The 57,671-nt window shown below is 33.5% G+C and carries 51 protein-coding genes (2 of these 51 cut by a window edge); 19 read left to right on the plus strand and 32 right to left on the minus strand.

Annotation, left to right across the window (positions count from 1 at the left end):
- Together HQN85_RS08555 and HQN85_RS08560 are read left to right on the plus strand one after the other, a co-directional pair.
- Nucleotides 1-433, plus strand: partial view of a hypothetical protein gene (locus HQN85_RS08555; RefSeq protein WP_173271228.1) — the 3' portion only. Its footprint begins 167 nt before the window's first position; the window shows 433 of its 600 coding nt (coding positions 168-600); the start codon falls outside the window, past its left edge; its stop codon occupies nucleotides 431-433.
- 206 nt (nucleotides 434-639) lie between these two features.
- Nucleotides 640-3,417 carry an outer membrane beta-barrel protein gene (locus HQN85_RS08560; protein ID WP_173271230.1) on the plus strand — a complete coding sequence of 926 codons (2,778 nt, stop codon included), beginning with the start codon at nucleotides 640-642 and terminating at the stop codon, nucleotides 3,415-3,417.
- 7 nt (nucleotides 3,418-3,424) lie between these two features.
- Here the strand turns inward: HQN85_RS08560 and HQN85_RS08565 are convergent, their stop codons facing one another.
- The 5 genes from HQN85_RS08565 to hutU all read right to left on the minus strand — a co-directional run bounded on the left by HQN85_RS08565 (nucleotide 3,425) and on the right by hutU (nucleotide 9,057).
- A complete protein-coding gene (locus tag HQN85_RS08565; RefSeq protein ID WP_173271232.1) occupies nucleotides 3,425-4,870 on the minus strand; it encodes an SDR family oxidoreductase in 1,446 nt (481 codons plus the stop codon).
- 48 nt (nucleotides 4,871-4,918) lie between these two features.
- Entirely contained in the window at nucleotides 4,919-6,226 is a 1,308-nt protein-coding gene (locus tag HQN85_RS08570; protein WP_173271234.1) for an ABC1 kinase family protein, read from the minus strand.
- 6 nt (nucleotides 6,227-6,232) lie between these two features.
- Entirely contained in the window at nucleotides 6,233-6,886 is a 654-nt protein-coding gene (locus tag HQN85_RS08575) for a TetR family transcriptional regulator C-terminal domain-containing protein (protein WP_173271236.1), read from the minus strand.
- A 130-nt stretch (nucleotides 6,887-7,016) separates the two neighbouring features.
- Nucleotides 7,017-7,388, minus strand: a complete 372-nt coding sequence (gene crcB / locus HQN85_RS08580) for a fluoride efflux transporter CrcB (protein WP_216847252.1) — start codon at nucleotides 7,386-7,388, stop codon at nucleotides 7,017-7,019.
- A 1-nt stretch (nucleotide 7,389) separates the two neighbouring features.
- Nucleotides 7,390-9,057, minus strand: coding sequence for a urocanate hydratase (gene hutU / locus HQN85_RS08585; protein WP_173271238.1), 1,668 nt, complete (start codon nucleotides 9,055-9,057; stop codon nucleotides 7,390-7,392).
- A gap of 59 nt (nucleotides 9,058-9,116) precedes the next feature.
- Between hutU and HQN85_RS08590 the strand changes: the two genes are divergently transcribed.
- The 6 genes from HQN85_RS08590 to HQN85_RS08615 all read left to right on the plus strand — a co-directional run bounded on the left by HQN85_RS08590 (nucleotide 9,117) and on the right by HQN85_RS08615 (nucleotide 15,032).
- Complete coding sequence (locus HQN85_RS08590; RefSeq protein ID WP_173271240.1) at nucleotides 9,117-9,458, plus strand: hypothetical protein; 342 nt, start codon at nucleotides 9,117-9,119, stop codon at nucleotides 9,456-9,458.
- Between the two features lie 107 nt (nucleotides 9,459-9,565).
- Entirely contained in the window at nucleotides 9,566-11,866 is a 2,301-nt protein-coding gene (locus HQN85_RS08595) for a TonB-dependent receptor (RefSeq protein ID WP_246249704.1), read from the plus strand.
- A 247-nt stretch (nucleotides 11,867-12,113) separates the two neighbouring features.
- Nucleotides 12,114-12,941 carry an ABC transporter ATP-binding protein gene (locus HQN85_RS08600; protein ID WP_173271242.1) on the plus strand — a complete coding sequence of 276 codons (828 nt, stop codon included), beginning with the start codon at nucleotides 12,114-12,116 and terminating at the stop codon, nucleotides 12,939-12,941.
- Nucleotides 12,942-12,954: 13 nt separating this feature from the next.
- On the plus strand, nucleotides 12,955-13,779 hold the full coding sequence (locus HQN85_RS08605) for a hypothetical protein (protein WP_173271244.1): 825 nt from the start codon (nucleotides 12,955-12,957) through the stop codon (nucleotides 13,777-13,779).
- A 17-nt stretch (nucleotides 13,780-13,796) separates the two neighbouring features.
- Nucleotides 13,797-14,171: a GntR family transcriptional regulator gene (locus HQN85_RS08610; RefSeq protein WP_173271246.1), complete on the plus strand. Its 375-nt coding sequence runs from the start codon at nucleotides 13,797-13,799 to the stop codon at nucleotides 14,169-14,171.
- Between the two features lie 3 nt (nucleotides 14,172-14,174).
- On the plus strand, nucleotides 14,175-15,032 hold the full coding sequence (locus HQN85_RS08615) for a hypothetical protein (RefSeq protein ID WP_173271249.1): 858 nt from the start codon (nucleotides 14,175-14,177) through the stop codon (nucleotides 15,030-15,032).
- 88 nt (nucleotides 15,033-15,120) lie between these two features.
- Here HQN85_RS08615 and hutH read toward each other — a convergent pair whose 3' ends face one another.
- Nucleotides 15,121-16,608 carry a histidine ammonia-lyase gene (gene hutH / locus HQN85_RS08620; protein WP_173271251.1) on the minus strand — a complete coding sequence of 496 codons (1,488 nt, stop codon included), beginning with the start codon at nucleotides 16,606-16,608 and terminating at the stop codon, nucleotides 15,121-15,123.
- Between the two features lie 78 nt (nucleotides 16,609-16,686).
- Nucleotides 16,687-17,700: a Gfo/Idh/MocA family oxidoreductase gene (locus tag HQN85_RS08625; RefSeq protein WP_173271253.1), complete on the minus strand. Its 1,014-nt coding sequence runs from the start codon at nucleotides 17,698-17,700 to the stop codon at nucleotides 16,687-16,689.
- 77 nt (nucleotides 17,701-17,777) lie between these two features.
- Between HQN85_RS08625 and HQN85_RS08630 the strand changes: the two genes are divergently transcribed.
- A complete protein-coding gene (locus tag HQN85_RS08630; protein WP_173271255.1) occupies nucleotides 17,778-18,122 on the plus strand; it encodes a hypothetical protein in 345 nt (114 codons plus the stop codon).
- A 167-nt stretch (nucleotides 18,123-18,289) separates the two neighbouring features.
- Here the strand turns inward: HQN85_RS08630 and HQN85_RS08635 are convergent, their stop codons facing one another.
- The 4 genes from HQN85_RS08635 to HQN85_RS08650 all read right to left on the minus strand — a co-directional run bounded on the left by HQN85_RS08635 (nucleotide 18,290) and on the right by HQN85_RS08650 (nucleotide 22,646).
- Nucleotides 18,290-18,970: an OmpA family protein gene (locus tag HQN85_RS08635; protein ID WP_173272554.1), complete on the minus strand. Its 681-nt coding sequence runs from the start codon at nucleotides 18,968-18,970 to the stop codon at nucleotides 18,290-18,292.
- 222 nt (nucleotides 18,971-19,192) lie between these two features.
- A complete protein-coding gene (locus HQN85_RS08640; RefSeq protein WP_173271257.1) occupies nucleotides 19,193-19,888 on the minus strand; it encodes an ABC transporter ATP-binding protein in 696 nt (231 codons plus the stop codon).
- A gap of 3 nt (nucleotides 19,889-19,891) precedes the next feature.
- Nucleotides 19,892-21,364 (minus strand): DUF5687 family protein, encoded by a 1,473-nt coding sequence (locus HQN85_RS08645; RefSeq protein WP_173271258.1) that lies wholly within the window; start codon nucleotides 21,362-21,364, stop codon nucleotides 19,892-19,894.
- A gap of 1 nt (nucleotide 21,365) precedes the next feature.
- Entirely contained in the window at nucleotides 21,366-22,646 is a 1,281-nt protein-coding gene (locus HQN85_RS08650; RefSeq protein WP_173271260.1) for a replication-associated recombination protein A, read from the minus strand.
- Nucleotides 22,647-22,755: 109 nt separating this feature from the next.
- Between HQN85_RS08650 and HQN85_RS08655 the strand changes: the two genes are divergently transcribed.
- Nucleotides 22,756-23,583 (plus strand): 2OG-Fe(II) oxygenase, encoded by an 828-nt coding sequence (locus tag HQN85_RS08655; RefSeq protein WP_173271263.1) that lies wholly within the window; start codon nucleotides 22,756-22,758, stop codon nucleotides 23,581-23,583.
- 1 nt (nucleotide 23,584) lies between these two features.
- On the opposite strand, the gene HQN85_RS08660 is transcribed toward HQN85_RS08655, so the two are convergent.
- From HQN85_RS08660 to HQN85_RS08705, 10 genes are all read right to left on the minus strand, one after another.
- Nucleotides 23,585-24,805 carry a DEAD/DEAH box helicase gene (locus HQN85_RS08660; RefSeq protein WP_173271265.1) on the minus strand — a complete coding sequence of 407 codons (1,221 nt, stop codon included), beginning with the start codon at nucleotides 24,803-24,805 and terminating at the stop codon, nucleotides 23,585-23,587.
- Between the two features lie 332 nt (nucleotides 24,806-25,137).
- On the minus strand, nucleotides 25,138-25,884 hold the full coding sequence (locus tag HQN85_RS08665) for a hypothetical protein (RefSeq protein WP_173271267.1): 747 nt from the start codon (nucleotides 25,882-25,884) through the stop codon (nucleotides 25,138-25,140).
- A gap of 454 nt (nucleotides 25,885-26,338) precedes the next feature.
- Nucleotides 26,339-27,061, minus strand: coding sequence for a hypothetical protein (locus HQN85_RS08670; protein ID WP_216847253.1), 723 nt, complete (start codon nucleotides 27,059-27,061; stop codon nucleotides 26,339-26,341).
- A 71-nt stretch (nucleotides 27,062-27,132) separates the two neighbouring features.
- Nucleotides 27,133-27,396, minus strand: coding sequence for a hypothetical protein (locus HQN85_RS08675; RefSeq protein ID WP_173271271.1), 264 nt, complete (start codon nucleotides 27,394-27,396; stop codon nucleotides 27,133-27,135).
- 133 nt (nucleotides 27,397-27,529) lie between these two features.
- Nucleotides 27,530-28,765: a DUF1016 N-terminal domain-containing protein gene (locus HQN85_RS08680; RefSeq protein ID WP_173271273.1), complete on the minus strand. Its 1,236-nt coding sequence runs from the start codon at nucleotides 28,763-28,765 to the stop codon at nucleotides 27,530-27,532.
- Nucleotides 28,766-28,795: 30 nt separating this feature from the next.
- A complete protein-coding gene (locus tag HQN85_RS08685; RefSeq protein WP_173271275.1) occupies nucleotides 28,796-29,428 on the minus strand; it encodes a hypothetical protein in 633 nt (210 codons plus the stop codon).
- 212 nt (nucleotides 29,429-29,640) lie between these two features.
- Entirely contained in the window at nucleotides 29,641-30,177 is a 537-nt protein-coding gene (locus HQN85_RS08690) for a hypothetical protein (protein WP_173271277.1), read from the minus strand.
- A gap of 227 nt (nucleotides 30,178-30,404) precedes the next feature.
- The gene (locus tag HQN85_RS08695; protein ID WP_216847254.1) at nucleotides 30,405-31,175 is read right to left on the minus strand and encodes a hypothetical protein; all 771 of its coding nucleotides are present in this window, start codon (nucleotides 31,173-31,175) and stop codon (nucleotides 30,405-30,407) included.
- A 700-nt stretch (nucleotides 31,176-31,875) separates the two neighbouring features.
- Nucleotides 31,876-32,610 (minus strand): DUF4197 domain-containing protein, encoded by a 735-nt coding sequence (locus HQN85_RS08700; protein ID WP_173271281.1) that lies wholly within the window; start codon nucleotides 32,608-32,610, stop codon nucleotides 31,876-31,878.
- Nucleotides 32,611-32,663: 53 nt separating this feature from the next.
- Nucleotides 32,664-34,568 (minus strand): vWA domain-containing protein, encoded by a 1,905-nt coding sequence (locus HQN85_RS08705; RefSeq protein WP_173271283.1) that lies wholly within the window; start codon nucleotides 34,566-34,568, stop codon nucleotides 32,664-32,666.
- 100 nt (nucleotides 34,569-34,668) lie between these two features.
- Here HQN85_RS08705 and HQN85_RS08710 point away from each other — a divergent pair, with 100 nt between their 5' ends.
- Genes HQN85_RS08710 through HQN85_RS08720 form a run of 3 tightly spaced genes read left to right on the plus strand, consistent with a single transcriptional unit; the run spans nucleotide 34,669 to nucleotide 37,130 of the window.
- Entirely contained in the window at nucleotides 34,669-35,247 is a 579-nt protein-coding gene (locus tag HQN85_RS08710; RefSeq protein WP_173271285.1) for an RNA polymerase sigma factor, read from the plus strand.
- Nucleotides 35,237-36,493, plus strand: a complete 1,257-nt coding sequence (locus HQN85_RS15880; protein WP_173271287.1) for a carboxypeptidase-like regulatory domain-containing protein — start codon at nucleotides 35,237-35,239, stop codon at nucleotides 36,491-36,493. Before HQN85_RS08710 ends, HQN85_RS15880 begins: the two co-directional genes overlap by 11 nt.
- A gap of 22 nt (nucleotides 36,494-36,515) precedes the next feature.
- Nucleotides 36,516-37,130: an FMN-binding negative transcriptional regulator gene (locus HQN85_RS08720; RefSeq protein WP_173271289.1), complete on the plus strand. Its 615-nt coding sequence runs from the start codon at nucleotides 36,516-36,518 to the stop codon at nucleotides 37,128-37,130.
- Here the strand turns inward: HQN85_RS08720 and HQN85_RS08725 are convergent.
- The 8 genes from HQN85_RS08725 to HQN85_RS08760 form a co-directional block, all read right to left on the minus strand.
- The gene (locus HQN85_RS08725; protein WP_173271291.1) at nucleotides 37,127-38,428 is read right to left on the minus strand and encodes an inorganic phosphate transporter; all 1,302 of its coding nucleotides are present in this window, start codon (nucleotides 38,426-38,428) and stop codon (nucleotides 37,127-37,129) included. The genes HQN85_RS08720 and HQN85_RS08725 overlap by 4 nt on opposite strands.
- Before the next feature lie 3 nt (nucleotides 38,429-38,431).
- Nucleotides 38,432-39,073 (minus strand): DUF47 domain-containing protein, encoded by a 642-nt coding sequence (locus tag HQN85_RS08730; protein WP_173271293.1) that lies wholly within the window; start codon nucleotides 39,071-39,073, stop codon nucleotides 38,432-38,434.
- A gap of 75 nt (nucleotides 39,074-39,148) precedes the next feature.
- The gene (locus HQN85_RS08735; RefSeq protein ID WP_173271295.1) at nucleotides 39,149-40,174 is read right to left on the minus strand and encodes a sensor histidine kinase; all 1,026 of its coding nucleotides are present in this window, start codon (nucleotides 40,172-40,174) and stop codon (nucleotides 39,149-39,151) included.
- Between the two features lie 54 nt (nucleotides 40,175-40,228).
- Nucleotides 40,229-40,987, minus strand: a complete 759-nt coding sequence (locus tag HQN85_RS08740; protein ID WP_173271297.1) for a TIGR03915 family putative DNA repair protein — start codon at nucleotides 40,985-40,987, stop codon at nucleotides 40,229-40,231.
- Entirely contained in the window at nucleotides 40,987-42,243 is a 1,257-nt protein-coding gene (locus tag HQN85_RS08745; RefSeq protein WP_173271299.1) for a putative DNA modification/repair radical SAM protein, read from the minus strand. The genes HQN85_RS08740 and HQN85_RS08745 overlap by 1 nt, the downstream gene beginning before the upstream one ends.
- A gap of 88 nt (nucleotides 42,244-42,331) precedes the next feature.
- A complete protein-coding gene (locus tag HQN85_RS08750; RefSeq protein ID WP_173271301.1) occupies nucleotides 42,332-42,979 on the minus strand; it encodes an HD domain-containing protein in 648 nt (215 codons plus the stop codon).
- Nucleotides 42,980-43,043: 64 nt separating this feature from the next.
- Nucleotides 43,044-43,301: a helix-turn-helix domain-containing protein gene (locus tag HQN85_RS08755; protein WP_173271303.1), complete on the minus strand. Its 258-nt coding sequence runs from the start codon at nucleotides 43,299-43,301 to the stop codon at nucleotides 43,044-43,046.
- A gap of 77 nt (nucleotides 43,302-43,378) precedes the next feature.
- Nucleotides 43,379-44,572: a THUMP domain-containing class I SAM-dependent RNA methyltransferase gene (locus HQN85_RS08760; protein WP_173272556.1), complete on the minus strand. Its 1,194-nt coding sequence runs from the start codon at nucleotides 44,570-44,572 to the stop codon at nucleotides 43,379-43,381.
- Between the two features lie 181 nt (nucleotides 44,573-44,753).
- Between HQN85_RS08760 and HQN85_RS08765 the strand changes: the two genes are divergently transcribed.
- The 3 genes from HQN85_RS08765 to HQN85_RS08775 all read left to right on the plus strand — a co-directional run bounded on the left by HQN85_RS08765 (nucleotide 44,754) and on the right by HQN85_RS08775 (nucleotide 47,813).
- On the plus strand, nucleotides 44,754-45,122 hold the full coding sequence (locus HQN85_RS08765) for a DUF3127 domain-containing protein (RefSeq protein ID WP_173271305.1): 369 nt from the start codon (nucleotides 44,754-44,756) through the stop codon (nucleotides 45,120-45,122).
- A 147-nt stretch (nucleotides 45,123-45,269) separates the two neighbouring features.
- Complete coding sequence (locus HQN85_RS08770; protein ID WP_173271307.1) at nucleotides 45,270-47,111, plus strand: sensor histidine kinase; 1,842 nt, start codon at nucleotides 45,270-45,272, stop codon at nucleotides 47,109-47,111.
- Nucleotides 47,112-47,117: 6 nt separating this feature from the next.
- Nucleotides 47,118-47,813, plus strand: a complete 696-nt coding sequence (locus HQN85_RS08775) for a response regulator transcription factor (protein WP_173271309.1) — start codon at nucleotides 47,118-47,120, stop codon at nucleotides 47,811-47,813.
- 97 nt (nucleotides 47,814-47,910) lie between these two features.
- Here HQN85_RS08775 and HQN85_RS08780 read toward each other — a convergent pair whose 3' ends face one another.
- Nucleotides 47,911-48,696, minus strand: coding sequence for a GLPGLI family protein (locus HQN85_RS08780; protein WP_173271311.1), 786 nt, complete (start codon nucleotides 48,694-48,696; stop codon nucleotides 47,911-47,913).
- Between the two features lie 4 nt (nucleotides 48,697-48,700).
- Entirely contained in the window at nucleotides 48,701-51,514 is a 2,814-nt protein-coding gene (locus HQN85_RS08785; RefSeq protein WP_173271313.1) for an outer membrane beta-barrel protein, read from the minus strand.
- A gap of 142 nt (nucleotides 51,515-51,656) precedes the next feature.
- On the opposite strand from HQN85_RS08785, the gene HQN85_RS08790 reads away from it, so the two are divergent.
- Together HQN85_RS08790 and HQN85_RS08795 are read left to right on the plus strand one after the other, a co-directional pair.
- Complete coding sequence (locus HQN85_RS08790) at nucleotides 51,657-53,477, plus strand: DUF4153 domain-containing protein (protein ID WP_173271315.1); 1,821 nt, start codon at nucleotides 51,657-51,659, stop codon at nucleotides 53,475-53,477.
- Nucleotides 53,478-53,560: 83 nt separating this feature from the next.
- Nucleotides 53,561-55,858 carry a helix-turn-helix domain-containing protein gene (locus tag HQN85_RS08795; protein ID WP_173271317.1) on the plus strand — a complete coding sequence of 766 codons (2,298 nt, stop codon included), beginning with the start codon at nucleotides 53,561-53,563 and terminating at the stop codon, nucleotides 55,856-55,858.
- On the opposite strand, the gene dapF is transcribed toward HQN85_RS08795, so the two are convergent.
- Nucleotides 55,855-56,637, minus strand: coding sequence for a diaminopimelate epimerase (dapF, locus tag HQN85_RS08800; protein ID WP_173271319.1), 783 nt, complete (start codon nucleotides 56,635-56,637; stop codon nucleotides 55,855-55,857). The genes HQN85_RS08795 and dapF overlap by 4 nt on opposite strands.
- 174 nt (nucleotides 56,638-56,811) lie before the next feature.
- On the opposite strand from dapF, the gene HQN85_RS08805 reads away from it, so the two are divergent.
- Nucleotides 56,812-57,671, plus strand: the 5' portion of a protein-coding gene (locus tag HQN85_RS08805) for a trypsin-like peptidase domain-containing protein (protein ID WP_173271321.1). It continues 685 nt past the right edge of the window; only the first 860 of its 1,545 coding nucleotides appear in the window; it begins with the start codon at nucleotides 56,812-56,814; its stop codon lies beyond the right edge, outside the window.

Genomic DNA, 57,671 nt, shown 5'->3' on the forward strand with positions numbered 1-57,671 from the left:
ATCTGTTAATCTGGTGAGCATCCCTGCTTTTGCATTAGGATATTTGAGGAAAGATATTCCATTAAGAGCAAATTTAAATCTTGAAATTAGTAATCCATCAGGTGCTTTAGCAGCAATTAATAATTTCGAATATATCATTCTAATTAATCGACAAGAAATTGCAAACGGTTCAGTAGACCAAAGAGTTAGTATTGATGCAGGTCAAAAAATTACTGTTCCTGTGCAATTAAATGCGAATATTTATCAATTTATTGCAAATGGAAAAGTTTTAGATGATATCACGGCATTTTTAACTAGCGCAAGTAAAGGCACAGAAAAGAAAGGTATGGTTACGCTAAAAATTAAACCATCAATACTAGTTGGAAATAATTTGGTTAAATATCCAGGTTATATAACCATTGATAAAGAAGTAAGTAGTAAAATCTTACTATAAAACTTCGCTCATCACATTTATTGGGGCTTTCGTCACATTTCATAAAATCATCCTTCGGGTAATTGTTATTTTGGATAACCAAATGCTAATCCAGCCTACGAAATAATCGTAACAAAGTTGTTAAATCATAATTTTTATCAACTAATTTTTTAGGTTTGATGTAACATTATAAAAAATTTGGTGTCTTTTAGCTGTTATCCCATTTTATGAAAAGAATTTTATTAGCCCTCGCTTTAATCTTATTTACTAATTTCTTGTTTGCTCAAAAAGGAAGTATTTCAGGAGTTTTATTAGATAGTACAAACCAAAAACTAACGTTAAATTATGCTACTATCTCCGTTTTCAAGGGTGCAGATACAGTTTTAACCACCTATAAATTATCTGATGATAAAGGCACATTTAAAATTTCTAATCTTGAGGCCGGAATAAAATATCGCTTAGTAGTTAATGCTTGGATGTACAATGTTTTACGTAAGGAAGTAACATTATTGCCAAGTGCACTGAATGTAGATTTAGGCAAATTATTGCTTTCAGGAAAAACAAATAACTTAAATGAAGTTGTAATTAATTCGGAAAGACCACCCATAATTGTTCGAAAAGATACAATTGAATTTAACGCAGAGTCTTTTAAAACTTTGCCAACCGCCGTAGTTGAAGATTTATTAAAAAAATTACCAGGAGTAGCAATTTCATCTGATGGTTCGATACAAGTAAATGGTAAAGCCGTAAGTAAAATTTTGGTAGATGGGAAAGAGTTTTTTGGTGGTGACCAACAAATGGCGACTAAAAATTTACCAGCAAATATTATTGATAAAATTCAGGTAAGTGATGATAAAGAAGCAAAGCGGAGAGACCCAGATCTATTAGCAGGGAATACACCGCAAGTCATTAATTTAAAACTGAAAAAAGCAATTAAAAAAGGCGCTTTTGGAAAGTTATATGCTGGTGGTGGGCCAAATGATTTATTTGAAGCTGGTGGTATTATGAACTTCTTTAGAGATACAACACAAGTAAGTGTCTTGGCATATGGCAATAATATTAATAAACCAGGTTTTAGTATTGGAGATGTTTCTCGTATTGGAGGATTTAGCCGAGCTGGTATAAATTCTATCATGATTAATAGTGAAGGAGGATTTGAATTAAATAATATTGGTTTTGGAGGGACTTCTACTGGTGTGCAGCAATCTTTGGGCGCTGGAGCGAATTTTAATACATTAACCAAAAATGGAATAAAGATTAATGGAAAATACTTCTTTGGACAAGCTAAAACTTTAATCGATCAACAGATTTATGTTGACCAAAATTTAGGAACTGAAAAGCTTTATACAAGTACGATTTCTAATCTAAAAAACAAAAGCTATAATCATAATTTTGGGGCAAGAGCAGAATGGAAAATCGATAGTTTAACAGAGCTTTCATTTGAACCGACTGTTACACTAAATATTTTAAGAAACCTAGGAGTAACTCAAACAGAGAATAAAAATACAACCAATCAGTTAGTTAACAATGGTTTAAATAATTCTCGTTTAAATGGAGATAACGCAGATTATTCTTTGCTGACTAGTTTATGGAAAGATTTTAAGAAGTCGGGGCGATCACTAAATACAAGTGTTAGTCTCACCAAAAAAGATAATTTAAACGATAATTTTAATAATTCTAATAACAATTTTTATTTGCCAGCGCCATCAACATTAAGTTTAGATCAGTTAAGGGATAATAATATTAGAAATTTTGGGGTGTATTTAAGTGCGAATTATAACGAGCCAATTAGTAAAAAATTAAGGTTGAGCTTGGCTGTAGGCGCAAATTATTTGGATAATGAAAATGCGCTTACCACTTTTTATAAAAACCCACTTAATCAGGCATATGATGTTGAGGTTCCAAATTTATCTGAGACAGTAACACAAAGTGGATATAAAACCAACACAAGAACAAGTTTACGATGGAAAGCAACAAAAGACTTGAGTATACAACCAGGTTTTGTATTTAATACCATCGATTTAAAAAATAATTTTAGTTCATATCCATCATTTGAGCAACATTATCAATTTATAGCACCATCATTAAACATTACTTACAAAGCATTTAATTTAAGTTATTCGCCATCATTTAGAGAGCCAGATGTAAAATACATTCAGCCAATTACAAATAATACTGATCCTTTATTTGAGCAAAAAGGTAATCCGAATTTATTACCAGCGAAGTCTTATCAAGTCAACTTAAACATTTACAAGTACGATACAAAACGTTCCCTTAATTACAACCTAAATTCGAATGGAAGTGTGCAGAATAATGCTGTAATTATGGCTAGAACTATTTCTCCAACAGGCGTTCAAACAAATACTCCAATTAATGCTGATGGGATTTGGCGTTTTTATTTGGGCGGAAATATTAACAAAGATTTTAAACAAGGAACAAAGCAATTTACTTTTGGAACAGGATTTTATTCTAACTACACACGCAACATTGTACAGATAAATGATGTAAGGAGTTATGCTAAAATTTTCACTATCGCACCGAGAATTAGTGGTAGAATTAACCTAAGCGACAAGTTTGAATTAGGAGAGTCATATAGCGTTGCCTATAACAAAAGTACATATGATGATGCATTTTATAGAGATTTGAATTTTTATACTCACAATAGTGAAACCGAATTAATTGTTCGCTTACCAAAGAAAATGGTATGGGAAACAACTTATAAAATTCAACACAACACACAAGAAACCGCTGGCTATAATAACAATGTAGAAATTTGGAATGCCGCTCTTACTTTATTGTTTATGAAAAACGATAGAGCTCAATTAAAATTTGCGGTGAACGATATTCTAAATACAAATACACGCAGATATATTTCCATTAGCGACAATTCAATTCGTGATACACGTACCAATAACTTAGGCAGACATGGATTAGTTACTTTAACCTACAACATCCAAAACTTTGGTGGTAAAGTAGGTGGTAAGGATACGTTTTTTAGATTTTAAACTATAATTATTGGGGTTTATATTGGGTAATCTGCTTTGCCATTCCTTTAAATAAAACTAAATGAAATGGAAACATCGTGTACCAATATATTCTTCCCCATAAACCATTAGGTCTAAATGTTGCAATTTGTGATAAATAAGATTTGCCATGATACTGCACTACTTTTAATTCGAGCCATGCTTCTCCTGGAACTTTCATTTCAGCATAAAGTAATAAACGTTTACTGGTTTTATCTGCCAACAATACCCGCCAAAAATCTAAAACATCGCCAGCTTGTAAACTTGTGTTACTGGTTCTTCCACGTCTAGTGCCCACTCCGCCAAACATTTTATCTAAAAAGCCACGCAAACTCCAAAGCCAATCTAAATAATACCATCCCCTGCTACCTCCAATGCCCCAAATATTTTCGAAGACTTCTTCAGCTTTGCGCTCAAAGGGCATTTTTACTTTATATTCTACAGTGCCGTTTTGGGGTACCTTAACTTGATCCATAAAATAAGTTTCTAAATAACCTCTGTTTAATGCGTCTTTCCAGCTACTTACAATAGAGTTTTGTTCAATTTTTTCGAAAGCTAATTTCAGCGCTTCTTTATAACTTAAGCACTTTTTGGGTACTGCATTTTTAATGTTATCATTTTGGCAAATCACCTCTACTTTCATGCTATCAACTAAACTTCTAGCTAAAGAATAGGGTACCGCAGTAACTAAATTAAGCCACAAAGACGATAATTTTGGCGTTAATACAGGTACAGTTAAAATATATCTTTTTAGGTTTCTTGATTCTCCATATTGCAAAAGCATTTGCTTGTAAGTTAAAATATCTGGACCACCAATGTCAAAAATCTGATTGTAAGCTTTATCATTACCTAAAACTCCACATAAATATTCGAGCACATCTCTAATAGCTATGGGCTGACATTTAGTACTTACCCATTTTGGAGCTACCATTACAGGGAGTTTTTCTGTTAAATCTCTAATAATTTCGAAAGAGGCTGAACCAGAGCCAATGATGATTGCGGCCCTTAAAATTGTATAATCAATTCCTGAATTTTTCAATTCTTCCTCTACTGCAAGTCGAGAACTTAAATGCTTAGAGAGTTCATCATCATTAACAATACCAGTAAGATAGATGATTTGCTTGCATTGAGTGCGCTTAATCGCTTTTACAAAATTTTGAGCTGATTGCTGTTCCAAATCTGCAAAATCAGCTCCGCTACCCGTCATAGAATGAACTAAATAATAGCTTGCTTCAATATCAAGTGGTATATTTTCTAGGCTTTTAGGATTTAATAAATCGCCTGTAATGATTTGTACTTTATTGCCAAAATCACTTTCAAGAGCAAACCTACGTGGATCACGAACCATGCAAACCACATCGTGCCCATTTTCTAATAATACAGGGAGTAAGCGTGTGCCGATATATCCATTGGCGCCAGTAAGTAGAATTTTCATGTTTGTGAATGAATAATTATATACGTAACAGCCAAGCTAAGCGATTTGTTATTTCCTTTTTACGTGTGGTTTATAAGTATCAGTTTTTACAGTTGCGTTTAATTCATGAAGAATATTATACAAACCAAAATTAGTACGGTTAATGTAAATGAAATGCTTTACTCCACGAGCTTGTTTGAACTCTGGCATTTTACTAATCTTTTCGCCGTACGAATACAAATCTTCAAAAAACTGTTTCTGACTAAAGTCAAATGTATTGGTTACATAAGGTTTAGCAAAAAGAGAGATCATTTCTTTATAAGCTTTATAATAGAATTCGATTTGGTCGGGTGTGTCATTTGGTAAAATCATCTCCAACTGACGGAAGGCTTTTATGGTTTCTTCTTTATTTTCGAATAAATCTGTAGATGTTAAAGAGAAAAACGGTTCATAAAAATCATCTGGCATTTCTTTGATGCAACCAAAGTCTATTGCACCAAGTTTTTCATCTTTAGTTATTAAGAAATTTCCCGGATGAGGATCTGCATGGACTTTTCTCAATTCATGCTGCTGAAAATTATAAAAATCCCATAGGGCTTGCCCAATTTTATTTTTTAATTCTTGACAAGGATTGGTGTTTAAAAATTCTTTTAAATGTTGACCTTCAATCCAATCCATTGTGATAATTCTATTGCTAGAAAGTTGTGGATAGTAATCTGGGAAAACTATATTATTTAAGTTCTTACAAGCTTCGGCAAATTCTACAGAACTTCGTACTTCACGTTCATAATCTGTTTCTTCCAATAAACGTTCTTCTACCTCTTTCATGTATATACTCAGTTCCTTTTCGCTCATTCCTAATAAACGAAAAGCAATAGGTTTCACCATTTTTAAATCTGATGAAATGCTATCGCCAACCCCTGGATATTGAATTTTAACTGCTAACTTTTTGCCGTTTAATTGTGCTTCATGCACTTGACCAATTGAGGCCGCATGTGTAGATTTGATATTAAATTTATCATAAATTTTTTCAGGCGTTTTACCGAAACTCTTGGTAAATGTGCGTACAATTAGCGGTCCAGATAAAGGGGGTGCGTTGTATTGAGATTGCGTAAATTTATCTACATAAGCTCTTGGCAGGATATTTTTATCCATACTAAGCATTTGAGCAACTTTTAACGCAGAACCTTTTAATTCACTTAAAGAACTATAAATGTCCGAAGCATTATCTTCATTGAGTTCATCGCGACTTAAGTCTGGATTGAACAGCTTTTTACTATAATGTTTGATGTAATTGCCACCAATCTGGAAACCTGTTTTCACAAATTTTGCAGAACGCTCTACTTTGGTGGTAGGCATGCTTTCTTGTGCTTTCATTTGGTCTTAAAATCCCATCTTTTCTTTAAGCTTTCCGTTTTGGGAAAGAAATTTTCCGTATTCAAATAAGTTATCAATTGGCGAACGCTGAAATAAGTCGAAAGTAACTTGAATACCTTTTTCTATTGCTTCGTCAGTTTTTTCAAAACCTTTACTGTCATCATCAATCCAAAAATTAAGAATAAATGCATATTGAACCCAAAGTGCGTTTTTATAACGCTTACTTAAGAATTTGCGATCAGCAAGTTCGCCACTTTCCAGGCCTTCGTTTATGATCTGTTCTGCAAAGTTTTCGAAAATTGGCTTTACACCACTCAAAACCTCAGGGGTACTTAATCTATTTCCGTGAGCTTTTAAACTATACTTTACAAAGCTCCGATTTGCCTTTAAGAATTCTATATAACTGTAAAAAAATGAGAGTATTTTTTCTCTAGATGAATATTGCGCCCACAATTCTTGCGTTTGGATTTCATTTATCGCTTCTACAAGCAGTTCAACCCAAATCATCTTTTCAATGCTTTCAAAAGAAGCATAAAAAGTATAAAAATCAGCTTCTGTAATTTTCAATTTTTTAACGAAACTGTAAACCGATTTCGGTTTTTCATCGTGTGTTAAAACAAAATCGATGTATGCCTTTTTAATTTGAGCTGCTGTTGCCATTTTCTTTTTATTTAAAAACGTAAAAAATGTAAGTTTGGTTTCTGAAACCACTCAAAATTAAGACTTTATTTATCACTTATTTGCAATAATTAAGCTTGATGTTAAAGGAGAATTCGGTGATTTTAATTTGTTATTTAGTAATCACTAATCCTAAACCTACAGCTAAGAAGCCAACAACAATGCTGGCAAGTGTGTATGCTATTAATGTGAGATAATTATTATTTTGTAATAAGGAAATATTCTCTGCAGCGAATGTAGAAAAAGTGGTGTAGCCCCCACAAAAACCAGTTATAAATAATAATCTTAAATTTTGATTAGAAGAAATATTTTGTCCAAAAGAACCAATCAGAAGCCCAATTATAAAACAACCTAAAACATTAGTAATAAATGTTGCTAATGGAAAAGTATTGGTATAATATTTTGCTGTTAATATAGAAGTAAGGTATCGGAAAATACTTCCTAACCCGCCACCAAAACCTACTAATAAAAGTTGTTTCATCATTTTATTTCAATCCTAATCGGTGTTCCCTTAAGGTATCTTTTGCAATATCGTAACCAGCATCCGCATGGCGGATCACACCCATAGCTGGATCGTTGTGTAAAACGCGTTTAATTCGAATTGCTGCATCTTCTGTTCCATCTGCAACGATAACCATTCCTGCATGTATAGAATAACCGATGCCAACACCACCACCATGATGTAAAGAAACCCAACTAGCTCCACCAGCAGTATTAATTAATGCGTTCAAAATTGGCCAGTCTGCAACTGCGTCAGAGCCATCAAGCATAGCCTCAGTTTCACGATTTGGAGAGGCAACAGAACCTGTATCTAAATGATCACGACCAATTACAATTGGGGCTTTTACTTTTCCATCAGCTACTAATTTGTTAAATGCTAACCCAGCTTTTTCTCTCTCACCCTGACCTAACCAACAAATACGGGCAGGTAAACCCTGAAAAGCAATTCTTTCTTGCGCCATGGTAATCCATTGGCGTAAACTTTCATTTTCTGGGAATAGTTCTAGAATTAATTTATCAGTTTCATAAATATCTTGTGGATCTCCACTTAAAGCTGCCCATCTAAATGGACCTTTTCCTTCGCAAAATAAAGGACGGATGTAGGCAGGTACAAATCCAGGGAAATCAAATGCATTTTTAACGCCAACTTCTAATGCCCTACCGCGTAGATTATTTCCATAATCGAAAGTTATTGCCCCACGTTTTTGTAACTCCAACATTTGTTGCACATGTTTTGCCATGGTAGCATACGAACGTTTTATATATTCATCAGGGTTTTCTTTTCTTAATGCGTTTGCTTGTTCAACAGATAATCCTTCTGGGAAATAACCAATTAAAGGATCGTGAGCCGAAGTTTGATCAGTTAAAGTATCTGGAACGATGTTTCGGTCTAACAAACGTTGTAAAAGTTCTACAGCATTACAAACTACACCGATTGAAATTGCTTTATTTTCCTTTTTGTAAGTTAATGCTTTATCAATTGCTTGATCGATATCGTAAGAAATTTCATCAATATATCTAGTTTCTAAACGCTTTTTAATACGCCATTCTTCTACATCTGCCGCTAGGCAAACACCTTGATTCATGGTAATGGCTAAAGGTTGTGCACCACCCATGCCGCCTAAACCAGCAGTAACATTTAACGTTCCTTTTAAATTGCTTTGAAAATGTTTTTTGGCAAGTGCTGAATAAGTTTCGTAAGTACCTTGTACAATTCCTTGTGAGCCGATGTAAATCCACGAACCAGCCGTCATTTGACCATACATCATCAATCCTTTATCTTCTAATTCGTCAAAATGTTGTTGAGTTGCCCATTTTGGTACTAATTGTGAATTAGAAATTAACACTCTTGGCGCATCTTTATGGGTAGGTAAAACGCCAACTGGTTTGCCCGACTGGATGAGTAAAGTTTCATCATCCTCTAAGTTTTTTAACGCTTTAATAATTAAAACTAATGCTTCTTTGTTACGAGCAGCTTTGCCTCTTCCTCCATACACAATTAAATCTTCTGGACGTTCGGCAACATCTGGGTCTAAGTTATTTAACAGCATTCTTAATGCCGCTTCTTGTACCCAACCTTTACAAGTTAATGTACTTCCAGTAGGTGTTTGCTTAATTTTAAGGTTTAAACTTTCTTCAATATTAGTCGTCATATCAAGGCAATGTTACAATACCAAATGTAGGAAATTTATGTTATTTGCTTAGGTTTGTCATGAAATTGAAAAATAAGCGCATATATATCCAAAAACTTTTAGCAGTAGCTATGCTGTGGGTGTTTTCCCTTGCCATAACTCCTTGGAGCGCTTTACATCATCACGCACAAGTTGTGGATACAATAGCTGAAAAACATTGTACCCATAAGCTACATATAAAAACACAGCAGGACACTTGTTTAATCTGCGCTGCTCATTTCGAAAAAAACTATACCATTAATACTACTACGCACATTACTTATTTAACAAGTAAGTTGATGCCAAAAAATATTGCCGTAGTAACAAGTTCTTATGCAGAGCTTATTTCCACCTCACTTAGAGGTCCACCAAATTTGTCGTAATATCTACAAATTGAATTAGCGAAAGCTAAATAATCCACTTATTATTTAATTATATGATGAATAGCTATTAGTTAAACTATGCGCTGTTTAATCCTTAAAAATATATTATGATGAACAAGATACGCCTAATAATGGTTGTACTATTTGCCTGTTTTACTGTGCCATTGTTTGCTACAGAATTAACAGAAGTTAAAGGAAAAGTTACCGATGCCAATACTAAAGAGCCTCTTTCTGGTGCTACAATTTACATTTCAGATTTAAAAGCAACCACTACCACAAACGCTAGTGGAGAATTTACATTTACAAATATTCCTGTTAAAGGAAAATTCTTGGTAGAAGTGAGATACCTAGGTTATAAAACAACATCTAAACAAGTCGATTTGGCTGAGAATAGTCAAATTACATTTGAATTGGAACAATCTGTTATTGAAAGTGCAGAGGTGGTAATTACCGGAACGCCATATAGTTCGAATAATAAAACTAACAGTTTGGCTGTGGTTTCTGTAAACAGAGAAAAATTAGCGCAGGCTGGAGGCACAAATATTATAGATGCAATAGCAAAAGTGCCAGGTATTTCTCAGGTAACAACTGGGGGTGCAATTTCAAAACCATCTATTCGAGGTTTGGGTTATAATCGCGTGTTAACTATTGTTGATGGTGCAAGAGAAGAAGCACAACAATGGGGAGATGAACATGGTGTTGAAGTTGATCAATTTTCGGCCAACAGAATTGAAGTTTTAAAAGGCCCTGCAAGTTTATTGTATGGCTCTGATGCATTAGGTGGAGTAATTAATATTATTGATGATTTAGTGCCTGCATCTGGAGATTTTAATGGGAACTTTACCACTAGTTATAATACAAACAATGGTTTAACAGCATCTTCATTAATGTTACAGGGCAATACCAATGGTTTTGTTTATCGTGGACGGGCATCATACAAAAATGCATATGGTTTCAGTTACGGCGATAAAACAGTTCCAAATTCTGGGTTTAACGAAACTAACTTCAGTGGAATGTTAGGTTTAAATAAAACGTGGGGTTATGCACATTTAAGTCTATCAAAGTTTAATACAAACGTTGGTTTGGTAGAAAATGGCCCAAATGCCAATGGTGATTATGAAGACGAAAATGGTGCAATAATCACTAACGATGAAGCGCAAACCAGAAAGCTTAACCTTCCTTTTCAAAATATTAATCATTATAGGGCTGCTATAAATAGTAATGTTCTTTTAGGTGGTGGGCAATTGAAAACTACATTGGCTTTTCAGCGAAATATTCGTAAAGAATTTGAAGAAAGCGCAATAGAACCAGGCTTAAATTTGGGATTGAATTCTTATACTTATGATGTAAAGTATTCTTTCGCTAATAGTGGCGTTTGGGAACCAACCGTTGGTGTACAGGGAATGCATCAAACTAATTTAAATAGGGGAGATGAGTTTTTAATTCCAGATTATACAAGTGATAATATTGGTGCATTTGCCTATTTGAAACGTAATTTTACAAAGGGAGCAATTAATGCAGGTGTTCGCTACGATTATAAAAATGTGGATGGCGATGATTTAACTTCCGATGGAAATCAAGTTTTTACAGCATTTAATAATAAATTTTCTAACATATCTGGATCAATCGGTTTTGCATTTGAAATTGCTAAAAACTTAAACTTGAAAGGAAATGCTGGATCGGGATTTAGAGCGCCAAATATTGCAGAGTTAGGCGCAAACGGCCGTCATGAAGGTACATTTAGATACGAGATTGGAAATAGCAATCTAAAACAAGAAACCAGTTTGCAGTTCGATTTAGGCTTAGAATACAATGCTGAAAAAGTAACCATTGGTTTAAATGCATATAGCAATCGTATTTACAATTATATCTATCCTGGTAATTTTAATAACGAAACTCATCCCTTTTTAGAAGAAGATGGCACGACAACTACATTGCCATTATATCGGTATGTGCAAACAGATGCAGAATTGTTGGGTGGTGAGGCTTCTGTAGATTTTCATTTAATTAAATCTCTGCATTTTGAAAACACCTTTGCTTATGTAAAAGGCACTAATAAAGCAAATAATACAGCCTTACCTTTTATTCCAGCTGCAAGTTTAAATAATGAATTGCGTTTTGAACCAACTATTAAAGGATTGAAAGATAGTTTTATCAAAGTTGGATTAACTAATGTATTTAAACAAGATCGCTTTGATAGTTTTGAAACTGAAACAGATGGCTACACTTTGTTAGATGCTGGCATTGGAACTTCTTTGAAAGTTAAAAATGGTAAAATTAATTTGTGGATTACAGGACAAAACCTAGGTAATAAGTTATATTATAATCACTTAAGCAGATATAAACCTGCAGGAATTTATAATTCGGGACGTAATGTAAGTTTTGGAATTAGTGTTCCTTTACTGTAGTTGGGTAATACTAATTGGCTCTCTTGCCTAAATAATAGCCGCAAATTTGCAGATTTTTTAATCAGCGCATTTGCGGCTTTTTCATGTCAAAAATTGTCGTCTATAGCGCAATGAGGGCTTTTTTTGAAAATTTCTAACTGAGATTCTTCGCCATCCCTAAATGATAATTAAAAATAATTTCAAAATAATTTGGTGCTTTCAAAATAACATTATACTTTAGTGTATTATTTAACTAATACAGTAGAATATGATTAAAATTAACAACCTGAATTTTGGTTACCGCAAAAATCAACTGTTATTCAAAAATATGAGCATGCAATTAAGTACTGGACATATTTATGGATTACTAGGAAAGAATGGAGCGGGTAAATCAACCTTATTAAAAAACATAGCCGGACTAGTTTACGCAGATAGCGGATCGATGGACGTAATGGGTTACGATCCCTCAAAAAGACAACCTGCATTATTAGCAGAAATTTGTTTTATCCCTGAAGAATTTTATTTGCCATCAGTAAAAATTGATGCGTTTGTAAAAGCAAATGCTGGCTTTTATCCAAATTTTGATCATCCGTACTTTACGGCTCTTTTAGCAGAGTTTGATATCCCAGTAGCACAAAAATTAATCGACATGTCTTATGGCCAAAAGAAAAAAGTGATCATCGCCTTTGGTTTAGCTACACAAGCTAAATTGGTAATTATGGATGAACCAACCAATGGTTTAGACATTCCTTCAAAGGCGCAGTTCCGTAAAATTATGGCGTCGGCTTTAACAGATGATCGTTGCATTATCATCTCAACACACCAAGTGAGGGATTTAGATAATTTAATTGATACCGTAATTATGCTAGATGAAAACAAAGTAGCATTAAAAGCATCGGTTGAAGAAATTACCAATAAACTTTGCTTTAAACGTGTTAAAGAAATAGATGATAAAGTAATTTATGCAGAGCCTTCTTTAGCGGGTTATAATGCTGTATTACAAAACTTCCATGATGAAGATAGTAAACTAGATCTTGAACTTTTGTTTAATGCGGTATTGGCAGAAAAAAATAAATTAAAACCAATTTTTAACTAAAATCTTAACACACATGAACAACACATTTAGCATACAACGTTTTGGTCTTTTGTTAAAGAGACAGTGGCTAGAATTTGGTAAAATTTACCTAATTACTTTAGCGGTTGCACTTGGGGTTATTATCACCTTTTACAGTTTTGCAACTTGGAACACTATCTTCGAACAGCGTCTTTTTTCTGAAAGGTTATTGAATTTTAGAGAACCATTATTTTTAATCTTCGGCTTTCTATTTATCACGGTCATTGCAAGTAGTTACTTTGCTCATTTGGGCCAAAAATCAAAAGCAATTATAGATTTAATGATACCAGCATCTACTTTTGAGAAGTTTTTAACTGGTGTTCTATTTACTGCTGTATTAAGTACAGTTAGTTTTTTAGTAATTTTCTACTTAACCGATCTTGCATTTGTAAGTAAGCTAAGAAGTATTTTTCATAATGTAGATACAGCAACTTCTTTTAGAGATTCTTACGGTAAAGTAGTAGAAACTAGAGATAATTTGGCTTTCTTTTTTACTAGAAATTATCCTAAGGAATTTACATCGGTATTCTTACTTACACCGGTTTTTGTAACGAGCATATTCTTATTAGGTTCCATTTATTTTAATAAGTTCCACTATATTAAAACAGCTATTTCAGTAATGATTTTCTCAGGCATATGGACCTATATTATTGTAAAAACTGGACAAACAATGTTTGATAATAAAATTCCAATAAATACAGGTAATGGAGAGAATATCTCAAAAGGTTTAATAGAATTAGGCATGTTTTCACTTCTACTTTTATTAACGGCAATTTTTTGGGTGATAACTTACGTACGCCTTAAAGAAAAACAGGTTTAATTATAAATGGTATCGATATGGAATTTAGAGATAATAAGGCAATATACCTTCAAATAGCAGAGTACGTTTGTGAGCACATTTTGCTCGGAAAATGGAAAGGTGATGAAAAAGTTCCCTCTGTTAGGGAAATGGCCGTCGAGCTAGAGGTTAACCCAAATACAGTAATGCGTACCTACGAATTACTTCAAACTAAGAACATAATTAACAACAAAAGAGGAATTGGTTTTTTTGTAGACGACGATGCGATAGCAAATGTAAAAAGTTATAGAAAAGCGCAATTTATGGACGACGAACTTCCGGTAGTTTTTAGAAATATGTATTTATTAAACATAGGGTTTGACGAATTACAAGATCGCTATAACACTTTTGTTAAAGAAAATTTTAATTCATAAATAATGAAAACAAGTAATAAAATATTAATCGCTTTTGCGGTAGCACTGATTTTAATTCCGGTTTTGGGAATGGTAATTGTGTCTGCAACACAATATAAAACAGGTAGTTATAAAGATATTGCAGATCAAAAGATAGAAAACTTTAGTACACCTACTAAGAATATGACAAGTATAGCTCTTGCCTCTCCATTTGAAACTGTAAATATTGCAGATGGTAAAGGGTTGGCAATCACTATCCATCTCATAAAAGATGAAAAGTTTGGCATCAAAATCCAAAATAAATTTAAAGATTTAGTAGTAGCAACTGTAGATGCAAGTGGTCAATTACAACTCAATATTAAAGATCAAGTTGAAACAGAAGAAAACAGAATTAGGTACACAAATATCTACGTGTATGGACCTAACTTGAAATCATTAAATGTAACCAACTTAAATGATTTAAATGTAACGAGCACAGCTGATAGCTTAACATTAAATACTAAAAAGATGAGCTCATTATCCTTTGAATCTGGAACGCACATCAAACAATTAAATTTAAAAACAATTGATGTAGAGAGACTAAGCTTTAATGAAGATGATATTAAATCTATCAACTTAGATTTAGAGCATACAAATCTTTACATAGGGGAAAACTCATTTGAAAATGCAGCTATTACTACACGTGGAAACTGCGAAGTTGAAATTGGTAACGACTATAATAATGCTAAAAAACAGACTATTTCAAATCTAGTATTAAATACGAATGGAGTCGCAACGGTAAAAGTGCAAAATACTACCATTGCAAACTGTTCAGGTAAATTATCTGATGAAACTCAGGTACAAATGCCTGCGGCTAATTTAAATCAGATGTATAAAAAATAAACTACTCGTCATTGCGACCAAGCGAGGCAATCTTAAAGTGATTGCTTAACCTATAGTTCTAAGGTTGCTTCGTGTCTCGCAATGACGATTAAATAGTTGATGTTCTCATAAACTCAACACTAGCTTTAATATCACTTGCTAAAAGCCTATCCGCCTCATTGAATGAAACAAGTTCACGATATTTATTCACCAATTTTTCAATTTTAACTGATGATTTTTCTGGTAATCTTAATTCTAATGCTTGGCTTGCTGTTAGTAATTCTATAGCCAAAATTCGCTCTACATTTTCTACAACTCGAAGACATTTCGTAGCGGCATTTGCCCCCATACTTACATGATCTTCTTGCCCATTGCTACTTACAATACTATCAACAGATGCAGGCGTACACAATTGTTTATTTTCACTTGCAATAGATGCTGCGGTGTATTGTGTAATCATTAAGCCTGAATTTAATCCAGCGTTTTTAACTAAAAATGGAGGCAATCCTCTAGTTCCAGAAATTAGCTGAAAAGTTCTGCGCTCTGAAATTGAACCTAATTCGGCCAATGCCAAACATAAAAAATCTAAAGTTAATGCCAACGGTTGCCCATGGAAATTCCCTGCAGAAATAATTAAATCCTCATCTGGAAAAACATTAGGGTTATCCGTTACAGAATTCATTTCTGTTTCGAAGACAGACTGAATATAATTGATGCTATCCTTACTCGCACCATGAACTTGGGGCACACAACGGAAAGAATATGGATCTTGCGTTTGCTTACCTTTTCTGGCTATTAATGTACTTCCTTCGAGCCAATTTTTAATAGCTTTAGCCGTTTCAAGTTGCCCTTGATGTGGTCTAATAACGTGACTTAAATTTAGGAAAGGATCAATTCTACAATCAAAAGCATCAATAGATATTGCTGCAATTGCATCAGCCCATGCTGAAAGTTTTTGTGCTTTTAATAAACAAAACGTGCCATAAGCACTCATAAATTGAGTGCCGTTAATTAGTGCTAAGCCTTCTTTACTTTGCAAGGTTAGTGCTTTCCAATTTAATTTTTTATTTAATTCAGCACTGCTAATTTTTTCATTTTGATACCAAACCTCACCTTCACCAATTAAAGGCAAAGCTAAATGTGCAAGGGGAGCTAAATCTCCTGATGCACCTAGTGAACCCTGCGTATAAATTACTGGTAAAATATCATGATTGTAAAATTCTACCAAACGTTGTACAGTACTTAAAGCAACAGCAGAATGGCCATAACTTAAAGACTGTATTTTAAGTAAAAGCATTAATTTTACTATTTCTTTAGGCACTTCTTGTCCTGTTCCGCAAGCATGAGATAGCAATAAATTATGCTGAAGTTGCGTGAGGTTTACGGCTTCAATTTTTACGTTTTGTAAATAACCAAATCCAGTATTAATCCCATAAATAGGATCTGCATTTGTATTTAATTTATTATCTAAATATTTTCTGCATTTTTCAATCCGATCAATTGCTAATGCAGATAAACTAATGCTTTTTTTTTCCTGAATGATGTTTTCAATAACGGTTAAAGACAATTGCTCTGAACCGATTTGGTAATCTGTCATTTATTTATATTTGGTGGCTCAAAAATAGGAATAATTTGTAAGTCTAGAGACTTGAGACAAATGACTTAAGTTCAGAAACTAATCTTCTAAAATTTCTAACTGCGCAATAATGTCTTCTTCAGTTATCGGATAAGGGACATCATGAACTATATTTTGATAGACAGCTTCGAACAAACCATTATAATCTCCTCTTTCCGAAAGTACAAATTCTGTTGTCCTACCTCCATCTTCTGTAACTAAAGTAAGCTTACCTGCATCTGCTGGATTTTCAACTCCGTATTTTTCATCGGTAGGTTTTATTCCTTTTAGTAATTGTGCTTCCTGTACATCGGCATGATTTTTACTAAAAGAACCCATTATTCCATTTAATACAAAGGCAGATTGTATATCTGCTACTAACATACTCGCTGTTAAAAACACATTTAATTCGTTAGGGTAACTTAATTGTATCGCAAAATAATCATCCACTTTTGTGTCAACACGATTTTTTGTTAATACTTTGTGATATGAATTAGGTTTGCCAAATAAAGCAATCGCTTGGTCTAAAAGGTGAGGACCAAGATCATAAGATAATCCACTTGCTGGGTAAGGTTCTTCTTTAAAAAACTTAGGACTGATTTCATTTCTGTAGCGATCATAACGGAAATGAACCTCTACCAATTTGCCCAGTTTACCACTTTCTATAACTTGCTTTACCGAATTAAACCCGCTATCATATCTGCGATTTTGATAAACCAAGGCTTTTTTGCCTAAGCTTTTAGCTAATGCAAATAACTCTTTGGCTTGTGCACTAGTCGCCGTAAAAGGTTTTTCTACTAAAATATGTTTCCCAGCTTGTACAGCTTGTTTGGCATAATCGTAATGTGTGAAATTTGGGGTGTTGATAATCACTAATTCAATAGAATCATCAGCTATCAACTCCTCAATACTGTTATAACTAATCACCGATGGATAATCTTTAACAGCTTGTTTTTGGTTACGTTCGGTAACTCCAACAAAGTTGAAACCAGGATGTGTACTCACAAATGGGGCATGAAATACCTTGCCAGACATGCCATAAGCCAAAAGGCCAGTATTGATTTTACGGTTCATAACACAAAGCTAAAAATTTGACGTATATGTGCGTTATTGTCTAAGGCATAAAGCTGCTATAAATGTATATTTGCAACATGAAGCCAGCAGAGATACATGTCAAATGGAAAACGCTACAACAAAAAATTGCTGAGGAATTTGATTCGGATGTGCCAGACCTAAAGGTTATTTTGTTTTTAATTGGCGTACAGGAATTAGGTAAAGGGCCTGGTAAATATAGCAAAAGGCAAAAAGAAGAGTTAATGCATATTGCTACTTGTCGTTTGTTAAGTGAAATGGGTTTTTATGAATTAGAAGGATTAGATCAAGATGGTTGGCCCCATTGGAAATTAATTAAACCAATTCCATCGTATGCATTAATGGAACAAGAATTATTACTTAAAAGTCTTGCCATTACGTATTTCGAAGATATCTATTCTTAGGGTCTAAGTGAGTTGACATTTAGAGCGAAGCGAAGAATCTATGGTTGTATTCGCGAATGAGATTCCTCCAAAGTCGGAAATGACAATAACATAAAATGGTAAATTAAAAACCCTGAAGTAACTGAATACAACAGGGTTTTACATTTATAGGTAGATATAAATTTTAATTATTTGCCTTGAGAGGCAGCTTCTTTTTTCAATTGATCATTTGCAACAATTACAATCTCAACTCTACGGTTAGCAGCTCTACCTTCTTCAGTTGCGTTATCTGCAATTGGTTCAGCAAAACCTTTACCAATAGTAATTAAACGAGATGATGGTACACCTTGAGAAACAGCATACGCTTTAACAGCAGCAGCTCTTTTTTCAGATAAACCCATGTTGTATTGTTCAGTACCACGGCTATCAGTATGACCAATAACTTTAATATCGGTACCTGGATATTGATTTAATGAACTTGCTAAAGATTGGATATTTTGTTTAGCAGCATCTTTTAAAGCAAACTTATCAAAGTCGAATAAAATACCACTATCAAATTTTACAATAATACCTTCACCTTCACGAATAACTTCTGCATTAGGTATTGCATTTTGTATTTCTGCAGCTTGTTTATCCATACGTTTACCGATAAAACCACCAGCAGTACCACCTACCGCGGCCCCAATAATAGCGCCAACAGCCGTATTACCTGCTTTTTTACCAATTATACCACCAATAACACCACCAGCAGCAGCACCAATACCTGCGCCTTTTTGTGTGTTAGTTAAACTGTCGCAACTTTGAAAAGTCATTGCACCTAATGATAAGGCAATACTTAATGTAGCTATTTTGAATTTTGAAGTCATCATTTTAGTTATATTTTTAGTTAATAAAATGAGATATTCAAAGGTAATGCCAATCATAACTTAGTTTTAGATTAAACTATGAATAATAATTTTATCGACTGTATTACTGTGTTTTAACTTATAACGCTACACAATTTAAATTAATTGATACAAAAATAAATGGTCAACTTGATCCCACAACTTGGGTATCAAATTGACCATAATACTATACAATTGTTACAAAGTTTATTCAGAGAAATAGGCTTCTAATTCCTTTAATGAATTTTCATCTGTATGAAAATCTTTAATGACTAATCCTTTTTCTAATAAAATAATACGATCACAAACATCAGTTACATGATTTAAGTCATGACTTGAAATTAATGTGGTTAAGCGATGTGTGCTCTTTAAAGATTTAATCAAACTCTTAAGCCTAATCTGAGTAGTTGGATCTAAATTAGCAAATGGCTCATCTAATACTAAAAGCTCGGGCTTTTGCATCAGTGCTGCTGCAATTCCTATTTTATTTTGGTTTCCTTTAGAGAAATCTCTAATGTATTTACCGCGATTTAAAATCTCACCATTAAAAAACTCTTCATACTGCTTTAAGTAATCGGCAACATGGGCTACACTTAAATTATGCAGGCTTCCTATAAAAGTGAAGTATTCTTCAGGTGTTAAATAATCTATTAAAAAACCTTCATCTAAATAAGAGGCTGTATAATCTTTCCAATGGTCGTTTTCAGAAACATTTTGATCTTTTGATAATACTTCGCCACTATCAGGTCTAATTAAGTCAAGCAACATTCTAAAAAGAGTAGTTTTACCAGCTCCATTATTTCCAACCAAACCAATAGTTTCGCCTTCACGAATATTAAGGTTATTGATGTCTACTACGGTTCTGCCTCCGTAAGTTTTCTTTAATTGTTTAAATGTTAACATATCTTATTCTCTAAAGCCTTCGGCTATTTTATAACGTTGTTTTTCAAATCTTTTAACTAATAGGTTAATCCAGAAATTACGCATTAAAAGAGTAATTAAACCAAACAATGCAATTGCGGCTAAACCATAATAAGGTTTATTCATTATCCCGAATGGAACGTAAATTAGAATTGGAATTAAAATAAAAGGTAATCCTAAAATCCACTGCGTGGCACCTACACCTTGCCAATTAAAACTTGCGCTTTTGGTAATATCTAAGCGTTTATAATTTAATGTAGCAAAATATAATACAATTACTGTAGCAAAGCCGATATTATATAAATAGGCTGCTAAATGAAGTAAAAGTAATTTATAACTCATGAAACCATAAAAACTAGCTAGTATGGTAATAATGGTACAACTAATGGTAAACAGTAAAAATTTAGCTTTAATGAAATTTTTAAAATCAATTTTATTCACTAATAATCCATCAAAGTGAGTGCTTTGCCAAGCAAACATAAATTGACCGTAAGATATAATTGATATACCAGTCATAAACACAGCTGCAAAAAGCATTTTCCCAAATTCATCCTTAGCAATCATTGGGGCCTTGTAAAAAATAAAGCCGTAAGCTAAGAAAGCTAAACCCATAAAAATAGAACCTCTAGAGCGTTTATGACGAAGAATTAATTTCAATTCCAACGCGGCTAATTCTCCCACTCTTCCAAAACGATTAAGGAAGGCATAATCTGTACTTACTTTCTTTTCATCTTTAGTACTCAATTCCTCTGTATATAAATTTTCACGGAGGTATTTAGAATTAATTACAAAAATCAGCACTGCGGCTAAAGTAAAAATTAATGCTAAAAATGGATATTTAGCGATGGTGACAAATATGAAATTTGAAGCATTTCTCACCGAAATAATTTGGTAATAATCTAGAGCGGCTAATGCGGCAACCAACCCTATTATTGCAATAAAATAGGCAAAACTATTAATGGATTTACGTTTGAAATATAAAACCAAATAATTATTAAATATGACTAGGGAAATAATAGACAGCACATACATTAACGAGGTTAGTGCCCCGAAAGTGCCTCCAATTTTAATCACACTAAAAGGAATAAATATAAAAAGTGGTAGTAGATTGAAGAATGAAAAGAGCGATTTGATATTTAAAAAATTAACTATCGTTTTTTTAGGAATATTTAAATGCAAATAAGGTACGATACTTAGTGTTGGCAGTTCTTGCATTTGTGTACGAACAGCAAGATCAAACAAGGAGTAGTACAAAATGAAGCCATTAAAAACTGTAATTACATTTTGCCCCGGAAAAGCTTTTCCAATAAAAAAAGCCATCCCGAAACCAGCTACAATAGCAATGGCTAAAAAGTAAAGCATAAAAAAACCAAGTAGAATTTGAGCGGCAATACTGCCAGCTTTGTTTCGGCTGCGCCAAAAATCTTTCCATTGGTGGTTTAAAAAAATAGATAGCATATTAATAGTTGTATTTGTTTTTCCAATTTTGTTTTAGTTTTTCTCTTAACTTTTCTTCTGCCGGATTTTTACCGGGATCATATAATTTAGTTCCACTCAATTCTTCAGGCATATACTCCTGTGGAGAGAAATTACCTTCATAACTATGCGAATATTGGTAATCTTTTCCATACCCTATGTTTTTCATCAACTTTGTTGGTGCATTTCGAATATGTAATGGGACTGGCAAATTACCAGTTTGTTTCACTAAAGCCTGTGCTTTATTTATAGCTTCATAACTTGCATTGCTTTTAACGCTTGATGCTAAGTAAGTTACGCATTGTGAAAGTATTATTCTAGCTTCTGGATAACCAATTACATTTACTGCCGTAAAACAATTATTTGCTAATAATAGTGCATTTGGATTGGCATTACCGATGTCTTCAGATGATAAAATTAATAACCTACGAGCAATAAATAAAGGATCTTCACCACCTTCAATCATTCTGGCTAGCCAATAAACCGCTGCATTTGGATCGCTACCACGAATGGATTTAATAAAAGCCGAAATGATATCATAATGCTGTTCCCCAGCTTTATCATATAATGCTAAATTTTGTTGCGCATGGGCAAGTACACGCTCATTAGTTAATTCAATTTTACTGCCACCAATACCGTTAATAGCAATTTCTAAAACGTTTAATAACTTGCGAGCATCGCCGCCAGATAAACGAATTAAAGCTTCGTGCTCTTTAATTTTGATGTTTTTTTCTTTCAAAACAACATCTTTCTCAATAGCAGTTTGCAGTAATCCAACTAACTCATTTTCACTTAATGCCTGTAAAATATAAACCTGACAACGCGATAGTAAAGCGGATATGACTTCAAAACTCGGGTTTTCTGTTGTGGCACCAATTAAAGTAACTAAACCACGCTCTACTGCACCCAATAAACTATCTTGTTGACTTTTGCTAAATCGATGAATCTCATCGATAAATAAGATGGGTAAACCTAAAAAGCTGTCTTTTAAAGCTGCTGCTTTATCAATTACATCTCTAATATCTTTAACGCCAGAATTAATAGCGCTTAGGTTAAAAAATGGTCGATCTAAACTTTGAGAAATAATATAAGCTAAAGTAGTTTTGCCCACTCCTGGAGGCCCCCAGAAAATCATGGAAGGTAGTTGACCACTTTCTATTGCTTTGCGTAAAACTGCGTCTTTGCCAACCAAATGTCTTTGCCCCACGTATTCATCCAGATTTTGAGGACGCATCCGTTCGGCTAGTGGTGGTAGGTTTTGCATAGTTAAAGGTAAGAAATTTATGAATGCACATTAAAAATCATAACAGCTAAATATCATATTAGTTTAGAAACGATAAATAATATTATTTTTGATTATCAATCTGCTCATCATGACATATCTGAATAAGAATATTAATCTAAAAGAAATTGCGAAGGAAAAACATGAAGAATATGTAAAAGCGTGGCCTTTCCCAAATATTGTGATAGATGATTTTTTTGATGAAGATTTTTTGACAAAGGTATTGCATGAGTTTCCAGACCTTTCGATTAAAAAAAATATTAATGTTTTTGACAATGTAAATGAAAAGAAATTGGGTGCAAAAGGGGAATCGGATTTTGGAGCAAATACTAAGTTACTTTGCCATTATCTTAATTCTCAACCAGTTTTAGAGTTTTTGCAAGAACTTACTGGAATAAAGGAAGTTTTACTGCCAGATCCGTATTTTTATGGAGGTGGGTATCATGAAATCAAACCTGGGGGATATTTGAAAATCCATGCGGATTTTAACAAACACAACACAACAAACTTAGATAGAAGAATTAATCTGTTGGTTTATTTGAATAAGGATTGGGAAGAAAGTTACGGTGGGTTTTTTGAACTTTGGGATGAAAGTATGGAAAGTGCCCAAAGAAAGTTATTGCCGATATTTAATCGTGTCGCAATATTTTCTACTACAGACTTTTCTTACCATGGACATCCGGATCCACTTACTTGCCCACCAAATAGGAGTAGAAAATCAATTGCATTATACTATTATACTAATGGACGACCTGCTATTGAATTAAATGATGATGGTCATAGCACCCTATTTGTAGGTAGAAAAGGTAAATTAAATGATGTAGCTCCACCAAAAATGCTAGTGCCAAAATTAGTAAGTGCGGTAAAAAACATTACCCCACCTATTATTTTCAATCTTTTAAAAAGGCTAATTAAGTAAACTACCCAACACTTGGCTTTGGTTTCTTCTTAAAAAACTTCTTTTTCTTAACGCGAGGCTTATGTTCAGCAGTAGCTGGTTCATCTTTTGGTGCTTCGCCTAAACTTTCAGGCAAAGGCATTCTATCTATTTGCCGCTCAATTAACTTCTCAATGTTGGCAAGCTTGCGTTTATCTTTATTGTTAACTAAAGTGATGGCCGTTCCTGTTGTTTCTGCTCTTGCTGTTCTACCAATTCTGTGTATATAGTCTTCAGGATCTTGAGGTGCATCGTAATTTATCACTAAGTCAATGCCGGTTACATCAATACCTCTGCTCAAAACATCGGTGCCAATTAACACATCTAGTTTGCTATTTTTAAAATCGAGCATAATTGCCTCACGATCTTTTTGATCTAAGTCGCTATGAAAAGCAGCGGCTTTTAAGCCTATTTTCTTGAAAACCTTACCCAACTCTTTTACTTTTTCTTTTCGCCCTGCAAAAACAATAATACGTTTATAATTGGCAGATTTAAGTATTTCCGTTAGTAAAGGAACTTTCTGATCATCAAAAACTAGATACACTTGCTGATTAATACCTTCTGCAGGTTTTGATATTGCCAAACTTATCTGCTCAGGTTCATTTAATAAAGTGGCTGCCAGTTTTCTAATTTTTGGAGGCATGGTAGCCGAAAACAATACAGTTTGTCGTTTTTGTGGTAAGTAGCCAACAATTTTCATAATGTCATCATAAAAACCCATGTCTAACATTCTATCAGCTTCATCTAAAACTAAATATTCTAATTTATCCATCTTTAAAACACCAGATGATAAATGAGAAATTAACCTGCCAGGTGTAGCAATAATAATATCAACTCCCTCACGCATTGAGCGTTTTTGCTGTTCGTAAGCTACGCCATCACCGCCGCCATAAACCGTTAATGAACTAATATTGGTAAAATAGGAAAGTGCTTCAACCTGTAAATCTATCTGCTGAGCTAATTCTCTAGTTGGTGTTAATATGAGTACTTCGTTGTGGCGTTCGTGTTTTTGTGTTAACAAATTCATTATTGGCAATAAAAAAGCACCCGTTTTGCCAGTACCAGTTTGCGCACAGGCAATTAAATCTTTTTTAGCTAAAATAAGCGGAATAGCTTGCTGTTGTATAGGCGTGGCGTTTTTAAAACCCATTGCCAATAAACCCTCTAAAAGCTCAGGGTTAAAATTAAAGTCTTTGAAATTCAATGTTTATATGGTAAATATAGGGTGTAATTTACCTTAAATTAAGGCGAAAAACAAATTTGTCAATTTAAGTGCCTGTCATAAAAGTATTTGTTTTGTTGGCATAATTAAAATTGGGAGATGGGAGCAATGATAAAGTTTTTAAGTTACTATTTGTAGTTGCTAGGTTATTGCTTGCAGTTGCTAGGTTACTGCTTGTAGTTGTTAGGTTACTGCTCGTAGTTGTTAGCTTACTATTCGTAGTTGCTAGGTTACAGCTTGTAGTTGTTGGTCTCATGGTTATTAAAGGAAAAAAGCAGTTGATTAAAACTTCAACTGCTTTAAATGGTTCGAATTTACACCCTTACATGGGTAAAGGTTAATCCAGATATTTGCTTGTATTGTGAGCTGGTAGGGCCAAATACTGATTTGATATAGAGCTTTACATCTGATGCAGTAGCTACCAGACCTGTTTCTTTGTTGTATAGCACTTCATTGCGGGCAATTCTGGCATTGCTTAAACCCGTATTCTGGTTAACTACACTGTCGTTTTTAGCTTTAAGGTCATTGTATTGGGCTGTTAGTGTAGCTACCTTTAATTCGGTTTCGTTGGGTGTGTATTGTGGGATAGATGCTAATAGCTGGATTTGTTTATAGAAGTTATCTAATAGGTTATCGTAACTTAATTGAGCGGTTGAAATTTGGTTTACTACTTTTCCTTCGGATAATAGGGTTTTTTTTTCTTCTTCGCTTAGTATAGCCGTTGCTCTTTTGCCTTGTAGTTTTCTGTGGTTAGTTGTTGCATTATCTATAACTTGTTGTGGGGTATCGGTTGCTTTTAGGGAGTTGATGATTTTTGTGCTAAGCTTACTTAGTGGTTCGAAAGCAATTTCGCGAATGGCTACTGCGTTGCTGTGGGCTGGCAAGAGTTGATTGATGTTGTTAATGGTGTCTTTTGCTTGTTTGGCTTTTGCTTGTAGGTTGCCTAAATGGATGGCAATTTTGGATGGGTTGTAGGTTGCACCGTATGCTTTTACAAAGGAGATTAGTGTTTGGAAGTTTGCTTCGTTTTTGGCGTGGCCTGTTTCATTGGTTGAACTCATAATTTTTATTTTTAATGGTTAATAGTATTATTAATTAAAATCAAGGTATGAATTAACAGGGTTTAAGTTTATAGTCTTTTTGGGGGGGAGATGATCGCAAAGCGCAGGAGTTGTTGGCTTGTAAGAAGCTATAAGCTCGCACTAGCTGAGTGGTTTTGGCTTCCGTTCCGTTGGCTTCAGCCAACGGCAATGAAACAAAAGAAGCCAACGGCAATGAATTTTATGGTTATGTTTTATGTTCTTTAAACCTGATAGGAACAACAAAGGATTCTCGATTTATCGAGAATCCTTTGTATTAACGGTTGTTAAAATTTTATTTATGGTGTGCCTGCCCTTCACAGGATTTAAACCTGTTGAATAAATTTAATATTTCTTGTTTATTATGTATTTGAAACTCTCATTTTAAATGATAAGCCCTTACGAAATCATGTTTTACCACTTCAGACAACATGTATTATTTTAAATTTAATTTTTTGCTATCTTCCTCAAACTTTTTAAAAATATCCAAATATTTCTTAGGTTTTTTTTCAACTACAATTTTCATCTCATGAAAAAACTCCCTTCTAGGCACTGCTATATCTGGCAATAATACTCCTTTTGGTATCTCATTACATATTCCAAGAATTTTAAAAAGTTTGCTTTTGTTTTGTTTATCAAACTTTTCTGAGAGTGAAAAGGGAATATCTTTCATGCTTTTATCGTAATACCTATAGATCGAATCCACCTGTCCTATTTCAAGTTTCATGGCATATTTTTCTATTTTTATATTCCCTTTTTCGATAACAGCTAAAGGTTTACCGATGTCGGAATCAAAATTCTTGGCACTACTGCTTTTTTTATAAAACGACAATGTCTCCCATAAACTGTCGGCATTAAAAGGCTTGCCCGAGTCAGTATTGATTTTTTCAAAATCATATTCAATTCCACTTTTCTGATTTTTCTTTTTGATAAACACTGTATGCAAGGTATCAATGCTTTTCACCTTTTCATCTATGCTTTCCCCGTTGCTATTTTTTATATACTCCAAGTTTAAATGATGTAAAGGTTGTATATACAGTTCCATGTCATTGTAAAAAACTAAGCGAGCGCTATTATTTATAGTAAGCATCATACCGTCAGGTTGCAAACCCATCCCGCTTGATCTTATATTTAGAATGATTAATTTGTCCTTTTGCATGGAACAAGAACTCACAAATAAGAATAATATTATACATAGGCTTTTTATCATGGCAATGTGCTATTGGCTTTTTACAAAGTTAACATCCCAATTAGCATAATTCTCCAAATATGCTGATTCGTATCCATTTCTTCGGGTGACATACTAGTGTGAGAAATGCTAGAAACAAGCCATCTTGTACCAATAATCTCAGGTTCAATTTTTATCTTCTCATGGCTTTTGAATTTTAAATCCGCACTATTAACCTTGTAACAATACCAAGATACATTAACGATCTTCTGTTCACTTGAACTCTCTTCTATTGTTGCACCTATCGGCGTATCATCAGCTTCCACAATCCACAATTTTATTAATTTAACGTTTTAATTTTTGCTGTCTTTTTTAAATTTCCAATAATCTCTGTATATATAAGTAATATTTACACCTAATTTTAGTTCAAGTTGTTTCATCGTTAAAACGGGGCTATTCTTAAATACCAATTTCTTTTAGAAATTCTAATAATTCTGAATTTTTAAAGATATTTCGATTTAAATCATTTATGGGATGGATATTCGCTTCTATCTCTTGAATTGTGCCCGTTACAGTAAAATTTTTCTTCATACTTGTTGTAACTGATTTTGTTTTATTCAGTTTTTCTGCACATAGCTCAAGAGGGTTATTTGCAATCATTTCATTTAAATCTTGAATAGATAGCTCATTTTTCAATACTTGACTAGCCACATACTTTTGTTTCTCTACATCTTCAATTTCTAGCAATACTTTTATGTATGACCATGAAACGGTTTGTATTAACTCTATAGGAGGAAGTGTATCTTCTCCATGTTGCTTTACAAATTTAATGCTATAATATAATTCATCCTTCTTAAAAAGATACGGCCAATTTTGGTAAATTTCTTGAACGTGATGGTTATCTAAAATAGATGTTATAGGTATATTGAATAATTTAGATAGCCGGATTATTTCAACACCAATTTCCCAAAACATTAAGTTAAATTTCATATTTAACTCATGGTTATATTCTGATTGAAACTCTAATATCTCTCTATAGATATTAATGATAATATTATGGTTAACCTGTGTCTCTTTTGAAATTATATTGAAGTTTTTATGGTAGTCAAGTTGGGGTTCAAATAATTTGCGAAAAATATAACTGTTTTTTTTGCTGAAATATAATTCAACCTTATTTCTGTAAATTATATTAGTATTTTCAAACACGGATATATATTCATCAATGTTAAATTGCTTTACTTCTTCAAAAGCTTTTTCAGAGATTTTTTTGCTTAGCTCTGTGGGGGTTAAAGATTCTGCATGAATAAGTTCCATATAAAATATCCATGCATTCTCATCTTCTAGATTTAGAAAATAAGGGATATATTCCCAGTCCATAAGTGCTGCAGCATATCTTATTTTTTCAGATGTACATTTTCTAGCGAATTCACCTATTACATAAAGGTTTTTAATGCCTAAATAATCGCCAAAAATGGGGTGCAAATTTTCGGCAATATTATTAATAATAATATTCCTTTCCTCAAAATTATGATTACTTAGTTTATGGTTTATTAACACTCCTATATCACGAAACAAAGAACTTACACCTAAATTAATAGATGTAGAAAAACGGCCTAATTTTTCTATAGTAAGATGCCTTAGCATACTGCTTAGTGCATCTTGCAATGTAGTGTTTCTCTTTTCTTTTTTAGACATGTTATTTAATAGCTTATTCTCATTGGTAGATTAAAAATTGGTAAAAGGGCCAATAAATTTTGTGTGTACTCTATTAACGTATGGTTTAGTATTAGATAATCCAGTATTTGCATATGTGTATCTTACTAATGCATTATAATTCCATTCAAGTGTGGCTGTTATTTCTAATGGGTTATGTATAGTAACCCATTTACCTGTTGTAGTTGGCTGAACATTTCTTGTAACCTGTCCTTTTTGTGGATGATTGTAGACTTCATTAGCCGGATATCCAACAATGTCAGTCATTGTAATCCAGAGAATTTTACGAGATATAAACATACGTTGCCCAGTCCAGGTAGCCTCGAACTTTATTAATGTTGGCAACGCTGTTGAAGAACTTGAAGCATTCCCATCAGGTACATCCCCAACAGGTATGGTATAATCATCTTCATCATATTCAGTTTCATAAAACTCTACCTTTCCACCAATATTTATTGAATAATCTTCATCTGAGGGATTGTTTCCACCACCACCATCTCCACCTCCAGTAGTGGAACAAGTTCTATTAAGATAAGTCCAAACTTCACCAATCTTGTTTCCATTGCCATCATAAATAGGTTCAATCCAATACCAATCGGTACAGGTAGGCATCAATAAAAAAGTAAAATAATTTAAGTACCTCATAATTAATATCCAAATCGAGATAGTAGCCAAACTCTGCTCCTTGCTGTAACAGGGCTAGAAGTTTTGATAATAATTGGCCTATTATTTTGAGTTATTGTCCTCTTTTCTTTAACAGATAATTCCATTTGAGTATATTCACTAGCACTCAAGTCGCTTGCAAACAATTTGTTATGTCCGATAGAAATTTATTCACAAATCCACAATTGTCTTAATTATTTCAAATTTTTTCTTTGGTGTTCGAATTTTTCAAAAAGTTTGATAAATGATTTTTTGTTATTTATTTCTACGCGTCTAATTTCATCTGTTATATCGGTTCTTTTGACAAATTTTTGGGCAGAATAATAATTTTTGACTTGAAGAAATTGAACAAATCTAGTTTTATACAATTTACTATTTTTTTGTCTATCTAATAATTTTGAAAAGGAGAAGTCCAAATCTTTCATCCCTTTATCAAAACTCCTGTAGATTGTGTCGGTACCATTTTTAGTATTATCTAAAAATACTTCCAAGGTCTTATCTTTTGTTTTAATGATTTTATATGGTATTCCTAAATCCACACTAAATATTTTTAGATTTATACTATCAATATTTATTAATTCTAGTAACGAGTCTAACTTAAAATTTGAACCATTTAATGAATTTAGTGAGTCATAACGAAGACCTTCTTTATCTTTATTCTTAATTACAAAGTAATTATAGGTAGTATCATTGCTTGGGGTAAATTCATTTAAGATGGTATCTCCTTTCATTGAACTCTTCTTAAGTATGTAAGATGTAGAAGGGACGCCATATAGTCTGTAGTTCTTATAAAACCCTATAATTAAGGTAGTCATGCTAATTTCAGTTGTTCCATCTGAAATATAGTCTTTGAATTCTGAATTATATCTAATAACCTTTAATGAAGAAATATCACTTCCATCGTTGCAGGAATAGATTAGAATAAAAATGAAAATGAGTGTCAGGATTTTAATCATAATTAATATCCTATGAGCTCATAAATCCCCCAAGCCCTAGCGGCATTTATATCGGGAGAATAGCGTGTCCGTAAAATTCCCTTCCAATAATAAGTACGCTTATCCTTAAAGTTTAATTTCATTTTCGCCCAAGCTGAATTCATTGTGGTTTCTCCTTGTGACCAATTTAAAATAGGGCTTATTCCTTGTCCCTCAATTGATCCTTCTGGAGACATACTTGTATGGGTTATATCTGCAACTAACCACTGCGTTCCCATGATAGGAGGCTCTATTTTTACCTTTTCATAGCTTTTAAATCTCAAATTTTTGCCATTAACCTTATAACAATACCAAGATACATTAACTATCTTCTGTTCACTTGAACTCTCTTCTATTGTTGCGCCTATCGGCGTATCATCAGCTTCCCCAAATTCAACGATCGGTTCTGGTTCGTTTTCACTACCACTTCCACCATCTCCACCTCCAGTAGTGGAGCAAGTTCTATTAAGATAGGTCCAAACTTCACCTATAATATTCCCATTGCCATCATAGATAGGCTCAACCCAATACCAATCTGTACAGGTAGGCTCATCACTCATACCGCCACCTCCTTCGTCCGACATCACTTTTCCATTGATTTTTAGTGTTGCGGTTTTCGCTGGAGAAGACACATTGTTCAGACCCTTAAACAGTTGGTTGATTTCTGCAACTGATCGTTGCTCTTTGAAATAGCCTTTTTGCGCATTATAGACCATTTGTGCTTTGTAGTCTCCACTACTTTTACTGATGAGCATTAAATAGCTCCCTTTGACCTCTCCACTGGCTGATTTAATAGTGACTGGAGCACCTAGAACTTGTATGCCGTCATCTAGCGTAAAGGTTTTGGCTTCGGCCCAATTTACTTCACGCTTAACATGTAATACTTCGTTTTTACTTGACCTTAAAGTGTAGGTAGCTTCTTCCTTGGTTTTTAAATACCATTCTTTGGCGTCGTCTATTGGATTTTCAATGGATGTGTCTTTTTTACATGATAGTGCAAAAATGTTAAAAAAGATACTATTAAAAGTATCCTTGATAAGTTTAATTTTTTCATAGTTGGTAGTTTAATTTGGTTAATTATCTTATACTAAGATTAATAATTATTTCTAGAAAACCTAATACTGATGAGAAATTTGTAAGTAAATTAGCGAAATTACTGCTGTTGCCTAGGCGTTCAGGATTATTAATATCCAAGGGGGTTTAGTATTAATTGTTATATTGAACCCGCATTTATTGTTTATAGATTAAACACAAAAAAGGCTTTCTGATTTTACTCAAAAAGCCTTTTTAAAAATGTTATAAAACTTGTTTATTTATGGTGTGCCTGCCCTTCACGGATCACCCGTTCACAGGACTTTTTTATCGTTAATTAATCCTCTTTTTTGATTAAACAAGCTAGCAAGAATTTGGTTTTAATCCGATAGAAATTTATCCACAAATTCACAATTGTGTTAATTATCTTTTTGTATCAGCATAGCCAAATACTTTTTGCAATAAGCTAGTACTACGAGCACTAATGTTATCTCTAATTTTTAATTCTTCTTGCGCCACTTGAATAAACATTCCATCAATTGCTTTTTGTGCAACGTAACTAGATAAATCTGTGTTTACAGGTTTTACTAATGGTATTTTATTATAAGCTAAGGCAGCATCGCTCCAATATCTGGTGGCTCCAACTTTACTTAAACTTGTAGCAATAACAGGTCTAAATTTCTCCATCAGCTGTGCAGTAGTTACGCGTTTAAAATATTGAGTTGCGGCATCCTTATTTCCTAGCAAGATGTTGGTTGCATCAGCAATCGTCATTTGTTTAATAGCAGATAAAAAAATCGGCTTTGCTTCTTTAGCAGCATCTTCTGCAGCACGGTTAATGCTTAAAATTACGTTATCTGCCAATGAATTTAATCCCACGCTTCGTAACGTTTTTTCTACTTTTTGTGCTTCTGGAGGAAATAAGATTTTGACAGCCAAATTGCCTAAGAAACCATCTTTTGCCGACAACTGATCTGCTCCCTGCGATGTTCCAATTTCTAAAGCTTGTTTAAGACCTTGTCCAATTTCTAATGTTGTTGGCGTGCCGCCGGTTGGTATTTGCTTTAAAATGTTGCCAATATTTTGTTGGCTTTGCACATCGCAACCGCTTGAACAAACTAGTAGTAATCCAATTAAGTAAAGGTTAATTTTTTTCATCTTTTCCATAGTATATATAATTTGAAACGGAACAGATTGCAATTAACCAATATTTATTTGATGGTTTGTTCGCTACCGTTTTCTATCTCTGCAACACTAAGCAAATCCTTTGCCATTAATTGGGCAGACTTAGCTAATCTTAAAAACTCTGATCTGTATCCTTCTTTATCTTTACCCATAGCACCCTCTGCTAATGTAATTACTTGAGCAAAGCTGCTATTCTGTTTATATTCAGATTGACGAAGTAACATGCCAAATTCGGCAATAGCTGCTGCAAACCTAAAGTTTACAGTAGTACTTACACTTTGGTTATCATTGATAGATTTTTGCATGCTTTTACTTGTATTTTCATCTGGTAATTTATAGCGAAGCTTAATGGTTAGCATTTCATCACCTGTATAATTGTTTGTAGATTTTGCAGTTTTTTGATATTTCAAATCATCAACTTTGTTTGCAAATGAGCTTTTTACACCTATAGGGATAATTTCATACAAGGCGGTAACTGTATGCCCAGAACCCATTTCACCAGCATCTTTTTTGTCGTCGTTAAAATCTTCATCTTTTAACATTCTGTTTTCGTAGCCAATTAATCGGTAAGCTTGCACTTTTGCCGGATTAAACTCTATTTGCAGTTTCACATCTTTTGCTACTGTAAATAAAGTTCCGCCGAACTCATTAACTAATACTTTTCTGGCTTCATTAATATTATCAATGTAAGCATAATTTCCATTGCCCTTATTGGCCAGAATTTCCATTTTACTGTCTTTATAATTTCCCATTCCGTAACCTAAAACAGTTAGAAATATCCCGCTTTTACGTTTTTCCTCAATTAAGCGTTCCATTTCATTATCGCTACTTATGCCTACATTAAAATCTCCATCAGTAGCTAAGATTATTCTGTTATTACCACCTTTTATAAAGTTTTCGCCAGCAACTTTGTAAGCCAGTTGCAAACCTGCCCCGCCAGCAGTAGAACCACCAGCGCTTAATTTATTTAAAGCGTCTTTTATGCTTGCTTTTGCATCGCCACTAGTAGAAGGTAACACTAAACCAGATTGACCAGCATAGACTACAATGGCAACTTTGTCTTTATCTCGCAGCTGATCTGTTAATAATTTAAGCGATGAAATCAATAGAGGTAATTTGTTTGCACTACTCATAGAGCCAGAAACGTCTATTAAAAACACAAGGTTAGATGCTGGAAGATTATCTGTAGCAATGGTTTTTGCTTTTAGTCCAATTTGTACTAATCTATGTTTTGGGTTCCAAGGAGCTGGTGCTAGTTCAGTTTGAATATTTATAGGGTCGTTTCCAGTTGGTTGAGCATAATTGTAATCGAAATAATTTATCATTTCTTCAATGCGAACAGCATCTTTGGGTGGCAAAGTTCCATTATTAATAAATCGACGAACATTACTATATGATGCTGCATCCACGTCGATAGAAAAAGTAGAGAGTGCATCTTTCAAAGGGTTCTTAAATCCATTTTCTGTTATTCCTGCATAACTTTCTGTATCGAAATTAGGGGCACTCATTATTTGAACTCCTGCAACTCTACTCTGTAAACTATATGCCTGTTGCTTTGCCTTCGAAGCTTTATTGTAAGCAACTTCTTGTTGAGCTTGTGCTGCGCCAACCATAACAACTTCATTTAATGTTTTGGTATCAGCTTTAAGTTTAATTGTTAAATTATTGCTTTTCCCTAATTTGAGCGTTTGCGTTTCGAAACCAATAGATGAAACCACTACTTTTGTGTCAGTTTCGGGGATATTTATAGAAAATTTACCCACTTTATCTGTACTTGCCGTTGTATTACTAGGCAAGCTCTTTAGGTATACTCCAAGAATTGGAAGGTTATCATCATTGCTAATTACTACTCCAGTAATTGTTCTAATTGTAGCAGCTTTAAATCCTACTAGGATAAGAAGTGCTAAAATGGGTAATATAAATTTTTTCATGAGTTTTGGTTTTAATAGGAGATGTAATGTTTATCAGATTTCCATATTCTTATCGGAAAATATTTTTTATACTTGAACAACATTTAGCCGAATACCCGATTTGAAGTTTATAAAAAATACCGCTAAGATTAATGAACAAGATGATTCTGCGCTCATTACCGCTTATAAGAAAAGTGGCGATTTAGCGGTATTGGGTACCCTTTACAACAAATACATGCATTTGGTTTTTGGTGTTTGCTATAATTATTTTAAAGATGAGGAGCAAAGTAAGGATGCGGTAATGCAGATATTCGAAGAGTTGGTTACAAAGTTAAAAATGCATGAAGTGCAGAACTTTAAAAGTTGGCTGCATGTATTGTCTCGTAATCATTGTTTAATGGCCTTGCGTAAATCTGCAAAAAACCCAATGGTTGCAATGGAAGATAATTTTGTGGAAAATGGTGATTTTGTGCATCTTGATATCGACAACGCAAAAGAAACGCAGTTGACTGTGATGGAAAAGTGCATGGAAACCTTACCTGAAGAGCAGCGGAAAAGTGTAGATTTGTTTTATTTACAAGAGAAGTGTTATAAGGAAGTTGCCGAAATAACAGGCTACGATATGCTTAAAGTGAAGAGTTATATCCAGAATGGGAAGAGAAATTTGAAAATTTGTATAGAAAAAAACAGTGAGCTATAACGAGTGGTTAGATAATGATGTGTTAGAAGATTACCTAGATGGTAAACTTGATGCTAAAACTATGTATAAGGTAGAGCGACTTTCGCTTGAAGATCCTTTTGTGGCTGAAGCATTGGCAGGATTAAGTGAATCGCCGAGGCGTAACCAATCTTTATCGTTATTACAAAAACAACTACAAGAACGTATTGCACAAAAACCTATTGAGAAAAAACGCTGGACGATTACTTCGCAACGTTTGAGCATAGGTGCTGCAGCTGCTGTATTATTTGTTACTGCAAGTGTTTTATTTTGGATGAAAGAAAGCTCTCAGCCTAAGATAAATAGCAACGCTCCAAAAAATGTGCAAATAAAAGTAGCGCCAGAAGTACCAAGTAAAGCAGTTGAACCAACTCCATTACCAAATCTGGAAGCAGATAAAGCTGTTGTTGTTGCCAAAGTAAATTCTAAAACAAAAAATAATATTCCAGCAATTGCTACAAAACCAAGTGTTACAGTAGCGTCAGCGGCACCACAACAGCCTATTTTATCTGATGAGGTTGCGCAAGCAGAAGCTAGACAAGAAAGTATAGCTAAAGTTATGGCTGCCGAGAAAAGGGAACAAGAAAGTAAAGCGATTGTTGCTTCTTCTTTAGCTAGTAAAGTTGCTGGAGTACAAATTAATGCTGCAAGTAGTAAATCAATTAATGGTAGAGTAGTTTCACTAGAAGATGGGTTGCCCATTCCTGGAGCAGCTGTTAAATTAACTAATGGCAATGCAAGTACAACTACAGATGTTAATGGAGAATTTACACTTTCAGTAGATAGTGGTGTTCATAACCAGAAGCTGGATATTCGTTATATTGGGTACAATAGTAAGAATGTATCGGCAAGCGTAAATCAAAATCTTGTTGTAGCATTGGAACCAGATACTAAGAGTTTAAGTGAAGTTGTGGTTACAAGATCTAATCCTACAAAAGCTAAAAGATCATCCGTTAATTCCATAAAAGTAACACCGCAACCTGAGGGTGGATGGGATAATTTTGAGCTATTCCTTAAAAATAATAACAGATTATTTAAAGGAGAAGTATCCACTAAATCGGTAACACTTAGTTTTGAAATTTTAAATGAACGGCCTAGTCAAATTAAAATTGTTAAAGGTTTAACTAAAGCAGAAAATGAAGAAGCTATTCGTTTAGTAAGTGCTGGTCCAAATTGGGTAATACCTGCAAACTCATCAACCAAAATGCAATTGGTGATTAAATTTTAATTTCTTATTTCAACTCTACAAGATGTACAAAGTTCCTTATTTTGAAGAAAAGGATGCTGATAAAGTATTAGCTTTCATGCAAGCGCATTCTTTTATTACATTAATTGGTTATGATAATGTTTATCCTGTTGCTACGCAAATTCCAGTTCATATTTATAAAGATGAGCAAGGTATTCGTCTAGTTGGTCATATTATGAAAAAAACAGATCATTATGAAGCGTACGCCAAAAATGAAAATGTATTAGCACTTTTTACTGGTGCACATACTTATATAAGTGCTTCGGTTTATGAAAATCCGGCTGTTGCCTCTACTTGGAATTATATTTCGGTGCAAGCTAAAGGCAAGATTAGGTTAATGGACAAAGATGAAACTAGAAAGGTAATCGAAAATTTAACAAATAGTTACGAAAATCCCTCAACAAGCCCGGCTGCTTTTCATAAAATGGATGAAGAGTATATCGAAAGAAACTTAAAAGCGATTAGTGGTTTTGAAATACTAGTTGAGGAAATTAACAGCTTATTTAAATTAAGCCAAAATCATTCAGCAGTAAATCAGGCAAAAATTATCGAGCATTTATCGGAGAGCAACGATCAAAACGCGATTATAGTTGCTCAACAAATGAAAGCAAATTGTTAGTGGATAAAGGCGCTTAACAAATAATAAATTAAAGCTGCTAAAATTGCAGATACTGGAATAGTTAATACCCAAGCCCAAATCAGCTTTACTGTCACACCCCATTTTACAGCAGAAACACCTTTTGTTAAACCAGAGCCAATAATAGAACCTGTAATCGTGTGTGTTGTACTTACTGGAATTTTTAAATGTTCTGTAAAATATAATGTTAATGCACCAGCAGTTTCTGCAGTTACACCTTCAAATGGAGTTACTTTAGTGATTTTAGAACCCATCGTTTTTACGATCTTCCAACCCCCACTTAACGTTCCAGCTGCAATTGCGCTGTAACAAGCTAAAGGAATCCAGCTTGGCATATGACCTGCAATTTCTTCTCCGTTTGCTGCTTTTGATGGCAAGGCTACGTGTAACCATGTTGGCAAAGCTTCCATAGCAACACCACTGGTATGAATATAAACCACGACTGCTGCGGCGATAATACCCATTACTTTTTGAGAATCGTTACCACCATGTCCTAAACTAAATGATGCAGATGAAAGTAATTGCATCTTTCTTAACCAAGCAGTAGATTGAGTTTGATTTAAACTGCTAAATATTAAACAAAAGAAGCTAATAGAGAATACAATGAATAAGACCAATAGCCACTTAATGTTATGTGGTTCAAGTACTACACTCAGAAAGTGAGAATCAAATCTTGGATGTTTAATTTCTCCATAAAATAACATTTGGCTATAAATATACCATGCAGTTAACGCCATTAATGTTAATGTGAAAACCTTAGGCCAAACACTTTTTTTAGAAGAATGTAAGAGCCAAATGGATATAAAATAGGAGATAATAGCGCCAATAAATGGTGCAATAACTATAAATAGAATAATAATCAGAACTCCTGTCGGCATTTCACCTGCTTTACCTTCTTTGTACCAGTTTACAGCACTAAAGCCTGCATGAGCTATTGCCGCTCCAGCAAAACCCCCAATTAAGGTGTGTGATGAACTTGATGGAATACCAAACCACCAAGTGAATAAATTCCAAATAATTGCAGCAATAACACCAGCCAAAATAACAACCAAGTTAATTTCCATGGTGTTAGCTGTTTTTGCAACGGTATCTGCTACACCAAAACCAAAAACCCAATAGGCTAAAAAGTTAAAAAATGCGGCCCAAACTACAGCCTGAAAAGGAGTTAATACCTTTGTAGCTACAATGGTTGCAATTGCATTTGCAGCATCATGAAAACCATTAATATAGTCGAAAATTAAGGCTAAAGCGATGATAACAAAAAGGAGGGTTAAAGTCATGTTTTAAGCGTTTTTAACCAAAATAGATTCCAATACATTCGCTGCGTCTTCACATTTATCGGTAGCGATTTCCAATGTTTGTAAAATCTCTTTTTGTTTAATCAATTCTATTGCATTAGTTTCAAATTCGAATAAGCGGGCAATTGCTAAATTACACACATAATCTGCCTGATTTTCGGCACTATTAATTCTAACGCAAGCATCGGCAATAACGCGAATATTTTTAAAACTTCTTAATTCTTTAATCGCTTTTTCAAGGTCACCACACATTTCTACTAAAAGCTCGGCTAGTTTTACCATTGCATCGCCAATATTGGTTACATTATATAGCTCAATATTTCCTGCAGAAGCATGGATATAATCTGCGATGTCATCAATTGCACTTGCTAAAGAGTGAATATCTTCTCTATCAAACGGAGTGATAAAGTTTTTACTCAACTCGATAAAAATAGTGTGGGTAATATCATCACCAACATGCTCAAGTCGTTCAACTTCTTTAATTGCTTCTTTTCTTTTCTCTAAATCGTTAGTAGTTACCACAATTAAAAGCGCTTCAGCAATTTTCAAAACGTTTGCTCCTGCTTGCTCAAAAAGAGGCTGAAATTTTTTGTCTTTAGGTGTAAAGAAGCTAAAAATACTATTCATGTTAAATTAAATATGGTGCAAAGCTAAAGGTACAATGTTAAGTTAATGTTAAGTCGTTTAACTATTTTAATAAAACTAATTGCTTTTTTGTAAAGTGAAGGCAAAGGTTGTTCCTATGTTTGGTGTACTTCTGACAGAAATAGTTTGTTCGTGCGCCTCTAAAATATGCTTTACAATAGCTAATCCTAATCCTGTGCCACCTTCTTTACGAGAACGATGCGAATCAATTCTATAAAAACGTTCAAATAAACGTGTTAAGTGTTTTTCTTCAATTCCAATACCATCATCAGTTACTTCAATTAAAAATTGGTCATGCAATTCAAAGATTTTAATCGCTGTAGATCCATTTTCATTACCATATTTAATAGAATTTTGGATGAGATTAATCATCACTTGTCTTATTTTCTCTTTATCAGCATTAACCAAAGTTGGTGCAGTGTATTTATCTTTAAAAGAAAGCTTAATCTTATGCGTTAATGCTCTGTCTTCCAGGCTATCCATTACTTCTTTGGCTAAAGCAACGAAATCAAATTTTTCATAATTAATGGGGATTTCACCGGTTTCAAGTTTAGAAATGGAATCTAAATCATTAATTAAATAGCTTAATCGTTCTACATTATTTTCTGCTTTTTTAAGAAACTTCATTGCCATTTCCGGATCATCAGTTATGCAATCTTGTAAAGTTTCTATATATCCTTGGATAGCAAAAAGAGGGGTTTTAAACTCGTGAGATACATTTGATAAGAATTCTCTTCTAAATTGTTCTTGTTTTTTTAAGAGGTCAATTTCTCGTTTTTTTGCACCAGCCCATTCTTTCACCTCTTGCTCAACATCGTTAATTGGATCTGAACTTTTATACTCACCAATCGCTTCTTTTAAGTCTTTGCCTAATTTTAAATTATGAATGAGCTTGTAAATGAGCTTAATTTTAGTGTAAATATATTTTTCTAAAAGATAATAGAACACTAAAAAACTGGTAACAAATGAAATTCCAAAGGAAATTAACAAATAATACCAGCTGCCTTGAAAATGAAAATTAACTAAACCGATAGAAAGCCCAACTGCTAAAGCAGTAATTAAAACAAGTACACTTAACTTCATACAGCTAATTTACAGTTTATATGTTAAGTAATTGTTAGCTCATAGGAAATCGATTTATATCTGCTTTTCGGTTAAATACTTCCAATATCTTTTAGGTACATGTTGTACGTGTAGTTTTGTGTTTTTTCTAGATTCAATATTTGTACTCTTAAAATAGTCTTTCCATAAATTTGCGTACAAAATTTCTTTTTCATCTAATTGATTGGATTTTGGATTTTTAAAAGCTTGAGAATTGATATTCATTGTCATTTCTTCTACTTTATTCAAATCATAAAACAAACCATAATGTCTTTTTAAATCATAAATTATCCATTGTTGATCGGCATAGCGATTTTTAAAATGATTAGCAATTAAGGGTAAAACGTTAAAATCAGGGTCTATACCGCAATAAAAAACGCCATCGGAGGTGTGTTGAAATCTAATAAAAGACTCCATTCTATGTTTTTCTCTTTCTACGCTTCTTGCTGTTTTTGAGACTTTTAAAACAAATTCATTTCCGTAATTTTTTTCAGCACCAGCTGGATTTAGAAAAATATAAGTCGCAAAATGAAAGAGTGCATCAAAAACTTCTGGGAGTTCTGATAGATATGCACAATAGAATTTACGTAGCCATTCTCTACTCAATTTTTTCTGTAATCCATTCCAAACCCGATCTGCTTTTGCTCTATTAGTTTCAACTAAAAAGGTTTCAAAGAAAATACCAGGTTGATGAGTTTTTTCAGTTCCTAAATTTACGAATCCTGGTTTGCGCTCAAACCATTCAAAAACAGCTGTGAGCAATCCTTCTAAGCTTCCATCGAAAATATAAATCATTAAAATAGAATGAGTTGATTAGTGTCTGTTTTTAAATATTTACTCTGACTTTCTGCTAGTATAAAAGCTTTAATTTGTGTAGCCTGGAAATCTTTTAATTGAAACGAGGTATCAGCGCATTTTATAAAATGTTTTGCTCTACTATAAGCTACACCAATATTCTTTAGTTGATAAATGTGCAGTTTTCCAAACTTACGGGTTTGCACTATTTTATTTGCTGAGGTTACGCCAATTCCAGGAATGCGCAAAATCATTCGATAGTCAGCGGTATTAATATCGACAGGGAAATGCTGTAAATTTCTTAATGCCCAGCTCAATTTAGGGTCAATATCAATATCTAAATGCGGATTGGCATCGTTTAAAATCTCATGAACTTTAAACCCGTAAAAACGCATTAGCCAATCTGTTTGATATAACCTGTTTTCTCGGAGTAAAGGCGGTTGCGTGCCTAATATCGGCATTCTAGTATCATTACTAATTGGAATATAGCCTGAGTAATATACTCGCCTCAAAGCGAAATTTTTATAAAATGAATCGGCAGTATACATGATCTCTTTATCAGTTTCTGCTGTTGCGCCAACTACCATTTGTGTGCTTTGACCTGCGGGAACAAACTTCGGAACACTTTTAATCAGTTTTTTTTCATCCTTAAATTGAACAATTTGTTTCTGAACAAAGTCTAATGGCTTAATAACATCTTGGTGACTTTTTTCTGGAGCAAGCAATTTTAAGCCGGTTTCAGTGGGCATTTCTAAGTTGATACTCATTCTATCTGCATAGAGCCCAGCTTCTTTAATTAATTCGTCGCTTGCGCCAGGTATGGTTTTAAGGTGGATGTAGCCATTGTAATTTTGCTCTAATCGAAGCTTTTTCACTACTCTTAAAAGGCGTTCCATGGTAAAATCTGCATTTTTAAAGATCCCAGAACTTAAAAATAAACCTTCAATAAAATTGCGACGATAGAAGTTCATTGTCAATTCTACCACTTCATCTACAGTGAAAGCAGCCCGTTCTATATCGTTACTTTTTCTAGATACGCAATAAGCGCAATCGAAAATACAATGATTGGTTAGGAGAATTTTTAAAAGGGAAACACAACGGCCATCTTCTGTATAGGTATGGCAAATACCAGAGTGATGACCATTGCCAACACCTTTATTGGTGTTTTTTCTGTCGCTACCGCTAGATGAACAAGAAACATCATATTTAGCGGCATCAGCAAGAATATTTAATTTTTCTCCTAATCGTTCTGACATGAGCTTTGTATTTACTAACAAAAATAGTAAATGCAGCTAAAAATATTAGCTTTTTAGAAATAAATCAAAGCGCTTTTAAGAGTGAAGATCATTTACGGCCTTCCCACTCTGAGTAAAATTGATCTAAATACGTAAGCATAAAGTCATGACGTTGTGACGCCATAGCTTTTCCTGTTTGCGTTTTCATCAAATCTTTAAGTAAAAGTAATTTCTCGTAGAAATGATTTAGGGTTGGAGCAGTTGTGTTTTTATATTCTTCCTTGCTCATAGAAAGATTTGGTTTAATTTCAGGATTATATAAAACCCTATTTTTATAACCTCCATAAGTAAAAGCTCTAGCAATACCGATAGCGCCAATCGCATCTAAACGATCTGCATCTTGTACAATGTCTAATTCTTTAGATTTAAAAGAAATCTCTCCCAAGCTTGCTTTGTACGATAAGTTTCTGATAATTTCTTGCGCATGGTGTACGATTTCATTATCTAAACCAATACTTTTTAGAAAATCACCTGCTTTTTGAGGACCAATTTCTTCGTCGCCGTTGTTAAACTTACTATCTGCGATATCATGTAATAGAGCTGCTAAAGCAACAATCAGTTCATCACCTTTTTCGGTTGCATTAATGGTTTGTGCAGTTTTGTAAACTCGCTCAATATGAAACCAATCGTGGCCAGTTTCTGCATTAGTTAATGTAATTTTAACAAAGTTGATGGTTTGTTCAATGATCTGCTGCATAAAGAAAAATTATGCCGCAAGGTATTCTGAATTTAATTGAAAACCACTCTATGTTGAAAAATTGCTACGCAAAAGGGCTAAGTTTTTTAAATTTATCCTGATCAAAATATAAGAGCTGAGTTACTTCTACCTCCAAAATTAAGGCAATGTGAAAAAGCCTATCTAAAGTTATTTTAGTATAGCCCAATTCAATTTTACTATACGCATTTTGCGATATTTCTAACTTTGCAGCTAAATAATCTTGCGTATAATTTCGAAATTCTCTTACTTTTCTAATATTACCCGCCACAGCTTGCATTTCTGCTTTTACCTTGTCTTTCATCTAATTAGTATAGGTTGATACTTACATAAACGAAAAAGTGGTAGGAAGAGTTTTAATAAATTTTTTCGGAACGAGATCTAGTTTAATTTTGCTTTTGGTCTCTCGTCTTCTGGTCGTCTTGTGCCATCGTACAATTCGTATTCTAGCATACGGCAATCTAGCTTTCCATTATAGAATTCTATTTTTTTATCAGCTTTAAGACCAATTTTCTTCGCTAGGTCTGGATTTCCTGTAAAGATGTATCCAAAATATCCTTTGCAATTCTTTTTCATGAAATCGCCAATGCGCTTATAAGTTAGTTCTAGTTTGCTATGTACGCCCAAACGCTCGCCATATTCTGGATTAAAAACTACCACCCCTTTACCGCCTTCTGGAACTGGAGTTTCTTCAAAATCACAAACTTCAAAAGTAATTAAAGTATCTACGCCAGCTGTTTTAGCATTTCTACGAGTTACATCAACTGCATCTTCAGAAATATCAGTAGCAATTATTTGTATGTCAATGTTTTTAATGATTTGATCTTTCAAAATTCTTCGCTCAGCAAAAAATACTTCCTCATCATATCCTAAAATATGCATAAAACCATAGTTCATTCTATATAAACCTGGTCTTCGGTTAGTTGCCAATAATGCGGCTTCAATTGCTAATGTTCCAGAACCACACATCGGATTTATAAAAGGAGATTTTTGATCCCATTGTGTTGCCATAATCGTACTGGCCGCCAAAGCCTCCAACATGGGTGCTTTTCCAGGTATTTTACGGTAACCATGTTTAGCGAGAGTTTCGCCGCTGGTGTCTATAAAAACATCAACCTCATCATCTTTCCAATATAAATGTATAACGGTTTTATTGGCGTCAGAACCTGAGTTTGGACGAATATTTTTCTTTTCCCTAAAACGATCTACAATGGCATCTTTAACTTTTAAGTTGGCAAAAAGAGGAGTGGTAATTGTCGGATTATCTACATTCGATGTTACAGAGAAATAACCAGCAAAATCAATCAATTCTTCCCATTTCATTGCAGCTAATGCTGTATACAATTCTTCGGGTGTGTTAGCTTTAAAGCTATTAATGCAATATAAAATCTGACTTGCGCATCGTAAGTTCAAATTCAATTTTATACATTCTGTTAAAGTAATATTTAACTCAACACCTGTTGGAAAAGCCCTTACAATTTCATAACCTAACTCGGTAACTTCATCTTGTAAATAAGGCGAGAGCCTTTTATTGCAGGTAATAATTACCTTACTTTTGGTTTGGAAAACTTGCATCATATTGCAAGCAAAGTTACCAATAAAAATAGACAATTAATTTTTGAACTAGATTTGTATAGTTCTGCACAAATTATCGTTATTCTATATTATTTAACTCAAAGTTGTGTGGAAAACTTGATGCAGATTTATCAATAAAATTTTAGAGATTTGGTTTGATAGTATAATTATAAGTTTTGATATGGAAATTAAAGGCAAGGTACACGAAATAGGTGCATTACAACAGGTAAGTGAGACGTTTAAAAAACGCGATTTAATTATAGAATACGCAGAAAATCCAACATATCCAGAATATATTAGATTTGAAGCTTTACAAGATAAAACGGCTTTGTTCGATACGCTAAAACCAGGTGATGAAGTAGAAGTTTCTTTCAATTTACGCGGTCGCCCGTGGACAAACAAAGAAGGAGTAACTTCATATTTTAATAGCTTAGTGGTTTGGCGTTTGACAGCTTTAACTAATACAGCGGGTGCTGCTGCGGCTCCACAATATGCTGCTCCAGTAGATATTAATACTCCAGCGGGAGAAGAAGATGATCTTCCGTTCTAAAAATCTTTTTTAAGAAAACAAGTTGTTAAGTGACCGTCCTCTAATAGAGGACGGTTTTTTTATGTTTAAGCCTTTGGTTGTTACTGTGTTAAAAAGTGTTAAAACACGGTTTTTTGGCAATTAATCATTTATTTTTGAATAGTTTAAATGAAGAAAAGAAGTCTTTGGTTAATAACAGCCCTAATGACCCTAGCATTGTTAGGTGTATTTGTAATGCAATTGTATTACATCAAGGAGTCTTACAAGCTAAATTCTAAACTTTTTGAACAAAATGTTAATCAAGCATTAAATGCTGTGGTTAATAAGATACAAAAGCAGAATGTAGCAGGACATATTGGTAGGAAGGACTCTGAGATTAGATTACAAAGAGAAAGAGATATTAAAAGACAAACCGATACTATAGTTGCATTTAAAGTAAAATTTAAAGAGAATGAAAACCTAAGAAAGTTTAAGCAAAAGCAACAAGAAATAGATTATTTAAACTTCCAGGACAGTACTATAAGGGCAACTTTTGTTAGTCCTTTAATGATTACTGAAGCCGAATATAAGATTTATTCTAATCCGAAAACCAGTATAAATAGTTTAGGTTTTGACATTGAAGACACTAAGGATGTTAATGGCAATCTGATTTCGAGAAATATTATTCCTCGTTTACCCCGACTAAGGAAAGATTTACAACAAGGTAGAATTCCCGACACCATTAGATACCTAGCATTTAGTCCGGAAAATTTATTGCCTAGATTTGTTTCCTTCCCAAGTAAAGACCCAGATTTGATAACCAAATTTAAGATTGAGGATGCAAAAGCAAATCGTAAATATCAGATGGAATTAAGTCGGTTATATGCAGACACAGTCAATATTTTTAATTTTAATAGTATTAACCTTGTTCAAGATGTTGCAAAAGAAATGCAGAACAAGGACGTCCCTTTAGAAAAGAGATTACCTTCGAAGGAGGTTCTAGATACTTTAATCACTAAAGAATTACTAGGAAAAAATATTACTATACCTTTTGATTATTGGATTACGTCGACAAGATCAAAGCGAAATATTATCTTTCAAAATATTTCTAATTCCTTTCCAACATCACCAGATAAAAATACTTATAACCATATTTTATTTAGTAATGACGTTGCTACAAAAGATGCAGGAATTCTACATCTTCGGTTTCCAAAACAGAACTCTCTAATATTTAGCAACATGTTTGTCTCTATGGCGTCATCAGCTGGATTGCTTCTGGTGCTCATTTTTATTTTCACTTATACCATTTACGCTATTATTAGACAGAAAAAACTGTCGGAAATGAAAACGGATTTTATTAATAATATGACGCATGAATTTAAAACTCCTGTTGCTACCATAATGATAGCCAGCGAAGCTTTAAAAGACCCTGAAGTTGTGGAAGATAAAAGCAGAATCGGCCGTTTGGCAAATATTATTTATGATGAAAATGTTAGACTAGGGAACCATATTGAACGTGTGTTGAGTGTGGCAAGATTAGAGAAAAAGGAAATTAAACTAGAATTTAACCCTGTCAAAATAAATGATCTAATTGCTGCTGTAATAGATAGTATGGACCTCCAGCTGCAAAAAAGAAAAGCAGTTGTTAACCTTAATCTAAATGCAACTGCAGATGTAATTATGGGCGATGAGTTGCATCTATCGAATGTAATTTACAATCTAATTGATAATGCAAATAAATATAGTATTAGCGAACCTCAGATTGAAGTAACTACTAAAAACGATGTCAAAAACTTGTATATTGAAGTAAGTGATAAAGGAATTGGAATGACAAAAGACCAAACTAAACGCATTTTCGATCAGTTTTACAGAGTCCCAACCGGCAATTTGCACGATGTAAAAGGATTTGGATTGGGCTTAAATTATGTACAGGACATTATTAACGAGATGAACGGAACAATAAAAGTACATAGTGAAAAAGATAAAGGAACTACATTTGAAGTGTGCTTGCCACTTAACCAAAGCAATTAAATAGATATGAAAAAAATCTTATTAGTAGAGGATGATCCTAATTTGGGCATGTTATTACAAGATTACCTACAGTTAAAAGGTAAGTTTGAGGTGGTTTTGTGTACAGATGGCGAAGAAGGAATAAAGGCCTTTGCTAAGCAAAATTTTGATCTATGCATTTTAGATGTAATGATGCCTAAAAAGGATGGATTTACATTGGGCAAGGAAATTAGAAAAACGAACCAACAAGTGCCCATTATTTTTGCAACTGCTAAAGCCATGATGGAAGATAAAGCCTCTGCTTATGATTTGGGTGGTGATGATTATATTACTAAACCTTTCCGTATTGAGGAGTTGCTTTTGCGAATTAATGCTTTACTAAAAAGAGCATCGGCGAAAGAAAGTACTACAAATGAACCCGTCCAAACTAATTTTGAAATAGGTCAATATACTTTTGATTATACGACACAACTTATACATTTTAATGGCCAGCAACAAAAATTATCTACCAAAGAGGCTGAACTTTTGCAATTGCTTTGCCTAAAGAAAAACACTGTTTTAACTAGGGAAGAAGCATTGTTGAGCATTTGGCATGACGACAATTACTTTAACGGCAGAAGTATGGATGTGTTCTTAAGCAAGCTCCGTAAATATTTAAAAGAAGATCCTAAGGTTGAGATTTTAAATGTACATGGTAAAGGGTATAAATTGCTTGTGAACTAGGATTTTCAGCAATAGTTGCTGAAAATAGATACTCTTTATGTAAAAAATGGCAGACTCCATCTATGAAGCCTGCCATTTATTTTGGGGTTATTTATTGTTATAATAGAAAAGCTTTAAAGGCATCTTTTGCATAATCTCCCCAATCTTTTAATGCCGCTTGTAGGGTAGCTATTAAGCCAGCATTGGTTGTCGCTTTCCCTTTTACAGGCGCTTTCAACTTATCTTCTGTTACAGATTGATCATTTACATTTGTAGCGAACCAAGTCGTGTGTTCATAAGGTAAAGCCACACCTAGAATCATTCCAGGTAAGCCAGAAAATGATTCAGGACCACCAGAAACTGGAATTTCATCCGTATAAAATGCGACAACATAAATAGAGTCCATAATTATAGCATTTGCTCTACGGCAATCGTAACCTGCAATATTTCTGGTTTCATTTGTAATTTTCCAGTTTATTTTGCGTGTACTATCCTTTACCAAATAGGTTTCTTCATATACTTTTTTCTGACTGATACTTGTACCAATAGCAGTATTTGTGAATATGGTATTGTTTTGTTGTGCTGCCGGATAATCTCCAAAATAATTGTTTTGTGCAAGTACTGCTTCCTCGGGTTTAAATAAAGTTTGATCTTTGCTAAAAGTTAAGGTGCTCTTTAAGCTTTTAAATTGAGTATTTGTTTTTTGAAATTCCTCAAACATTCTTGGATAATAAGAACTATTAGGATATTTTTTTATTTCCGCTTTTATTAGCGCATACATGTTAACACGCTTTTCAAATTCTATCACACCTTGTGTGGCAAAGCGAGCATTTTGTGCTTTAGCAGCGTTCGCTATAACTAACAATAAGCAAATAGCGATATATTGATTAATTTTTAACTTCATGATTTTATTTTTTAATGCCTGCCATTTTGCTGAAATCCCATGTTGCTGAGAACATAAAATAACGTTTAATAGTAGTGTAGCTTGTTTGAGTAATGTTATTTGCATTTGCATATCTGCTAAACCCTCTATTTTGGTTTAACAAATCATTTCCTTTAATAGACAGTTTTAAGTTTTCGCTTTTAAAGAATGACTTTACAATAGAGGAATTTAAAATCAACTGTGTAAAATCTTCATTAAAGGATTGTGTTTTACCTGTATATTCAAAATTGGCATCAGATTTTAACTGAACTTTTCCTGGTAAGAAAATAGTAAATGAGCCACTGCCATAAAAAGAGTAACCGTTATTATTTACATCTGGCTGTAACGATGATTTTTGTTGGTTGTAGCTTGGTCCTCCGTATAATTGGAAATCATATTTTTTCTCTTTCGATTTGTATAAGCTTAAATTGGCAGAATAAGAAACAGAAGTTGAAGTGTTCAATTTAGTAAGTGGTGCCCCATTAACTATGCTAGTTACGTAATTGTAATTTGTTCTACCATAAATATTTAAACTCAATCCTCCATTGATATCTAGTCCTTTAATTTTTCTATTGTAATCAATGTAAGCACTATAATTTATAGGTGTTTTGTCGGTTAAGTTTACGGCTTTAATAATTGATCTTCCATCAACATCTGTTGTAACATTATTTACAATTTGATTGTTAGTGAAACCAAATCTTCCATTCAAATAAATGCCTCGACTTGTTAATATTTTGTATGAATTGTAGTTAATACTGAAATTACTATTGTACGAAGGCTTTAAATCCGGATTGCCTTCTGGAATATTAAAGTCGTCTGTGTTTACTCTTACTGGTTGCAGTTGCTCTACAGAAGGCTGATTTGTATAGCCGTTATAGTTAAATCTTAATGATTTTTGAGCAGAGAATTTATATTGATAAGAAGCTTGAGGAATCCAGTTTAAAAAACTACGATTATATTTTGCATTGGTATAAGCTTCAAATTGATCAAATTTAACAGCGCTTAACTTTGTTCCAGCAGTAATTATTGTTTTATTCTTTTTGTAGTTAAGTACTGCTCCACCTTGATTTATATATTGATTAGCTTCAAAATCATTACTAAACTGAGTGTCTAAAACATCATATCTTCCTGGTGTAGATGTGTTAAAGGATTTCTTATCAGCTGTGCTATTATTTAAACTGAAACCATAATTTAACACTAATGCTAATGATTTTGTTACGGGTTCGTTATAAGTAAAATTGGTGCTAAAAATTGAACTTTTTGTTTCATTTGTTTTAAACTGATCGACAATTTTTGAGCTTTTTGGTGTTCCATCTGCATTAAAAACTTCATTATCCGATTTTAAGAAGCCTTCATTATTTACCTCGTTTATTTTGCCACTTACATTAACTGAATAATTTCTGCCTAATTTCTTTAATTTTTTGGTGTAAAAGGCCGACATATTGAAAGCGCTTTCATCGCCATCATTATCAACAGTTCTGGTGCTTGTATTTAAAAGGGAGTTATCTTCTCTTCTAGCTGCTGTTTGATAATCACTTTTCGTAGTGTTATTTTTTAAGGTGCCGTCTACCATAATTTTTAAGTTCGATGTAGTATCTAGCTTAATCTGGTAGGTAACATCTAATTTTTGCCTAAAAACATAATTGTCCGTTAACTGGTTTGTATTAGAATTGATAATTCCATCTATTAAATTGTTTTGATTTAAAATGTTTTTAGTCCCTTTAACCCCTAATGAGCCTATTTTATAATTTGTGTTTATTGTTTGTTTATCATCATTAAATTTAGTGTCATAATGTGCACCACCAGTTCTCGCAATAGGAATTCCCTCTCCGTAATAGCCACCACCATAAGAGTCTAAATCATCGCCGCCACTACTGATGTACATTCCTCCATCAATAAACTCTACGTTATCGCTCCCACTTGCGCCATATTTACCTCTATCTTCCCAACCCAACCCAATTTTCCCTGTGTTACTCATTATGCCATAAGCAGAGAACTTTTGCTTTGCTTTAAACTTATTAAACATAACTTGGCCTTCATAAAAATCATCGGTAGCTATGCCACCATCTACTTTTCCGAAATATCCATTCTTTTTATCTTCTTTTAGTTTAATATTTAATGTGGTGGTTTTCTGACCATCATCAACGCCAGTAAATGCTGCTTGGTCGCTCGACTTATCAAAAAGCTGAACTTTATCTACCATATCGGCTCTTAAATTCTTGGTTGCTAGAGTAGGATCATCTCCAAAAAATTCCTCTCCATCCACTAATACTTTTGAAACAGTTTTGCCTTGAGCTGTAATTTTCCCATCCTTATCAATCTGCATTCCTGGGAATTTCTTTAATAGATCTTCTACTTTATCGTTTGGCTGTATAGTATAACTCGCAGCGTTAAATTCTGTAGTATCCCCCTTAATTTTTATAGCAGCAGCTTGACCTTTAATAATCACCTCGTTTAGTAACCTAGCTTTGGTTTTCATATTGATTTGCTTAAAATCAATTTCTCTTTTTGCAGAATCTAAACTAAAAGGAATTACATAATCTGCATATTCAGGATAAGTAATCATCATTAAAAAATTTCCCTTTTTTAACGGAGTAATTGAAAATGCGCCAGTAGCAGATGCTCTAGAATATTTAACTAATATAGAATCTTTAGCATTTAATATACTAATTGTTGCATTGTGAAGTTTGCTATTATTAGCAGTATCGGCGATAACTCCTTTAACTGAGTAAGAATTTTGCGCAAAAATTGCCGTACAGAAGCATAAGGAAAGCACGAGGGCTAGACTTAACGATTTCATTTCTAAGTTTGTTTGGTAAGCCTAAGGTATAACTAAATCTTTAATACTAAAAATTTAGTTAAAGAATTTTAACATTAAATAACAATATTAAACATTTATTAAAAATTTTATATCAATTGGATTTTAACGCTTAGATTAGACTATGAAACTACCATCTTTACAAACGCTATGGCAAGGAACCAACCGAGTTTCTTCGCGATTCCCGCTGCAGTTTTTAATAGCTATTATTTCTACAGGGATATGGTGGTGTTTAACTGATTTAGATTATAAAGAACAAGAGTACACGCATAATTTAGTCACAGCTTTAGCTGTTTGTAATTTAGCTTTAACCCTTTTATTAGCAGCAGATTTATTTTGTGAGGTTCATCATTATTCAAATCTTAAAAAGTGGATAGTAAGAATCGTTGTGCTTGCAATTTCCATAACTCTATATTTTTTACTTAATCCGTGGGCTTATTTAATAGATGTGTATAGAATATTTCTATTAGCCTTTGCCTTTCATTTGTTGGTTGCCTTTACGCCTTTTATTGGTAAATCCAATCTTAATGGTTTTTGGCAATATAATAAAACACTTTTTCTTCGATTCTTAACCGCTGCCTTTTATGCTGCTGTTTTATATGCAGGTTTATCTATCGCTTTATTAGCAATTGATGGCTTATTTGATGTAGATATCAATTATCGCACTTACATGAAACTTTTGGCAGTAGTAAGTGCAGGATTTACAACAATTTTCTTTTTAGCAGGAATACCAGATAATTTTGAAGCACTAAACGAAGAACATTCTTATCCAAAAGGATTAAAGATTTTCACTCAATATGTGCTAATTCCTTTAATGACAATTTATTTAGGTATTCTTTTGGTTTATGAAGTAAAAATCATTTTTCAGTGGACTTTACCAAAAGGCCTGGTTTCTACATTAATCTTAGGTTATGCAGTATTCGGAATTTTATCATTGCTTTTAATTTATCCAATAAAAGATAGAGAAGGCAATGGGTGGATGAGACTGTTTTCTAAGTTCTTTTATTTAATGATGATTCCATTAATTGTTCTTCTATTACTTGCTATTGGTAAAAGAGTTTTTAGTTATGGAGTTACAGAATCTAGATATATTTTAATTGTTTTAGGGGTTTGGCTAACCGCAGTTACAACTTATTTCTTAATCAGCAAAAAACAAAATATTAAAGTCATTCCAATTAGCCTTTGTATTTTGGCATTGTTGGGAACTTATGGGCCACAAAGTGCATTTTCTGTTTCAAAGTATTCTCAAGTTTCTAGATTGAGAATGTTAATGAAAAGTGCAGATAAAAAGGAAATTGCAGAAAGATCAGAAGTAGTAAGGTATTTAGTAGATAGACACGGACTTACTTCCCTACAAAGTTTTACTAATGCAGATTTAAAAGATATAGAAACCAAGATTAATGCAAGAGTAAAATCTAAAGGAGTTTACGATTATGAAATAAAAAATCAAAAAATTGATACGGCATTTAAGTTATTAAAAGTTAAAGATGTAAGATATGAAGATGATAACGAACAGGTTAACTTTATTAGTAAGGAAAAAGGTGTGATATCCGTTACTGGTTATGATGCGATTTTTTCGTTTAACGAGTATGCAGATTCCTCAAAAGTATTTGATGGAACTGTTTTCAAATTGGATCAAAATCCTGAAAAGAAAAGAAGTGGCAATAACAATAGATTAACAGTTACAGTTGGTAAAGAAAATCCATTTGAATTTAATCTAAAAGCTATGGCTAATGAAGCATACAATCAGTATAAAATGGATAAACTTATAAAAGTAGATTACAACAACTACGAATATCCCTCAGAAAAAATGCAACTTATTCATCAAACCAAACGTTATACGATTAAACTTGTAGTGACAAATATGAGTGGTTATTTTGATAACGATAAAAAGGATTTCGATTGGTTTAATTTTCAAGGTTTTATATTAGTTAAAAAAAATTAGAAATAGTTTATCACAGTTTTACACATCCTATAATATTGCCGAATGAAAACTCTATATTGTACGGCCTGTGATTAAAGAATAAAATGTTACAACCTATAGAAGAACTACAACCAGCCCAGCTTGCGGCAAAGTTTATTAATTTAACCTCAAGACATATTTTTTTAACAGGTAAAGCCGGTACAGGTAAAACTACTTTTCTTAGAAATTTAATTTCCTTAACACATAAAAAGGCTGTCATAGTTGCACCAACTGGTATTGCAGCTATTAATGCGGCTGGCGTAACAATTCATTCTCTTTTTCAGCTGCCATTTGGTACTTTTTTACCAAGATTAGCCCCCACCAATACTGTTGCGGTATATCAACATTATCATACGCCAAAATCTATTATCAAGCATTTAAATATGAATGCAACTAAGCGCCGTATTTTACTTGATTTAGAATTATTAATTATTGATGAAGTTAGCATGTTGCGGGCAGATTTACTAGATGCAATTGATATGGTTTTACGTTACATCCGTAAAAATAATTCGAGTTTTGGTGGGGTTCAAGTACTTTTTATTGGCGATTTACATCAGTTACCACCAGTTGTTAAAAATGACGAATGGAATTTGTTAAGCGCATTTTATAAGAGTGCTTTTTTCTTTGATGCATTAGTACTAGAAAAAGATAAACCGGTTTATATAGAATTAGAGAAAATTTATCGTCAAGCGGATGAAACATTTATTAATTTGTTAAATAATCTGCGCAATAACCAGGTTACTGAACAAGATATCGCTCTGCTTAAAACTTATTACAAAGAAAATTATGAGCCCGAGCTTACTGATAATTACATCACATTAACTACACATAATAACAAGGCTGATACATTAAATAAAAGTAGCTTGAATAGGTTAGCGGGCAAGTCGTTTTTATACCACGCAACTATTGAAAAGGAATTTAATGAAAGTGCTTATCCAGCAGAAAAGACTTTGGAACTAAAAGTTGGCGCACAAGTAATGTTTATTAAAAACGATCCAACTGGTGAGCAAAGGTTTTTTAATGGAAAAATTGCTGTGGTTACTAAATTAAGTAATGATTCTATTGAAGTAAAAACCGATGGCTCGAAGCAAAATTTAATCATCGAGAAATATACTTGGAAAAACATAAAATACACCGCAAACAAAGTAAACAATGAAATAGAGGAAGAAATTGCTGGGACATTTACACAATTCCCATTAAAATTGGCTTGGGCCATTACGGTTCATAAAAGTCAGGGTTTAACTTTTGATAAAGCGATTGTTGATATTGGAGATGCATTTGCACCAGGACAAATTTATGTAGCACTCTCTCGTTTGCGTTCGCTTGATGGTCTAATCTTAACTTCTTTAATATCTGGTAAGGGAATCAGGCAGGACCAAAATGTGACTTATTTCGCGAGAACAAAGCAACAGCAAGAAGATCTAGTTGTTCAGATTAAAAAGGAAAGCGATGCGTTTTTAAAATACTCATTGCTGCAAAGTTTCAATTTTACAGTACTTGATAATTATGTTTTTGAACATGTTTTTAGTTATACGAAAGATGAAAAACGATCTACGAAGCAAACACATTTAGCTTGGGTGGTGAAGCTGCAACAAGATTTAATTGCTTTAAAAGTAAATGCAGACAAGTTTTTAAAACAAATAGAAAGGTTGTTTATCATCGGCAATACCGAAAGTTTAAATTTACTGTTAGAAAGAACGGAAGCTGCAGTAAACTATTTTAATCCTCAGTTAGAGGAAATGAGCAATTCTATTTTCGAATTAATGGAAATAGTTAAAACCGAAAAACAGACTAAAGAGTATTTGGTTGAGTTATTAGCGATGGAAGCCATGTTTTACGAGCAGTTTAAAAAAATCCGTAAGGCAAAAGCAATGTTGGCGGCAGCAAATAATGGTGTCGAATTAACAAAGGAAGAAGTATTGGCTTTGTACAAAAGTGCAAAAAGAGAAGAGCAAATTAGAACAGCTTATACCTTGCCAAATAAGAAGGAATTTAATCCGATAGAAGAAGACGAGTTTAGTAAGCCAAAGGCGATGCGAAAATCGAAAACGTCGACACTACCTAAAGAAGACACAAAAGAAATTACATTGGCTTTATTTAAAGAAGGCAAAACAATTGCAGAAATTGCAAGTGAGCGTAAAATGTCCGTCGGCACAATTGAAGGACATTTAGCTCATTTTGTGGCAAAACAAGAGGTAAAAGCAGGTGATCTTATTCCTGCGAAGAAATTGGATGAAATTACTACTGCAATTGGTAAACTAAAATCTATCAGAATGAATGATATTCGTGAGCATTTAGGTAAATCTTATGCTTTTGGAGAAATCAAAATCGCAATAGCGGCGTATTTAGCAGAAGGAAATTAGAAATTAAGCTTTCCTTCAAAAACCTGTTCTGCCGGACCGCATAAAAATACATTCGTAAATTTCGAACCGTCGTAATCAAAGTTAATTTGCAATTTACCACCTAAAACTTCAATTGGAGTTTCAATATGTCCTGGTTGTTTTTGTTGTGCCATTGCCATAGCTACGGCAGTAACACCCGTGCCACATGCATACGTTTCATCTTCGACACCACGCTCAAATGTCCGTACAAATAAATGATTGCCTTTGTCTTCTACAAAGTTTACGTTAATACCATTTAATTTATAAGTGTCGTTGTTGCGAATATTTTTACCTTCTGTAAATACATCTAGCTCAGCTAAATTTTGAACCTCTCGTATATAATGTGGAGACCCTGTATTTAACACAAAAGCACTTCCATCAGTTTTAATGGTGTCAACATCAATCATTTGCAACTCCACCCAATTTCCTTCTGCTGTAATTTTGGCATAATGTGGGCCATCTACTGCCAAAAAATTAGTTTCATTTTCAATTATTCCTAAAAATTTGGCAAACGCAACAATACAACGACCGCCATTTCCACACATGCTTCCTATGTTCCCATCTGAATTGTAATACACCATTTCAAAATCGTAGTTTTCATGATTAGTTAAGAACATCAAACCATCAGCGCCAATACCAAAACGACGGTCACAAAGTTGGGCTATGAGTTTATTATCAATGTTTTTTAGTTCACTAACGCGATGATCAATTAAAATAAAATCATTACCTGCACCTTGATATTTATAGAATTTTATGTTCATTATTTCTTCATTTTGGCATATAATATTTGTGGGTCTTAAATTTTAAACCAGTAACTTAAATTGATTTAACATTTTTTAACACAAAATTAGATGTGTTTACTATACAAATATCGTTTATATGGTATTAAATTTGAATAAATCATTCGAAAAAAAGAATAATAAAATATATAACAAATGAAAAAAATAGGATTAATAGTGTTGGCTGCATTTTTAGGAGGTGCAGTTGCGATTGGCGCTTATAAACTATTAGAGCGCAACAACGATAACTTTTCATTAACAGAGAAGCAAAATATGATGTTTGCCAATAATCCAATTAAAGTTGGATCATCAGGTGCAGTAGATTTTGTTCAAGCTGCTGCTGCAGTTTCTCCAGCAGTTGTTCATATTAAAACGACATACGGAAATAATTCGTCCGATGATAACAGTGGTAGTGGAATGGATGATATGCTAGAACAATTTTTTGGTAATGGTGGAAGAAGATCACGTGTACCAAGAGCCGCATCAGGTTCAGGTGTAATTTTAACGGCCGATGGATATATTGTAACTAATAATCACGTAGTTGAGAATGCAGATAAAATTGAAGTTATTTTATCAAATAGACGTAAAGTAACAGCAAAAGTTATTGGTAGAGATCCCAATACAGATTTAGCATTAATTAAAGTTGATGTAAATGGTTTACCTTTTGTTAAAATGGGAAATTCTGATAATGTGCAAGTTGGAGAGTGGGTTTTAGCTGTAGGTTTTCCTCTAGATTTACAAACTACGGTTACTGCAGGTATTGTAAGTGCAAAAGCACGTAATATTGGCATTTTAAATAGAACCCAGCAACAGCCAACTCGCGAAGAGTACGAGGAATATCAAAGAACCGGTAAAATGCCAGAGCGTCCAGCAAATAATTCAATTGAATCTTACATTCAAACAGATGCTGCAATTAACCCTGGAAATAGTGGTGGTGCATTAGTTAATGCAAATGGAGAGTTAGTAGGTATCAACGCTGCAATTGCTTCAGAAACTGGAAGAAATGAAGGATATGG

This window comes from Pedobacter boryungensis, assembly GCF_013204825.1.
Lineage (GTDB): Bacteria > Bacteroidota > Bacteroidia > Sphingobacteriales > Sphingobacteriaceae > Pedobacter > Pedobacter boryungensis.

Coding starts and splice junctions, on each gene's coding strand:
- HQN85_RS08575 (WP_173271236.1), bottom strand. CDS start 6,886: ATGGCAACAGCAGCTCAAATTAAAAAGGCATACATCGATTTTGTTTTA.
- HQN85_RS08635 (WP_173272554.1), bottom strand. CDS start 18,970: ATGATGACTTCAAAATTCAAAATAGCTACATTAAGTATTGCCTTATCA.
- hutH (WP_173271251.1), bottom strand. CDS start 16,608: ATGACAGATTACCAAATCGGTTCAGAGCAATTGTCTTTAACCGTTATT.
- HQN85_RS08670 (WP_216847253.1), bottom strand. CDS start 27,061: ATGCAAAAGGACAAATTAATCATTCTAAATATAAGATCAAGCGGGATG.
- HQN85_RS08720 (WP_173271289.1), top strand. CDS start 36,516: ATGTACAAAGTTCCTTATTTTGAAGAAAAGGATGCTGATAAAGTATTA.
- HQN85_RS08625 (WP_173271253.1), bottom strand. CDS start 17,700: ATGAACCGTAAAATCAATACTGGCCTTTTGGCTTATGGCATGTCTGGC.
- HQN85_RS08655 (WP_173271263.1), top strand. CDS start 22,756: ATGACATATCTGAATAAGAATATTAATCTAAAAGAAATTGCGAAGGAA.
- HQN85_RS08740 (WP_173271297.1), bottom strand. CDS start 40,987: ATGATTTATATTTTCGATGGAAGCTTAGAAGGATTGCTCACAGCTGTT.
- HQN85_RS08570 (WP_173271234.1), bottom strand. CDS start 6,226: ATGAAAGCACAAGAAAGCATGCCTACCACCAAAGTAGAGCGTTCTGCA.
- HQN85_RS08730 (WP_173271293.1), bottom strand. CDS start 39,073: ATGAATAGTATTTTTAGCTTCTTTACACCTAAAGACAAAAAATTTCAG.
- HQN85_RS08690 (WP_173271277.1), bottom strand. CDS start 30,177: ATGAAAGGAGATACCATCTTAAATGAATTTACCCCAAGCAATGATACT.
- HQN85_RS08685 (WP_173271275.1), bottom strand. CDS start 29,428: ATGAGGTACTTAAATTATTTTACTTTTTTATTGATGCCTACCTGTACC.
- HQN85_RS08770 (WP_173271307.1), top strand. CDS start 45,270: ATGAAGAAAAGAAGTCTTTGGTTAATAACAGCCCTAATGACCCTAGCA.
- HQN85_RS08765 (WP_173271305.1), top strand. CDS start 44,754: ATGGAAATTAAAGGCAAGGTACACGAAATAGGTGCATTACAACAGGTA.
- HQN85_RS08735 (WP_173271295.1), bottom strand. CDS start 40,174: ATGAAGTTAAGTGTACTTGTTTTAATTACTGCTTTAGCAGTTGGGCTT.
- HQN85_RS08755 (WP_173271303.1), bottom strand. CDS start 43,301: ATGAAAGACAAGGTAAAAGCAGAAATGCAAGCTGTGGCGGGTAATATT.
- HQN85_RS08785 (WP_173271313.1), bottom strand. CDS start 51,514: ATGAAATCGTTAAGTCTAGCCCTCGTGCTTTCCTTATGCTTCTGTACG.
- HQN85_RS08615 (WP_173271249.1), top strand. CDS start 14,175: ATGAAAACAAGTAATAAAATATTAATCGCTTTTGCGGTAGCACTGATT.
- HQN85_RS08560 (WP_173271230.1), top strand. CDS start 640: ATGAAAAGAATTTTATTAGCCCTCGCTTTAATCTTATTTACTAATTTC.
- HQN85_RS08565 (WP_173271232.1), bottom strand. CDS start 4,870: ATGAAAATTCTACTTACTGGCGCCAATGGATATATCGGCACACGCTTA.
- HQN85_RS08795 (WP_173271317.1), top strand. CDS start 53,561: ATGTTACAACCTATAGAAGAACTACAACCAGCCCAGCTTGCGGCAAAG.
- HQN85_RS08650 (WP_173271260.1), bottom strand. CDS start 22,646: ATGCAAAACCTACCACCACTAGCCGAACGGATGCGTCCTCAAAATCTG.
- hutU (WP_173271238.1), bottom strand. CDS start 9,057: ATGACGACTAATATTGAAGAAAGTTTAAACCTTAAAATTAAGCAAACA.
- HQN85_RS08605 (WP_173271244.1), top strand. CDS start 12,955: ATGAACAACACATTTAGCATACAACGTTTTGGTCTTTTGTTAAAGAGA.
- HQN85_RS08600 (WP_173271242.1), top strand. CDS start 12,114: ATGATTAAAATTAACAACCTGAATTTTGGTTACCGCAAAAATCAACTG.
- HQN85_RS08780 (WP_173271311.1), bottom strand. CDS start 48,696: ATGAAGTTAAAAATTAATCAATATATCGCTATTTGCTTATTGTTAGTT.
- HQN85_RS08760 (WP_173272556.1), bottom strand. CDS start 44,572: ATGCAAGTTTTCCAAACCAAAAGTAAGGTAATTATTACCTGCAATAAA.
- HQN85_RS08705 (WP_173271283.1), bottom strand. CDS start 34,568: ATGAAAAAATTTATATTACCCATTTTAGCACTTCTTATCCTAGTAGGA.
- HQN85_RS08700 (WP_173271281.1), bottom strand. CDS start 32,610: ATGAAAAAAATTAACCTTTACTTAATTGGATTACTACTAGTTTGTTCA.
- HQN85_RS08745 (WP_173271299.1), bottom strand. CDS start 42,243: ATGTCAGAACGATTAGGAGAAAAATTAAATATTCTTGCTGATGCCGCT.
- HQN85_RS08610 (WP_173271246.1), top strand. CDS start 13,797: ATGGAATTTAGAGATAATAAGGCAATATACCTTCAAATAGCAGAGTAC.
- HQN85_RS08790 (WP_173271315.1), top strand. CDS start 51,657: ATGAAACTACCATCTTTACAAACGCTATGGCAAGGAACCAACCGAGTT.
- HQN85_RS08665 (WP_173271267.1), bottom strand. CDS start 25,884: ATGAGTTCAACCAATGAAACAGGCCACGCCAAAAACGAAGCAAACTTC.
- dapF (WP_173271319.1), bottom strand. CDS start 56,637: ATGAACATAAAATTCTATAAATATCAAGGTGCAGGTAATGATTTTATT.
- HQN85_RS08630 (WP_173271255.1), top strand. CDS start 17,778: ATGAAGCCAGCAGAGATACATGTCAAATGGAAAACGCTACAACAAAAA.
- HQN85_RS08595 (WP_246249704.1), top strand. CDS start 9,566: ATGATGAACAAGATACGCCTAATAATGGTTGTACTATTTGCCTGTTTT.
- HQN85_RS08590 (WP_173271240.1), top strand. CDS start 9,117: ATGAAATTGAAAAATAAGCGCATATATATCCAAAAACTTTTAGCAGTA.
- HQN85_RS08775 (WP_173271309.1), top strand. CDS start 47,118: ATGAAAAAAATCTTATTAGTAGAGGATGATCCTAATTTGGGCATGTTA.
- crcB (WP_216847252.1), bottom strand. CDS start 7,388: ATGATGAAACAACTTTTATTAGTAGGTTTTGGTGGCGGGTTAGGAAGT.
- HQN85_RS08680 (WP_173271273.1), bottom strand. CDS start 28,765: ATGTCTAAAAAAGAAAAGAGAAACACTACATTGCAAGATGCACTAAGC.
- HQN85_RS08750 (WP_173271301.1), bottom strand. CDS start 42,979: ATGCAGCAGATCATTGAACAAACCATCAACTTTGTTAAAATTACATTA.
- HQN85_RS08725 (WP_173271291.1), bottom strand. CDS start 38,428: ATGACTTTAACCCTCCTTTTTGTTATCATCGCTTTAGCCTTAATTTTC.
- HQN85_RS08640 (WP_173271257.1), bottom strand. CDS start 19,888: ATGTTAACATTTAAACAATTAAAGAAAACTTACGGAGGCAGAACCGTA.
- HQN85_RS08645 (WP_173271258.1), bottom strand. CDS start 21,364: ATGCTATCTATTTTTTTAAACCACCAATGGAAAGATTTTTGGCGCAGC.
- HQN85_RS08695 (WP_216847254.1), bottom strand. CDS start 31,175: ATGCTCATCAGTAAAAGTAGTGGAGACTACAAAGCACAAATGGTCTAT.